We start from the raw sequence: 57126 nt of genomic DNA on the forward strand, positions 1-57126 counted from the left end.
GGATGTATCGGCGCACTCGGTGGCGTGTTCAATTCCCTTGCCTCACCGTCGATCAACCCCGACTTCTTCTCCACGGCACAGACCTTCTTCGCCTACGGCGCACTCATCCTCGGCGGCGCGGCCACGGTGTTCGGTCCGGTGGTCGGGGCGATGCTCTTCTGGTTCCTGCTCGCGATTCCCGACGTGCTGCTGCGTCAGGCCACCGCCGGCGACAACCCGTTGATCTCGATGACCGAACAGCAGGTCGGCGCGGTGCGTTACGTGATCCTCGGACTCGCAATCATGCTCATGATGGTGTTCCGTCCACAGGGGATACTCGGCAACAAGAGGGAGGTGCAACTCGATGCCTGACATGCACAAGACGTCACCACCGCAGACGGACGCCACCGCAGGCGGGCGCCTCAGACCGCTGTCGGCGCACGAGCGGACCCGCATCTTCGCCGAGGTCACCGCCGAACCCGGGTCGGCCAAGCCCGATCCGATCATCAAGGTGGACAACATCACTCGCACCTTCGGCGGCCTCAAGGCGGTGCAGGTCGATCATCTGGAGATCCAGCGCGGCGCCATCACCGGTCTGATCGGCCCCAACGGAGCGGGCAAGACGACTTTCTTCAACCTCATCACCGGGTTCGACAGACCTGCCACCGGCACCTGGGAGCTCGACGGCGAGTCGCTGGGCCGGATGGTCCCGCATCAGGTCGCCCGACGCGGGATGGTGCGAACCTTCCAGCTCACCAAGGCGTTATCGAAGCTGAGCGTGCTCGACAACGTGAAGCTCGGCGCCACCGGTCAGCGCGGCGAACACTTCCTCGCCGCCCTCGCCCCCTGGATGTGGCGCCGTCAGGAACGCGAGATCACCGAGCGGGCACACGAGATGCTGGTCCGGTTCAAGCTCGACGCCAAGGCCCACGACCTGGCCGGCTCCTTGTCCGGCGGGCAGCGCAAACTGCTCGAGATGGCCCGCGCGCTGATGACCGACCCCAAGATCGTGATGCTCGACGAGCCGATGGCCGGCGTCAATCCCGCTCTGACACAGAGCCTTCTGGAGCACATCAAGTCGCTGCGCGACGACGGCGTCACCGTCGTCTTCGTCGAACACGACATGGACGTCATCCGTGACATCAGCGACTGGGTGGTAGTGATGGCCCAGGGACAGGTGATCGCCGAGACGCTGCCCCACCGGCTCGGGGAGAACGAAGCCGTGGTGGACGCCTACCTGGGCGGCCACCATGACCAGGTGCTCGAGTTCGACGACGACGGCCGGCCGGTGGGAGCCACCGCGGTCATCGCCGAACGTGTCGAGGCTGCCATCGAAGCCACCCTGGAAGAAGGTGGCGATCTGTCCACGGCCTCGGATCACCTCGTCGTCGGAAAGGCCGCCGACGACAGAAAGGGTGAGGAATGAACACCGACCCCGAATCCCTCACTCCCGCACAGCTCGCCGCCACGCCGGAGGAGCATGCGAAGCTGGCCGTCAACGCGCTGCTCCGCGCCGACGACATCACCGCCGGTTACCTGCCGGGCATCAACATTCTCGAGGGCTGCAACTTCTTCCTCGACGACGGTGAGATCGTCGGCATCATCGGGCCGAACGGTGCGGGCAAATCGACACTGCTCAAGACGTTGTTCGGGTTGATCCCGGTGCGCCGCGGTTCGGTCACTCTCCGCGACGCCGACATCACCTCGGCCAAGGCGCACGTCCTCGTCGACCGGGGTGTCGGGTATGTCCCGCAGACGCAGAATGTCTTCTCCGCGTTGACCATCGAAGAGAACCTCGAAATGGGCGTCTATCTGCGCCCCAAGAAGTTCAAGGAGCGCTTCGAGTTCGTCTCCGAACTCTTCCCGCTGCTGGCCGAACGCCGAAAGGTGAAGGCAGGGGCCTTGTCCGGCGGCGAACGTCAGATGGTCGCGATGGGCCGCGCACTCATGATGGAGCCGTCGGTGTTGCTGCTCGACGAGCCGTCGGCGGGGTTGTCCCCGATGTTCCAGGACGAGGTGTTCATTCGCTGCAAGGCGATCAACGCGACCGGCGTCTCGATCATCATGGTGGAACAGAATGCCCGTCGTTGCCTGCAGATCTGCGACCGCGGCTACGTTCTCGATCAGGGCCGCAACGCCTATACCGACACCGGCCGCAACCTCGCCAATGACCCCAAGGTGATCGAACTCTACCTGGGCACGCTGGCCGGCAGTTCGGAGAAGAAGTCGCAGCCCGCCAGGACGGAACCGCCGGGCCGGCACGCGAAGGAACCCTGAGGGGTGACACCAACGCGAGAGGGGCTGGAAGCGAATTCGCTTCCAGCCCCTCTCGCCTGTCAGTATCGGATCGCTCCGATCAGTTGGCCTTCACCTTGACGTACTTGGCGACCGGATCCACCAGGGTGTTCTTGTTGGTGAACTCCAGGATTCCGTAGGACCCGTTGGTCGGCTCACCAGATTTGTTGAACGCCAGGTCACCGGTCTGCCCCACGTAGCCGATGTCCTTGTTCTGGCCTAGCATCTCCAGGCACTGCTGGTAGGTGTTGCACTTGTCGGGGCCATTGGTGATCGCGTTGATGTTCGCGGCGATGGTGCGACCGTCGGTCGACTTGGCCTTGGCCGCGGCCAGCGCCGAGATGACCACAGCGTCGTAGCTCTCACCTGCGTAGTTGTAGTCGATCAGGTTGGGATCGACGCTCTTGAGTTGTGCGTGGAACTGATCCGACGTCTTGGTCAGCGGCGTCGTACCCTTCATCCCGGCCAACAGTCCCGGCCCGACCGCCTTGCCGAGTGCGTTGCCCATGTTGCCGTCGACGCCGTAGACCTTCTTGCCGTCCGACGGGCCGATGCCCACCTCATGCATGCGGGTCAGGATCTTCGAGGACTCCTCGAAGCCGATGACCGCGATGCCGTCCGGGTTGAAGTTCTTGACCTGATCGACCTCGGCGTTGAACGACTGCGCGTTGGGGTCGTAGATGATCTTCTGGATCTGATCCGACGGAATGCCCGCCGCCTCGAGATCCTTGGCGGTGTTCTCCGCGAGGCCCGTGCCGTACGGGTCGTTGAGCGCCAGGATCGACACTCGCTGGACCCCGTCGCCGGCCATCGTCTGGGACAGCGCCTGCGCCTGGAGCACGTCGGCTGGGGCGGTACGGAAGTACATGCCCTTGTCCTGGTAGCAGGTGAACTGGTCGGAGGTGTTGGCCGGCGAGAACATGACCACGCCGGCGTTGGCGATCTTGTCGATGACCTTCAGCGACACCGATGACGACGCGGCACCCACGATGACCTGCGTGCCGGCCGCGAGTTCGCGGTCCACGGTGGCGTTGGCGGTGTCGGTGGTGGTATCGCCCGAGTCGCCGGTCACGAGCTGGACCGGTTTGTCCAGCACGCCGCCGGCCTGGTTGATGTCTCGGACTGCGAGCTTGGTACCGGCCACCATCGGCGGGCCGAGGAAGGCGAGGCTGCCGGTTTCCGGCAGCAACGTGCCGAACTTGAGGGGCGCGGTACTGACCGGTCCTGGGGTGGCCTGCGGCGGGTTGTCGCACTTGGCTGCAACGGTCGACGACGCGGCGCTCTCGGACGAGTCCGAGCTGGAGCTGCTACACCCCGCCACTGCGAGCGCTGCGGCAGCGGTGATCACCACTGCCCCGCTCTTCACAAAGCGAAAAGACATCACTGCTCTCCTCGTGTTCTGTTGTGGCGAATGCGGTGCGTCGTGACGACGCGTCGAACCGCGCTTCGCTTCCGAAAAGCTAGCGCGATCGTGTTGCCTCTACGTAAAGACAGTGAAACTCGCGTGCTGCCAACCGAGTTCGCACTCTGACGTCAGGTAGCCAGGGTCTCCACGACGACCTGCGCGACGGCCTTCATCGTGGTACGACGATCCATCGCGGCACGCTGGATCCACTTGAACGCCTCGGGTTCGGAGAGCGCTTGCTTCTCCATCAACAAGCCCTTGGCCCGCTCGACCAGTTTGCGGGTCTCCAGACGGTCGTTGACCGTCGCGACCTCGCGTTCGAGCATCTTCAGTTCTTGGTAGCGACTGACCGCGACCTCGATCGCCGGGACCAGGTCGGCCTTGGTGAACGGTTTGACCAGGTAGGCCATCGCGCCGGCATCGCGGGCCTTCTCGATGAAGTCACGCTGGCTGAACGCGGTCAGCATCACCACCGGCGCGAGGCGCTTCTGTGCGATCTCGGTGGCGGCGTCGATGCCATCGCGGATGGGCATCTTGATGTCCATGATCACCAGGTCGGGTCCGAGGCTCTCGGTGAGTTCGACGGCGGCCTGCCCGTTGGGCGCCTCCCCGACCACGTCATAGCCCTCTTCACGGAGCATCTCGATGAGGTCCATCCGGATGAGTGAGTCGTCCTCGGCCACGAGCACCTTGTGCGCGCTCGCCATACCCTCGCCGGACACCTTGGCGCTGTCGGTCACGGTCACCATCCCCTCCTCCACGTCGAAGACCTCACCCGATCCCGCCACCCGATGGGTCGGCGACGTCGAGGTCGATGGTGGCAGAGTACCGGTTGACGCCCCGGCCGGCCGATCATCTAGAGTTGGTCGTTGCAGCGGAGCGATCCGCGCACACGCCCTCGTAGCCCAATTGGCAGAGGCAACGGATTCAAAACCCGTCCAGTGTGAGTTCGAGTCTCACCGAGGGCACCACGAAACCCCTGTCCGGCAGGGGTTTTTCACACTACTCCAAACGCCGGTTCAACTCGGCCGACCACTCTGCTGCGCGTCGCGCCAAGTCCTCGATGCTGGGCTGATCATGGGCGACGATCGGTGCCATCTCGATCAGATTCGCACGTGCACGAGACCGGCGAAGATCGCATGTCGTCTGCAGGTTCAGCCAGAACTCGTCGGACTGATTATAGAGTCGGCCGAGCCGCAGCGACATTTCTGCAGTCACGGCCGCACGACCGTCGACTATTTCGCCGATCGTCTCGGGCGCGACACCTAGCCGCTTGGCAAGGTCCGTCTGGGACATGTCGAGGTCGTCGAGGCACTCGGCCAGAATCTCCCCAGGATGAATGTCGAACTCACTGCTGTCCATGCGACGTGTGGTTATGGGGTCCAGCCGCGGCCGTCATCCGATTTTTGACGCGTGACGTATCCCACCCGCCAGCGTCGTCCTGCTGTGGCTCTCATCCGCACACCACGATGGCGCGCTCGATACCCGAGACAACCGACCGGACGTGACGCCGTCATCGGTAGGCCCACCTGACAACCTTTCGGTCGTTTCGCCGCCTGCCGATCCGCGCGCCCCACAGGGGGTTCCGCACGCGTTGAAAACGACTGCATCGTCGGGCGGCATCCGGACCACCTGGCCGCGAATGCGGGTGTGACGCTTGCGCGCAACGCCGCGAGGATGCTTCGACCAAGTACCTACGACGCCCTGCGGCGACGAGCAACTCGATCGCCCGTCGACGCTCGCGTCGAGCCTCGACACGGAGGACCCTCGCCCGTCGGGACGCCGTCGGCCGTGGGGCGCGACGCACGGTCAGCCCACGGCCGAATCGGATTGCATCCATCACGCCGGCCGGATGGCCGACCACATGTGACCCGCGCCACGGAATCCGCCCGCACTCAGGGTCCGCTTAAGTAGCCGTGGGTAGCCTCGCCGTGTCCATTCCGAAATCAATCCGTTACCGAACAAGATTGGACCCGCTGTGTCACGACAAGGACCGAACAACCGCACGAACACCCACCGAGCCCGGAGCACCCGGGTGAAGGCCGGAGCTATCGCGGCCTTTGCCGGCGTCATCGGCCTCGGCATCGGCGGTGCCGCGCAGGCCGACGCCCAGCCCGCGCCGAAGCCGACTCCCCCGGCACCCGTGGTCCTGCCGCCCAAACTGTCGCCAGAGAATCTGAACCTGCCCCCGCAGGTCAAAGACCTGGCACGCAACGTGCTGCCCCCGAATCTGCTGGGCCCGGGTAAGAGCCGCGCCGCGGTACCCGTCCATGGAACGGTCACCTCCGGATACGGACAGCGCTGGGGCTCGCAACACAACGGCGTCGACATCGCCAACCGCATCGGAACACCCGTGTACGCCGTCACCGACGGCACCGTCCTCGAATCCGGTCCGGCGTCGGGCTTCGGGATGTGGGTCCGGGTCAGCCAGGACGACGGCACCACCGGTGTCTTCGGACACGTCGACAAGAGCCTCGTGCACAAGGGCCAGAAGGTCCGCGCAGGCCAGCAGATCGCCACCGTCGGCAACCGCGGGCAATCGACCGGCCCGCACCTGCACTACGAGGTGTGGGACAAGAGCGGCAACAAGATCAATCCTCAGGTGTGGCTGAACAAGCGCGGCGTCCATCCCTGACACACCCGCCCACGCAATCAGAGTCGTGGGAAATGTGACGTCACCAGAATCCGTGGACGCGGGCAATCGGCGGCACTCCACCAACGCTGCCTGAGATGCTCGCGGCGCCGGCAGGGCGCCTCGGAGGGGCCTGGTGAGGCAACGCTTGTGGGTGACCCTATGCGGGCTCAGAGAGCGGGCAATCGGCGGTCGCGCCCACGGATTCTCGCTCAGAGGCGATAGTCATGCAGAGTGGGCAGCCGTTCATAGGCGCCCCGGATGTGCTCGGCCGACAAAGCCGCCGCACCCTTTCCGTCACCGGCGGTGATCGCGTCGAGGATCGCACGATGCTCCCTCATCAGGACATCGCGGATCGCTGCCCAGTCCTCGACATCGTTGAACGCGGCCAGGATCGCCTGGCGTTGTGCATTGCGGATGGCGACGGTCATCGCGGCGACGAGACGGTTGCCGCCCGCTTCGGCGATCGCGGTGTGAAATGCGGTGTCGGCGTCGTTGAACGCCGCGCGATCCTCTCCGGCGGCATCCATGGCGGCCATCGCCGCGTGTACGGGGGCCAGTCGCTCGGGATCGTTTGCGAGAGCGGCGAGTTCGACGCTCGAGGACTCCAGCGTGACGCGCGCGTCGACGACGTCGCGAAACTCGAAGTTCGACAGCGCCAGGTGCAGCCGGAGAAAGTGCGTCAGCGCTTCCGCGGGCATGGCGGCGACAAAAGTCCCAGCGCCCGCACCACTTCCGACGCCCGAACGCAACACTCCCTGCGAGTCGAGGACACGCAGCGCTTCGCGGACCGCCGGTCTGCTCACCTGCAGCTTGGCCGCCAGATCACGTTCGGCGGGCAGCGGATCACCCACACCGAGTGACCCGGCCAGGATCTGCGCCTCGATCGCGTCGATGACCATCTCGTAAGTGCGGCTGCGCGCCACCGGTTGCCAGTCTTGCATTGCGGCGCGCACGTCCGGAGGCGATTCGTCGATCGACATGACCACCGCCCTTTCACGCGTGACGCCGCAGATCATCCGGGCTGTCGGGTCGACGGGATTGACAACGTGACCTCCATCACCTTACCGTATCCGGTGTGGTCAGACCACACGACGGACGGCCACACCCCACAGCCCCCATAATCCTGCGGAGTCCGCATGTACATTCCCGACCTGGCACCGGTCGGCGGCAGTTTGGTCGCTTCGGCCATCATCGCCGCGCTCCCCCTGCTCACCGTCTTCATCGCACTCGGCGTGCTGCGCTGGAAGGCGCACTGGTCCGGTCTCGCCGGCCTGCTCGTCGCCCTGGTGGTGGCGATCGCCGCCTACCGAATGCCCGTCGAACTGGCATTTCTGTCTGGCACGGAGGGCTTTGTCTTCGGCATCTTCCCGATCATGTGGATCGTCATCAACGCCATCTGGCTCTATGAGCTGACGGTGGCCAGCGGACGGTTCGAGGATCTGCGCCGTGTGATCAACGGAGTCTCCGACGACCCGCGCATCCAGGCGATCATCATCGCCTTCTGCTTCGGCGGCCTCCTCGAGGCACTGGCCGGCTTCGGCGCGCCGGTGGCCATCACCGGCGTCATGCTCATGGCCGTCGGATTCACCGCACTGCGTGCCGCCGCCGTCGTCCTGCTCGCCAACACGGCACCGGTCGCCTTCGGTGCCATCGCCACCCCGATCATCACCGCGGGCAAACTCACCGACATCGACTATCACGACATCGGCGCCATGGTGGGCCACCAGACACCGTTGCTCGCCGTCTTCGTCCCCACCTTCCTGGTGCTGCTCGCCGACGGCCGACGGGGACTGCGCGACGTGTGGCCGATCGCGGTCGTGGTCGGCGTGGCGTTCGCGGTGACCCAGTGGGTCAGCGCCACGTTCATCTCGGTGGAGCTCACCGACATCATCGCCTCCCTCGTCTCCCTCGCCGTCGCCGTCGTCATGTTGCGGTTCTGGCAGCCGACCGGTGGCACCGCGGCCGCCGAACGCCTCGGTGTGGAACGCCGCAACGAACTCACCGCACTCGGTGAGGATGTGAATGATGGTGGCGTGCAGCGCACTTCGGGGGCAACCCGGGTGACCGGTGGTGGTGGCGTGGCCGCCGTCGCAGGCCCGGCGGTCGACGACGAGGCACTCGGCGCCCGCCGCACCCTGATGGCCCTGTTCCCCTACCTGCTGGTGATCGTGGTCTTCGCGGTGGCCAAACTCCTCACACCCGTGAAGTCGTTCCTCGCCGATACCGACGTGACCATCAACTGGCCCGGACTCGACGGCCAGATCGCCACCGCGTCGGGCAAGGTCTCGACGTCCACGCAGTACGCGTTCGGTTGGCTGTCCTCGCCAGGCACGTTGCTGCTCATCTCCGGCGTCATCGTCGCGCTGGTCTATCGCCTGTCGCTCGTCGAAGCCGGCCGGATCTGGGTGGCCAACGTCGTCAAGATGCGGTACTCCATCCTCACCGTGGCGGCGGTGCTCGCGCTGGCGTACGTGATGAACCAGTCCGGTCAAACCATCACCATCGGCACCTGGATCGCCGGCGCGGGAGCCGCCTTCGCGTTTCTCTCCCCGATCCTCGGGTGGCTGGGAACCGCGGTCACCGGATCGGACACCAGCGCCAACGCGTTGTTCGCGACGCTGCAGCAAACCGCCGGCCAGAAGGCCGGCATCGATCCGACACTTCTGGTGGCGGCCAACACATCCGGTGGCGTCGTCGGCAAGATGATCAGCCCGCAGAACCTCACCATCGCCGCCACCGCGGTGGGTCTGCTCGGACGAGAATCGGAGATCTTCCGCAAGGTCATCTGGTGGAGCATCGGTCTGCTCATCGCGCTCTGTCTGCTCGTCGGTCTGCAGTCGACGGTCCTGTCCTGGATGGTGCCGTGATGAGAGTCGCCCTGTTCGCCACCTGTTTCAACGACACGATGTGGCCGGGAACGCCACGCGCCACGGTGCTGCTCCTCGAACGACTCGGCATCACAGTCGAATTCCCGATGGCCCAGACCTGCTGCGGACAGATGTTCACCAACACCGGCTACGCCGACGAGGCCATTCCGGGCGTCCGGCAGTTCGCCGACGTCTTCTGCGACTATGACGCCATCGTCGCACCGTCGGGCTCCTGCGTCGGGTCGGTCCGCCATCAGCACCCCACGCTGGCGGCCCGTGCGGGAGATCGTTCGCTTCAGGACGCGGTGGCCACCTACGCGCCCAAAACGTATGAGCTGAGCGAGTTCCTGGTCGACGTGCTCGGCGTCGTCGACGTCGGGGCGTATTTCCCCCACCGTGTCACCTACCATCCCACCTGTCATTCGCTGCGGATGCTTCGGGTGGGCGACAAACCGCTCCGGCTCCTGCGCGCAGTCAAGGGCATCGACCTGGTGGACCTGCCCGCCGCCGATCACTGTTGCGGGTTCGGCGGTACCTTCGCGATGAAGAACGCCGACACCTCGGTGGCGATGGGGTCGGACAAGTCGGCTCACGTCAAGGCCACCGGCGCGGAAGTTCTTGTTGCCGGCGATAATTCGTGCCTCGCGCACATCGGTGGACTGCTCAACCGGGAGCGGGCAGGGGTTCGCATGATGCACCTCGCCGAGATCCTCGCCTCGACCGAGAAGGAGCTCGCATGAGAACCAACACCCACCGCCTGGACGCCGCCGCCACCCTCGATGCCGCCCCAGTGACCGGATCGGGACATCCACATGTCGGCGTCACCTCGACATTTGTCGGGATGCCCAAGTTCCCCGCCGCCGCCAGAACGGAGCTGGCCAACACCACCCAGCGCCGAAATCTGGCGCATGCCACCGGGATCATCCGCACCAAACGCGCGGCCGTGGTCGACGAACTCGACAACTGGGAGGAGTTGCGCCGGGCGGCCGAGCAGATCAAGAATCGCACCCTACGCAACCTCGACGCCCTGCTGGTGGAGTTCGAGGAGAAGGCCACCGCCGCCGGTGCCGTGGTGCATTGGGCACGCGATGCGCAGGAAGCCAACCGCATCGTGGTCGACCTGGTCCGCGCGACCGGCGCCGACGAGGTGGTCAAGGTGAAGTCGATGGCCACCCAGGAGATCGAACTCAACGAGGCACTCGAGGACGCCGGGATCGACGCCTGGGAAACCGACCTCGCCGAACTGATCGTGCAACTCGGCGAGGACTGGCCCAGTCACATCCTGGTTCCGGCGATCCACCGCAACCGCAGTGAGGTTCGCGAGATCTTCCTGCGCCGCATGAAGCAGGTCGGCCGGCCTGCCCCGGAGGATCTGACCGACGATCCGCGGCGACTGGCCGAAGCGGCGCGACTTCACCTGCGCGAGAAGTTCTTACGGGCCAAGGTGGGGATCAGCGGAGCCAACTTCGCCGTCGCCGACACCGGCAGCCTGGTGGTGGTGGAGTCCGAGGGCAACGGCCGCATGTGTCTGACCCTGCCCGAGACCCTGATCTCGGTGGTGGGCATCGAGAAAATCCTGCCGACCTGGTCCGATCTCGAGGTCTTCCTGCAGGTTCTGCCGCGATCGAGCACCGGCGAACGCGAGAACCCGTATACGTCCGTCTGGACCGGAGTCACACCGGGCGACGGGCCGCAGAACATGCACATCGTGCTGCTGGACAACCACCGCACCGACGTGCTCGCCGACGAGGTGGGCCGAGATGCCCTGCGCTGCATCCGATGCTCGGCATGCCTCAACGTCTGTCCGGTCTACGAGCGGGCCGGCGGACACGCCTACGGGTCGGTCTATCCAGGGCCGATCGGCGCGATCCTCACCCCACAGTTGCGCGGCACCTCATCGGCGGTCGACCAGTCGCTGCCGTACGCCTCGAGCCTGTGCGGCGCCTGTTTCGATGTGTGCCCCGTCCGGATCAATATCCCGGACATCCTGGTGCACTTGCGAACCCGGGTCGTCGACGAGAAGCGTGGCGGACTGCCGAGCGCCGAGGCTGCGGCGATGAAGGCCGGGGCGTGGATGTTTGCTGATCATCGTCGTCTCGAGGCGGCGCAGAAGGCCGCCACCACGAGTCACCGCTTCTTCGGGGAACGACGCACCCTCGGCGCGCTGCCCTGGCCATTGTCCAGGTGGAGTTCGGCCCGGGATGTGCCGGTACCACCAGCAGAGTCCTTCCGCGACTGGTGGAAACGCGAACGCGGCAACGATCAGGGGACCCGCTGATGAGCGCACGAGACGAAATCCTGAATCGCATCCGGACAGCGCTGGCCGACGTCGACGACGCCACCGCAGCAGAGCCGGTGGACTGGATCTACGGCCGGCCGGTGTCCACGGGTGATCTCGATGTGGTCGATCGCTTCGCCGAGCGCGTCGCCGACTATCGCGCCGTCGTCGAGCGGGTGTCCGAAGCTGAGTTGCCCGAACGTATTTCCACCGCAGCCCAGACAATCGACGGTGCGGTGATCGCCGACGGCACCGTCCGCGCCCGGGTCGGAGTGGACCTGCCCTGGGCCGACGACGACTCCTTGACACCGCGGGAACTCGACGCGGTGGGTGCGGTCATCACCACCGCCGCGATCGGCATCGCCAACACCGGCACCATCGTGCTCGACCACGCGCACGGTCAGGGCCGACGGGCGGTCTCGCTGGTTCCCGACGTCCACATCTGCATCATCGACGCCGCCCAGGTCGTCAGCGACGTACCCGAGGCCGTCGCCCGACTGACCGCGGACGACGCGCACACCCGACCGCAGACGTGGATCAGCGGCCCCAGCGCCACCAGCGACATCGAGCTCGATCGCGTGGAAGGAGTCCACGGACCGCGCACACTGCACGTGATCATCGTCGAGTGACGATTCCCTTCGCGCGCACTGACACCCACGCTCTCGCAGGTCACGGCGGGGCAATTCGAGCGCTCGGGAATGGCGCATTCGCCAGGTGAGAAACGCGACACCCAGCCGCGCGGCCCAACCCGTCGAGCGGATTGAACTGCAACGCCGTCGACAAGTGCTCGATACGCGATTGCATCGTCGAATGGTGCACGTTCAGCGTCCGCGCAGCCTGTCGGGCGCTCGACGAATCGAGCAACGCCGCGATCGTCGAGCGCCCCCAACCGTTGTCCATCACGGCTTCGAGTCGATCGGTATCCGGGTTCGTCGCCGTCGAGGTGACGTCCGCGAGAAGGTGGATGAGCCCTCCATACTGCGCGGCATCGACCGCACGCTCTGGGCGCTCGCACAGCTTCAACGCGATCAAGGCGGTCCGAAACGACTCTGCGAGGTCGTCGATACCCGCCCCGACCCCCAGCCCACAGGGCGATGCCGGCACCGTCCGCGCGGTCACCTTGATCGGAGAGATCAGGGCATGGATCGTGCCCAGCGGTGTCGCCACCACATCGCCGGGCCAACTCGGGCGTGACGTCCACTCGGCGAACAGTGGGGTCGCCACGGCGCGATACTGCACGCCGGTGACCAGACCCAACCGGGACGCTGCCTCGCGACGATCATCGAGAGCAGCGGCCCGGTCGAGCAGGACCGCGACATCCCGTCGAGCAAGTTCAGGGGCCGAACCGGCCAGGCGGATGCCTGTCGCCAAGGCGAGCCGCTCCAGAATGATCGCGTCGTTGGGGCGCTCGTCCCCATCGCGCTCGAGCCACACCACCGATTGCGCATCGACGCATACCTGACGCCGCGTCTCCGGTGTGTCGCCGGTCAACGGCTCCCCCAGAACCGACACCCGAGTGTGCATCGAGGGCGTCTGCACGCCTGCCGGACACCCGCCAGCGCCGCAGCAGTCGCGAGCAGACCGTGAATGTTCACCTTGCCGGCGACGAGTTCGTCGAAACACGCGATCACTCGGATCCCGAGACTCGCGGTGGGGTCCAGGTCCGAGATTCGACCGAGAAGTTCCTGCACGTGGCTCCTCTCCGACGGCCAGACCGGGTGTGGTCGACGTTACGCCCAGGCTGTCAGCCGGCCAGCGTGTTGTACACCGCGGTCTCGAAATCCAATATCCGACAACGGCCGACGCATCGGCGAACGGCAAGATCTGCGTCGCCCAGTAGCCTCCGATGCGGTTGCGCCGGTCGATCCAGTAGTAGAGGTTCGCCAACCCGGCCCACGCGAGTGACCCGGCGGGCCGCCCGGTCGGAGCCTGTTCTTCGTTGATCATGAAGCTGAGCGCCCACGATTTGGGCATTCCGGGGAAGAACTCGGCATCGTTGGACAGCGACGGGATCACACCGGGCAGTGCCGTGATCTTCATATCTCCGGGTAGATGGTTGCGTTCGGCGAGTTCCACTGTTTCGGGCCGCAGGATCTGCTCGCCTGCATCGGACCGGCCGTCGTTGATCCACATGCGGATGAACTTCAGATAGTCGCCGACGGTCGAATAGAGACCATGCCCGCCCATGTGGACTTCCGGGTCATCCGGAAGTGCGAAGTCGTGATCGGGGGTGAGGCACCCGTCGGCGCCACGGTGATGCATTGTCGCCGACCGTTGCCGCATCGAATCGGTACGGGTGAACGCGGTGTCGGACAAAGCCAGCGGATTCAGGATGCGCTCGGTGATGACCTCGCCCAGGCGCTTGCCGGTGATACCCTCCACCACCAGTCCCGCCCAGTCCATGTTGGTTCCGTACTCCCACCGCGTCCCGGGATCGAACAGCAGTGGCGTGCGCAGGGAGGCCATCGACGCGGTGATGATACTCGGCTGCCCGTGCTCGGTGGCCAACCTCGCGTAGGCCTCGTTGAAGAAGTCGTATCCGAATCCCGCTGTGTGCGTGAGTAGTTGGCGGGTCGTGATATCCGACTCGGGTGCCCGCAGCCTCGGCTGACCGTCGTCGCCGAAACCCTCGATCACCTCGACCTCGCCGAGCCTGGGGTCATACTCTTTCGCCGGGGCATCAAGGTCGAGCTCACCTCGTTCGACGAGTTGCAGGGCGGCGGTGCCCGCGATCGCCTTGGTCGTGGAAAAGATCGCGAACACCGTGTCATCGGTCATCGCGGCCGGTTCGTCAAGTGCTCGAGATCCAGAGTGGCCCAGGTAGATCGTCTCCCGGTCGGTGGTCACTCCCGCGACCACACCGGGCACCCGGTCATCACCGGCCGACATTCGTTGCACCACAGCATCGGCCGCGGCCGCAATCTGCTGGGATCCGACAGTTGGAGTACTCATGAGAACACCTCTCTGATCGTGATTCTTCTCGTGGGACACCGGAAACTCCGGGCGTCGATTCAGTCGGCGAGCACGCGCTGCATCCAGGCAAACCTGGTGCGCAGCATGGCTTTCGCCAGAGCGGTGTGCGGGGCGAAGATGTCGCAGGCGTGGAAAGCCCCGGGCCACACGTGGAGTTCGGCATTGCCGCCCGCGCACCACAGGGCATTCGCGTACGCAATGCCCTCGTCGCGGAAGATCTCGCAGTCGCCGACATCCAGGAAGGCCCTAGGCAATCCACTCAGATCGGTCGCGCGGGCGGGTACCGCATACGGGCACACGTCATCGGTTCGGTAGGCATCGCCGAGGTAGGCCCGCCAGCCGGTTTCGTTGGACCCGGTCCCACACGCCGATCCCGTCGAACTGTGTGGTCGACGGCGTGTTCCCGCGGTCATCGAGCATCGGATAGGACAGCATCTGTCCCTGTATCGCCGGACCGTCGCGGTCGCGTGCGGCCAGTGCCACGCCCGCGGCCAGACCGCCACCTGAGCTGGCGCCTGCGACAACGATGCGGCCGGTGTCGACACCCAGCGTGCGTGCGTTCCGCGCCAGCCACTCGAGCGCCGCGTACATGTCCTCGCGTGCGTAGGGATCGGGATACTCCGGGGCCAACCGATACTCGGGGCAGATCAGCACAGCACCCAGGCGCTCCACCCAATCCAGGCTTGCGTCAAGGGCATTGAACCGATCCCCGAACATGAGCCCACCGGAATGCGCGTACAGAACAGCCGGACGCGAATCGGGAACGGCGCGCGGGCGAAAAGCCGATACGACGATGCGGTCCCCGCCGTGTCCAGCCATCTCGTACTCCCGGTGTTCGACGTCGCGGCCCGCCAGCGTCTCCGCGACGGGTCGCGAAGCGTAGGAACGTCGCATGAATCCGATCAGCTCGGGAGTGACAGTCGGTGGGAACATGCCACCGATCACCGCCAGCCCCGCCTTCAACTCCGGGTCGAACGGCGGCCGGACGGCATCGGACTGTGTCACAGAACACACACTAGATGCGGCGCCGTCACGTCGGAACCGCCGAAGCGACGCAGTTGGGCGCCCATATCGCGCCGGTTGGCGGTGCCGCCGGCCTCTGTCCCTGATCAGTCGTGCGTCCGGGCCGCACGAGCCCGCGTCACGAGTGCCGAGGTCCGCTTGCCCAGCAACCGTTGCAGATCGTCGGCCCGCCCGGCCGAGAGCAGACGTGCCCGGGTCGGCGATTCCGGATCCGGGATCACCACGAGCACGTCGTCGGCCTGTCCGATCCGGTCGACATACGAGACGATCTCGACGATGACCGAATCGGCGTCACGCGCGGCCAGCTCGACGAGCGGCACGATCGGATGACGCGTGCGCCAGTCGGCGCGGAACGCCTCACGATCGTCGCCGTCGACATGGACGTGGACGGCCCGGACCTCCCGGGCGAAGGCGTTGGCCTGTCGGAGGGCTTGGTCGAGTGCGGCGCAGTTCGCTGTCACCGGCACCAGCGCGATGCCACGCCCGGCGAACGAATGTCGTTGAGTTGCTGCTGTTCCCACCGGAATGGGGGCGTCCTCCTGTGCGGCTCGCCGATGCCGGTAAGAGCGGGAGACGCCGAGCATGGCGACCACCAATGCCACCAGCACCACCATCACCCAGAGCGAGCCCTCGTCGGCCTTCATCACCGTCACGACCACGGCTGCCAGTCCGGTCATTGTGGCACCGAGTCCATTCAGCGCGGCGCGCCATCGCCAGCCGCCGGCCCGCTGGACGAACCAGTGCCGGACCAGCCCGGCCTGGGCGAGGGTGAAACCGATGAATACGCCGATAGCGAAGAGCAGCACCAACATGTTGACGTTTCCGTCGGTGACGATGATGAGCACTGCGGCGGTGATCGCCAGTGCCAGCACCCCCCTCACGGTAGACGCCGGTGGCCGAACGTCTGGTCAACCGGTGGGGCAGGTAGTCGTCGGCAGCGACCACCTTCATCAGTTGGGGCAGACCGCCGAACGACGTGTTGGCGGCCAGCGCCAGCAACACCAGGGTGGCGGTCTGGACGACGTAGTACAGGAACCCACGGCCGAAGACCCCCTCGGCGATCTGCGAGAGCACTGTCTCTCCGTCGCGCGGCGCGATATGCAGGGTGACTGACGAGGGCCGAGACTCCCAGCATCATCACGCCGAGGACCACCCCGAGTGCGACCTCGGCTCGTTGGGCCCGGCGTATCCGGTTCTCGCGGAACTGCGGGGTCGCATTGGCGATCGCCTCGACACCGGTCAACGCTGCACAGCCATTCGCGAAAGCCTTGAGCAGCAACAGAACACCGACGGTGGTGAGAGCTCCGGTGGCCGATGCGGGTGCCGGTTGCGCGTGGCCGCCGGTGATCAGACCGACGACGATGACCGACATGATGGCGACCACGAAGATGACGGTCGGCACGATGAACAACCGTGCGCTGCTGACGATCCCACGGAGGTTCACCACGGTGATCAACAGCAGGACACCGAGTGCGATCCAGACGGTGTAGGGCCGCGTCGCCGGCACCGCCGAGGTCAGCGCGGCGGTGCCGGCGGCCACGGAGACCGCGACATTGAGGACATAGTCGAGCACCAATGAGGCTGCGGCGACCAGGGGCGCATGGCGGCCCAGGTACTTCTTGGAGACCGCGTAGGCCCCTCCACCGTCCGGAAATGCCGCGATCAGTTGGCGATAGGACAGCACCAGAACCGTGAGCAGAGCAACGATCGCGGCGCTGACGGCGAACGTGTATCCGATGGCGTGACTCCCGGCGGCGGCGAGCACGATGACGATCGCCTCAGGGCCGTATGCGACCGAGGCCATCGCATCGAGCGACAGCGCGGCGAGTCCGGTGGTGACAGTGAGCCGGCGCCGCTCGAGGGGGTCGTCGCATACGACGCTCCGCGGCGCAGGTCGATGGTCGATACTCGGCCGAGCCGAGAGCTCCAGTGCAGACACATCGATGTTCGTACGCGCGTGACGCCCGTGAGCGAAGGGTCCTGACGAAATCTTGACGCCGAATCGTCGAATCCTGACGTTCTCCTGTCAGCCGCGGTCCCTGCGGCCGGTGTCCGCTCCGAATCGCGGGTCACAGACTGGTGGCGATCGGCGCCGGAATCGCAGCCACCTCGTTGATCGCGAAGATCTGATTCTGCGCCAGCACCGCATAGATCTCGGCCAGCGCGGGCGAGAGTTCGTTGATGTCGGTCACCACGCCGCTCACCTGACTGGCCAGTACGGCTTGAGCGTCCCGAAGCCGGCTCGGAGTCAGGGCAGCCCAGACCAGGACTGGTCGAGCGCGGCCACCACGTCGTCGATGGTGGTGACCGCCGGGATCGGGTCGGGGGGTCGCAGGCCCGCGGGTCCAGCCATACCGACGAGTATCCCCTGGTCATGGGGGCGTGACCATCATCCGAATCGTCGACTCCGACGTGCGAAGCCGCAGGTGGCGGCAGTGTGGAACCGGCCACAATCAGTCCGCACTGTGCCCCGTACGGCCTAGTAGCAGGGCACAATCAGCTGATTGTCGAGCAGCCCAGGAGTACCGATTTGTCCGCCACACCCGCCCGCGAGATCACGCTGCGCTTCCTCGCCGCGCCCACCGACGCCACGACCATCGGCGGCGACGTCCGCGGCGGGCGGCTGCTGTCGTGGATCGACAAGGCGGCCTACGCGTGCGCGGCGACGTGGTCGGGTGGCTACTCGGTGACCGCCTACTTCGGCAACATCACCTTCACCCGGGGCATCGAACCCGGCGACATCGTGGAGGTCACCGCCACGATCATCCACACCGGCACCTCGAGCATGCACATCCATTGCTCGGTACGCTCGGCCTCCCCGCATACCGGCCTGTTCACCGTCGCGAGCGAGTGCCTGGTCATCTTTGTCGCCATGGGCGAGGACCGCCGGCCCCGCCCTGTGCCGCAATGGGTTCCGATCACCGAAGCCGACCGCGCCGCCCAGGAGTATGCGACCACCCGCATTCCGGTGCGCCGCAGCATCGAAGACGCGATGGCCGGTGTCACCTACTCCGACGCCGGAACCGCGCCGCGCTCGCAGACGCGCTTCCTCGCCGCCCCGACCGACGTCAACTGGGGCGGCAACGCCCACGGCGGCCGCGTGATGGAGTGGATGGACGAGTCGGCTTATCTGAACGCGGCCCGCTGGTGTGGACGGCGGTGCGTGACCGCCTACGTCGGCGGCATCCGGTTCTACGCGCCGATCCACATCGGCGACGTCGTCGAACTCGACGCGCGCCTGATCCACACCGGCAAGCAGACCATGCACATATCCGTACACGTCCGCGCCGGCAACCCGCACGACGGCGAGATGCGCGACTGCGCACACAGCCTGATGATCGTTGCCGCGGTCGACGACAACGGTGACGCCACCGCCGTGCGACGCTGGGTTCCGGTGTCCGCCGAGGACATCGCGCTCGACGCCCATGCGCGTGAACTCATGGCGATCCGCACCACGCTGCCGCGTCGGCCGGACATGATCGGCGTCTGATCACCGACTTACCGTGACCATCTGCGCCGCAGGCTGCGGTAGCGCATCATTCTCGACATGGGTGAGGACGTCGACGTGACGGCAAACCGATGAGTGCATCCGCCGAGCTCGTCTTTTACTACGGCCCGATGGGGGCCGGAAAGTCCACCCTCGCCCTGCAGACCCACTTCAACCAGCGGCAGCAGGGACGCAGTGGTGTCCTGCTCACCAAGGACGACCGATCCAACCGCCCACTGGTGACCAGTCGGATCGGCCTGGCGGCCGAGGCGATCGCCGTCGACGACCACACCGATGTCCACGCGCTGATCACCGGTCGGGGCATCCCGGATTTCCTCGTCTGCGACGAGGCCCAGTTCCTGACCATCGCCCAGGTCGATCAGCTCGCCGGACTCGTCGACGACCACGCAGTGAGCGTCTTCGCCTACGGACTCCTCACCGACTTCCGGTCGGTCCTGTTCCCCGGATCGGCACGCCTGGTCGAGATTGCCGACGAGATCCACCGGATGCAGGCCGTGGTGTTGTGCTGGTGCGGCCGAGACGCCTGTCTGAACGCACGAATCGTCAACGGCCGCATGGTCCACGCTGGTGAACTGATCGCCATCGGGGATACCGGCGACGGTCCGGTGCATTACCGTCCGCTGTGTCGGCGGCACTTCACCCAGGGCCGCATCGACGCGGGGGGCGAACCCGGGCCGGTGGACACCAATTCCCAGAATCCTTTCAGTACCGGCTGATTCGGCGGCAAGGTTCACCCGGCAGTCTTGAGCTGATCGACCCACCCAGACCACCGGTCGACCGACCCCAGACCACAGGGGCGCCACGCGTTCACTCCTCGTAGCACAGACCGCGGTTCACCGTCTCGACACCGGTGAATCGGGGTGTGGCTGCGAGGGTGGACAGACGACCCGCGCCCGTGCCAGATGGCCCCGCCGCTGATCCCCCATCGCGGCGGGGTCATCGCTGTCATGGGTCAGCACGGTAGCGATGCCAGTCTCGCGCCGGGGTGCAACACGCGCCGGCATCACAGTCCTTCGATGGATACCAACACGAACTGTCGGACCCGACCGGGAACGCTTGCGGTGCACATCGACAACAGCGGATCGGACATGTGCTCGGCGAGAGTCACGTCGATGGGTCCGGCGGGGCCGTCGAGCCGCACATGGATCTGGTGATCGCGCTTGTCCACATCGATCGGCGCCAGCGCGTCGATGGCGGCATCTCCAGTTGCCTGGCGGACAAAGTGCTGCGCCGCCTGCACAGGATGCGGAAGCGACGTCCGGCCCCGCAGCAGGGCGTCGACGAGACGTCCCTCGGTGTAGGCAGCAACGATCCCTGCCGGATCGTCGGTGGTGTCCACCCGCCCATAACACAGTCCGTGCGGGAGCAGCAGCATCGTCGCAGCGAACCGGTCCCCACCGAGATGTGAACACTCCCAGGTCCATTCGGGGTACGCGTCGGCGATCGCGGCGACAGCCCGGCGTCCACGCACGGCACAGCACTGGTCGTGCTTGCCGTGCGCGCAGATCGCGACGAGCGGATCGGCAGTGGGAGCACCGTCGAATCCCTGTAGGTCAAGGTCGAGGTAGTCGGCGGGACCCTCGACCTCCCCGGCGTAGAGCCGTTCGGCCCCGGGCCGCGCCTCGGCGATGAACCATCGCCACCGCGGAACGGGCGGTCGACGGCCCGGACGGCGGATCGCGACGATCCGCATTCCGGTCGCCTCCACCCGTCGCACGATGGACCGGCCGAGCGCCGGATCGATCACCGACGGTGAATTGAGGAACACCGACGGGCCCCATGGCCCGGCCAGTTCCAACAGCAGCCAGCGATGTCCGGCCGAAGCCGTGCCGAACATCGGATCGCCGCGTTCGACCGACTGGTCGCTACAGGGACGAGAATCCCTCATGCCTCCGGCCCCGGTGGAGTCACGTGGCGATCGTCAACCACCACAACGACGCCTTCGGCCAGCAACCTTCGCAGCAGTACCGTGCCGTCGGCCGCGTCGAGTCCCGGAAGTTCTGCAGCACTGACGATCTCACCACTACGAATCGTTCGCAGAGCTTCCAGGCAGTAGCCGGGGGTGCTGATCGAGCGCTCACCGGTCAGCAGTTCCGCCCGGTCGGCGACCCGACGCAGCGTGGGCACCAGCCCGTGCCGCAACCGCAGCCGCGTCGCGGCGTTCACCACGCCGATGGCCTCGAGTGTCGCCAGGGGCCGCACCGGGACCGGGCGCGTGCGGGCAGTGTGACGCCGGGCAAGTCGAGCCGCGGCGCCCTCCCCCACATCGGCTGCGTGGTCCCGCAGCCGCTCGACGACGGCTGCCATCGCCTTGGTCGCGATCGGGACGGTCTGGTCCCGACCGGTGAGGTCGATCCCCAACGGCAACGATTGCCTGAATTCCGCACAGTCGTCGAGTTCGGCGACGATCGCTGCAACCACGTCGCGGACGGTCACCGCTCCGACGCCGATGGTCAGGTGAATCGACGTGTCCCCCAATGCGTCCGCGGAATGAATCCAACCCCGCGGCAGATAGAGCGCGTCGCCGGGCGAGAGGACCGCCTCGATCTCCGGCGCGTCGTCCGATGCCCGGCGCTCGATCTGGGCACGATGATCGGTCCACGGTTGCGTGGCCAGCGGATGGGTGTGTACGGGCCGATGGACTCGCCATCGCTTGGTGCCCGCCACCTGTAAGACGAACACGTCGTGCACGTCATAGTGCGGATCGAATCCCCGATTGCCGGGGGGTGTCACGTAGGCGTTGGCCTGCACCGGATGCCCCAGATCGTCGACCATCGCACGGACGAAGTCGATGACGGGCGGCCACAGCCGGTGCAGGCCCTGCAACACGATGGTCGCCCCGGCCGCGAACTCGCGGAGAACCCCGGCCGGGTCCACCTGATCGGGCATCTCCGCGCCGAAACCCGCAGGCCCCAGGTAACAGTCCCGCGCGAGGACCACACCCTCCTTGGCCATCCGGATGAACGGGGCGCGGACTCCGCGTTCGGCAATCAGCTCGTCGACCGCCCGAACCGACAGCAGGTCACCGAAGTCCGCCGGCAGCGAAGCCGCCCGGCTGAGCATCGGCCGCCGACCCCAGTACTGATCGGCAAAGGTGGTGAGATCGGTTGCTGTGCAACGGCTCAACATCGAGCGAGATCACGCCGTCCCGTCGGCACCACCGTCGTGCCCATCGGGATTGGAACCACCGTCGGCGGGCCCTTCACCGCCGGCCGCGGTGCCGTCGGCACCACCGTCATGCCCATCCGGATTGGAACCACCGTCGGCAGGTCCTTCACCGCCGGCCGCGGTGCCGTCGGCACCACCGTCATGCCCATCCGGATTGGAACCACCGTCGGCAGGTCCTTCACCGCCGGCACTCCCGGAGATGATGTCTTCGTCGTCCAGTGCCATCAGAAGTCCTTTCTCGCCAGGAGGCGCGCGGGGTTGCGCGTCCCTACCTCCACTATCCAGACATCCGACGTGGGCGTGGCGGGAATCCCGGTATCGCAACCGGTGTGCGGCAGGCAGGACGTGGTTGTCGATCCCGGATATCGTATTCATCATGGGTCATACCGGGCATTTCCGACCACGTCGTGGTGGCCGTCCGTAGCATCGGGACATGAGCACCTATGTCACCGCGAACCCGACCACCGGCCAGACCGAACGCGAGTTCCCCGCCCTGACGGACGACGAGGTCGCACAGCTCGGAGCGCGCTCCGCCGCAGCGTTCGAGCAGTGGCGCAACACCACCGCCGTCGAGCGCGCCGCTACGCTCCGACGCACCGCCGAGCTGTATGAGAAGCGCGAAGACGAACTGGCGCAGGCGATCACGACCGAGATGGGTAAACCACTGAGGCAGGCCGCCGGCGAAGTCGCGCTCGCCGGCTCGATCTATCGTTGGTACGCCGACCACGGTCCCGAACTCCTCGAACCGGAGACCCTCGACCCGCAGGGTGCGCAGGAGTCCCTGGTGCAGAAGTATCCCGTCGGACCGCTCGTGGGTGTGATGCCCTGGAACTACCCGTACTATCAGGTCGCCCGATTCGCCGCACCGAATCTGTTGGTGGGCAACACGATTCTGCTGAAGCACGCGTCGATCTGTGCAGCGTCGTCGGCGCTTATGGCCGAGATCCTGCACGAGGCGGGCGTGCCGGAGGACGCGTACGTCAACGTATATGCGAGCAGTGATCAGATCGCCGATCTCATCGCTGACCCGGCAATCGCCGGCGTTTCACTGACCGGCAGCGAAAAGGCCGGTGCCGCAGTGGCCAAAGTGGCCGCGGAGAACCTGAAGAAGTCGGTCCTCGAACTCGGCGGCTCCGACCCGTTCATCATCCTCGACACCGACGATGTGGCACGTACCGCGCACATCGCGGCCTCGGCCCGGTTGTCCAACGCCGGGCAGGCGTGCAATTCGCCGAAGCGTTTCATCGTGCTCGATGATCTCTATGACGACTTCCTGGCCAATCTGGTCACGGAGTTCAAGCAGGCCTCCGTCGGCGACCCCACCGATCCGTCGGTCAAGGTCGGGCCGTTGTCGTCGGTGTCCGCGCGCGACACCGTTGCGCAACAGGTGAATCACGCGGTCGAGCAGGGTGCTCGGCTGCACACCGGTGGCACCGTCGTCGAGGGTGACGGCGCGTTCCTGACGCCCGCCGTCCTCACCGACATCACCCCGGACATGGACGCCTACGCCGAGGAGATCTTCGGTCCCGTCGCAATGGTCTATCGGGTCTCCTCTGCCGACGAGGCTGTCGACCTGGCCAACGACGTCGACTTCGGTTTGAGCGGATCGGTGTGGAGCACCGACGCCGGGCGTGCCGCCGAGATCGCCGACCGTCTCGAGGTCGGGATGGCCTATGTCAACGAGCACGGCACGACGCTGCCCGGGTTGCCGTTCGGCGGGGTCAAGCGCTCAGGCTATGGTCGTGAACTCGGACGCTGGGGTCTCGGCGAATTCGTCAACGTCCGGTTGCGCCGGACCGCAGCAAAGTAGGCCGCAGCAACGTAGGTTTCCCACCCCGGCACGCCGTTGCGTCCTGCCGGCCACGCGCCCGCGTAGCGTGTCCGGCATGGCGTTTCAGGGATTCGACGAGGCCGCGCTCGACTTCTACGACGACCTCGAGATGGACAACACCAAGGCCTTCTGGGAAGCCCACCGAGACGTCTACACCACGGCGGTGGCCGAGCCGATGGCCGCGCTCACCGAGGAACTGGCCGCCGAATTCGGGCAGGCCAAGATCTTTCGGCCCTACCGGGACGTGCGGTTCGCCAAGGACAAGACGCCGTACAAGACGCATCAGGGTGCCTTTGTGGCAGTCGCGCCGGCCACCGGCTATTACGTCCAGATCGGCGCGCCGGGAGTTCGCGTCGGCGCCGGGTTCTATGAGGCAAGCACCGAGCGGCTCGCCACCCTGCGCCGGGCCATCGACAACGACCGGCACGGCCGCGAGTTGGAACGAATTGTCAACACGCTCAAGAAGACCGGGTGGGAGATCAGCGGCAGCCGCCTCAAGACGGCACCGCGGGGCTGGGATCCCGGACATCCCCGGATCGACCTGTTACGCCACAAGTCGATCACCATCGGCAAGGACTACGGCTTCGGCGCCGACGTGATCGGGACTCCCGCGCTCGTCGATCGGATACGCACGGACTGGCGTGCGGCCACTCCCCTCGTCGCATGGCTCGAGCGACACGGCGGCTGACGCGCCGGGCGGCACAGACCGGGAACCTGAACCAAAGGGACCAAATCCCCCTGCGCCCGCGCCCGCGTGATCGTATGGTCGTTCCATGGGAAGCATGTGGGTGATGCCCGCCGTGGCACTGGTGTCGTGCGTGATCATCGGACTCGGATTCTTCGCGGGAATCCCCGGCGACAAGGACTGACTTCGGTCACGATGACCCGCCGCGGGTGGAGGCCCGCGGGGTACTCGCCTGCTCCGGGTAACGTGCCGACTCGCAGCCAATGATCAGGCACCGCACACGCGCGTCGCAGTCGTGGCCGTTGTGATGGGGACATGACCAACACCATCACCTTTTCCCGATCCACCCCGACCTCCGACACCGTCCTCATCGTCATGGACGGCACGCCGCGCACTCACACGATCGCGGCGCAGGTTCTGCGCAGCGGCTACCGGGTCGTCGTGACCGGACCGTCGGCGTCGCAACTGGTCCCCTACGTCGACGCGAGCGTTCGGCACGATGTCTGGACCATCGTCGCCGATCCCGCCGATCCCGCCCAGATCGATGCGGTGATCGAACGCGCCACCGAGACGATGGGACCGGTCATCATGAACATCGATCCGGGTGGCCGGCTCTCCGACGTCGGCGCCGCCGACCGCAAGGTGGCCTGAGGCCCGTCGACCCCGAACACGTGACTCTCTCGTGACCGAAACGTGTCGCCGGCCTCGACGCCGGCTCAGATTCGGCGGTGCGTGACCGCAAGATTTGGGCGTGGCACAGTAGGTTTCACTCTCCGAACCGGCTGTGCGCGCACCGCGGTCACGTTTGACGCGACGGGTTGGCCAACTCCGCCCCAACCGCTCACCAGGGCGATAGCATCGCGAAAGGTGCAGACGGGCGTCGCGGCTCCTTGCTGGGAAACAAGCACGCTCGCTGCATGGACCCCGACGCGTGTTCCAGGCACCCAAAGGAGAGTCATGTCCGAGAACTCTGCCGCCGATATCGTCGAAAGTGTGGGTGGCCCTGGCAATATCGTCAGCCTCACCCACTGCGCAACGCGATTACGCTTTCAGCTCCACGACGCGTCCCACGTAGATCAGGACGTCGTCGAATCCATTCCCGGTGTCCTCGGTGCGGTGCCGCAGCAGGGCAACCGCTATCAGGTGATCATCGGTGGCGGGGTGGAATCGGTGTACAACGAGATCGAGGCGCTGCCCCAGATGAAGGCCCGCGACTCGGCGGCCGCCATCAAGGCCGCGGAACGAGCCAAGGGCCCGCGCGGCAAATCGGCGTGGCTCGACTCGCTCTTCGAGTACCTGTCCGATTCGTTCCGGCCGATCCTCGGCGCCCTGCTCGGTGCGTCGTTGTTCATCACGTTCATGTCGTTGATGAGCACGATCGGTGTCATCGACAACTGGGCCGATCCCCGGACCGAACTCTCGCCGTCGTGGCAGTTCGTCAACATGTGCTGGCAGTGCATCTTCGTCTTCCTGCCGTTGATGATCGCCTACAACGCGTCCAAGAAGCTCGACGCCGACCCGTGGGTCGGATTCGGCATCATGGCCGTGCTGATGCTGCCGGCCTTCACCGCACTCGAAGACCAGGCAACCCACCACACGATCTTCGGATTCGACGTGAACACCATCCAGGTGTTCGGCCTACCGCTCACCGTGAACGACTACAGCTCACAGGTGTTCCCACCGCTGCTGATGGCCGCGGTGCTCGGCCCGCTGTACAAGCTGTTGAAGAAGTTGATCCCGCCGAACGTCCAGCTGATCTTCGTGCCGTTCCTCGCGATGCTGATCATGATCCCGTTGACGGCCTTCCTCATCGGCCCGATCGGTGTCTACGTGGGCGCCGGTCTCGGCGACATCCTCAAGTCCATCAACGACTTCTCGCCGTTCATCTTCGCGATCGTGGTCCCGCTGGCCTATCCGTTCATGGTGCCCCTGGGTCTGCACTGGCCGATCAACGCGATCATGCTGATCAACATCAAGGAGAACGGCTCGGACTTCATCCAGGGCCCGATGGGCGCATGGAACTTCGCCTGCTTCGGCGCCACGGCGGGCGTGCTCCTGCTGGCCTGGCGTCAGCGTGACCGTCAGATGCGCCAGACGGCATCGGGCGCACTCGCGGCGGGTCTACTCGGCGGCATCTCCGAGCCCTCCCTTTACGGTATTCATCTGCGGTTCAAGCGGATCTATCCACGAATGCTCGTGGGCTGCTTCGTCGGCGGCCTCATCATCGGTATCGGCGGCGGTGTCACCACCAACGCGTTCGTGTTCACCTCGCTGCTCACCATCCCCGCCTTCGACAACGTCATCCTGTACACGGTGGCGGTGGCCGCGGCGTTCTTCACCGCAATGGTGCTCGTGGTGCTCTCCGGCTTCCGAACGCCCGAGCAGCAAGCCGAATTCGAAGCCATTCGCGACGCCGAGGAAGCCGAGAGAGCCGCGGAGAAGGCGGGTGGCCCTGCACCGGATCCGGATGGGGGCGGCGCCGCACTCGGAACGGGGGCGGTTGCCGGTGCAGGTGCCGCGACCGCAGTCATCGAGAAGACCGGTACCGCAACGCAGGTGGAATCCGACACCGATCCCGACGCGACCAAGATCCATGGACCGGTCACCGAGATCGGCTCACCGCTCGACGGTGACGTGGTCCCGCTCAGCGACGTACCCGATCCCGTGTTCGCCAAGGGCACGATGGGTGGCGGAGCGGCCGTCCTGCCGTCCGGTGACACCGTGTACGCACCGGCCGATGGGATGGTCGTGGCCGCACAGCCGACCGGTCACGCCTTCGGGCTGGTGCTCGACGGTGGGATCGAATTGCTGATCCACGTCGGGATCGACACCGTCCAGATGAAGGGTGACGGCTTTGATGTGAAGGTGAAGGCCGGCCAGAAGGTCACCGCCGGAACACCTTTGGTCACCTTCGATCGGGCCAAGATCGAGGCGGCGGGCTACCCGATCATCACCCCGGTGGTCGTCATGAACACCAAGAAGTTCGCGTCGGTTACCCAGATCAAGTCGGGCACCTCGTCGGTGGGAGATCCCATCATCGCCGTCGAAGCACCCGCGCCCAAACAATGAGTGGCGCCCGCGCCCAAACAATGAGCCGCGCGACCGAACAGTGAGGTGACTCAACCCACCCGACCGTCGAGGTAGTACCACCGCCCGGACACCCGCTCGAACCGGCTGCGTTCGTGCAGGGTGCCCGGACCGCTCGGCCCGCGGTGATAGGCGGTGAAGGTCACCTCGCCGGTGGAGTCGAAAGGCGTTCCGGCGCTCACGGATTCGATGTCGAGCCGATACCAGCGCAGGTCGTCGTCGAGTTCCAGCTCGGCCGGCCGCGTGTCCGGATGCCAGCTCGCCAGCAGATGAGTCCGATCCCCCACCGCGAACGCCGAGAATCTCGAACGCATCAGGGTCTCGGCCGTTGGCGCCGGCCGGCTGCCGTCGATCACCGGGCGGCAGCACTCGTCGAAGGTCAGTCCCGAACAGCACGGGCACCTGCGTGGAGCGGTCTCGGACGATGCGATCGGACTCACGCCCGGATCCTATCGGCCGCGGCGGGGTGGTCGTCCCGGTCGGCCGGCAGAGGTCGTCAATCAACGGTCGGCCATTCGGCGACCTGGTAGACAGGACGCAGGGGTGGGGCCCGGGGGAACCGAACTGCAGAACCGGTGTGCGCACCGGCGACCGAGAGGAAGGACCCATGGGAGACAACATCTACAAGGTGGTCGAGATCGTCGGATCGTCGACGACGAGCACCGACGACGCCATTCGCAGCGCGATCTCACGTGCCGCCCAGACCGTCGATCATCTCGACTGGTTCGAGGTCACCGAGACCCGCGGCCACATCGAGAACGGACAGGTCGCGCATTTCCAGGTGACCCTGAAGGTGGGCTTCAAGCTGGACGCATCCGGCGAGTCGTGACAGCCGAGCGGCGCCGACCACCTGCCGGGTTCCGCGAGGAGATCTTCGGCGGTGTGTCGGTGCTGATGGCCGACAACGGTGGTGTCGTCCCCTACGGCAACTCGGTGGTTGTGCGTGGTTCGTCGGGAACTCTCGTCATCGATCCCTCACTGGCGCTCGACCGGGACCCGGTCGGTGCCGATGCCGTCCTGGTCAGCCATGCGCACGAGGATCACATCGCCGGCCTCAAGCACTTCCGGGCTCCGACGTTCACGCACTCGCTCGATGTGGCCGCGGTCTCCTCGCTCGAGGTCATGCTCACCCAGTACGGCCTCGATCCCGCCGCGCGAGCCGACATCGAGGCCTATCTGGCCGATCAGTTCGACCTCCCGCCGACCCGCGACGATGTGCGCGGCATCGGTGACGGCCATCGGTTCGATCTCGGCGACCGGATCGCCACCGTCATCCATCTGCCCGGCCACACCCCGGGGCACAGCGGAGTTCTCGTGGAACCGGACGGATTCTTCTACGTCGCCGACATCGACCTGACCTCATTCGGGCCGATGTACGGCGATCTCGGGAGCAGCGTCGACGATTTCCTCACGTCGATCGCAATCGCCGACTCGGTGGACGCACGCTGGTTCGGAACCTTCCACCAGAAGGGCGTCATCGACGGCCGGCCCGACTTCCGGCGTCGGCTCGCCGCCTACCGCGAGAAGCTCCTCAGCCGCGAGGAACGTCTCATCGCGTTCCTCGACGAGCCCCGCACCATCGCCGACATCGTGGCCCACCGCCTCGTCTACCGTCCGCACGTCGAGGCACCCTATGTGGGCGCCGTCGAACGCCGGACCGCAGAACTGCACCTCGAGCGCCTGATGCGCGCCGACGCCGTCACCGAGATCGAGCCCGGTGTCTACCGGCAACGTGGCAATTGACTATCGGGCGACTCGCCCACGTTCCACTGATCGGACGCGGGAGCGTCACGGATCGATGCTCAGATGCCCGCAGCGCTGACGAGACGATCGGCCAGTCGCGGTGAGACCGTGGAAATCGCCCGCAGCACACCGGCGTACATCGGATAGAGCTCGACCGGCTTGGTCTCTATCGCTCGTTTTCCGATCTCGTTGAACACTGCATTCAGGCCACTGCGGTTGCTGGGCTTTGCGAGGTTTATTGGGACATCCTGCTGCGGTTCGTCCGGACAAATCTTGCATTTTCGGTGGGTTGACGACCTATTCCCGTGGGCCGATGCCGCTGCAATATCGCTGCCGCCGGCCACGGCGTAGCCATGGACTTTGGCGACGGTAGGTTTCGCCGAGCGCCATAGCGAGAAAAAGTGGTCGGTGTTGGCTTTCATGGCGCGGAAATCCTTGACGGGGTCTCACACCGCGCCTTGATGGTCCTCACCACCTTCGGCGTACAGCTTCAGGTCATACCCGGCGCAGAATGCGCGGCCTTCGCCTTGCACGACGATCACCCGTACGGCGTCGTCGGCGTTTGGTTGTAGCGACTGCGGCGCTGATCTCCTGTGCCATCTGTGCGGTGATCGCGTTGAGCCGGTCGGGACGATCGAGTGTGAGGTAGGCGCGATGGTCGCGCGCCTCGTAGCGGACGGTGCTGCCGGTGAACGTCATTGTTCTGGTTCCTGGTCAGGTGGCGGGGTTTGGGCGGAATGTGACAGTTCCTGTGGTTTGTCACACCTGTTTGCGGGCGCCGGCATCCAGGCACGTCAGCTCGATGTCTGGATACCGGCGACCGTCGATGTAGGCGGTTAGCTCTTCTTGGCCAGGGCGACGAGATCGGCGTGACGGAAGATTTGGCCGCCCACGGACCAAGTGCCGTCGGTCTGTTCGTTGATGAGCACCCACACTCGCAGCGCGTGTTCCGGTCCGAGACCGGCGGCGGCGAGAACCAGGCCAGTGACTTCCTTGGACAGCCCGGCTTTGCGTTCGTCGTTGAGCGCGAACTGGGGAACGGTCACATCGACCCGGAACCGGGGCTCGGTGTCGGCGGCGGTCACCTGGGCGCCTTCGGGGAGTTCGTGCAGGTAGGACCACCCGAGGGCCTTGAAGAAGTCGTTGTCGGGGGCGCCTTCCCACTTGAGCAGGGCGCGGGCTAGGTCCTGCTGGATGGTGGTGCGGCCTTGGTCGGTGAGGGCGCCGGCCGGGACGGTCAACTGAATTTGCGGCATTTCTTTCTTTTCCTTTGTTGTGGTGGTGCTAGTGTTCTGAGTCATTAATTCGTGTGCAGTAGTGGGCGATGGAGTCGAGGATCTGGTCAGCGGTCTTGACCCACACGTAGGGGCGGGGGTTGTCGTTCCAGGTCTCGATCCATGCTTTGATGTCGGCGTTGAGCGCTCTCACGGTGCGGTGGGTGGAGCGTTGGAGCTTCTTGGTGGTCAGTTCGGCGAACCAGCGTTCGACGAGGTTCATCCAGGATGAGCTCGTCGGGGTGAAGTGGACAACGAATCGTGGGTGCGAGGTCAGCCATCGTTTGACCGCGGGCGTCTTGTGGGTAGAGGCGTTGTCCATGACCAGGTGGACGTCGAGCTCGTCGGGCACCTCGGCGTCGATCCTGCGGAGGAATCCGATGAACTCCGTTGCGCGATGCCGTGAGTGAAGCGAACCGATGACTTTGCCCGACGCGATGTCCAACGCCGCGTACAGGCTGGAGGTGCCGTTGCGCACGTAGTCGTGGCTGGCCCGTTGCGGGGTGCCCGGGAGCATGGGAAAGATCGGCTGGGTGCGATCGAGCGCTTGGATCTGGGTCTTCTCGTCAACGCAGAGCACCAGGGCACGTTCGGGTGGGTTCATGTAGAGCCCGACGACGTCGCGGACCTTCTCGGTGAACATGGGATCTTTCGACAGCTTCCACGAATCCTGTTTGTGTGGAGCCAATCCGAACGCTCTCCATACACGCGAAACAGTTGACTGCGACATGTCGAGATGCTCAGCCATCGCCCGCGTCGACCAGTGTGTCGCATTCTTCGGAGTGGTCTCGAGAGTTGCGGTGATCAGGTCTTTGATCTGCTCGTCGCCGACGGTGCGAGGTCGCCCGGGCCGGGGTTCGTCGAGCAACCCCTCGCAGCGGTGCTCGACGAACCGGCCTCGCCATCGCCGCACGGTACTGCGATTGAGGCCGAGTCGTTGTGCCACTTCAGTATTCGACCCGCCATCAGCGGCAGCGAGAACGATTCGTGATCGCATCGCCAAACCCGAGGCCGTCGTTCGCCGACGCGCCCACCCTTCGAGCTCACGGCGCTCGTCATCAGTCAGAACAATATCCACTGCTCGCGGACCCCGGGTTGCCATTCCCTAGCCTCGGGCTTTCACGCTTTTTCGTGTCGTGAATGAAGAATGGTGCCCTGACCTGGGATGATTGAACTTGCGAAGGTATCAATCGGACCAGATCGAGGAGCACCATTCAGGTGAGTAAGTCTACGTCGCCCTACCCCATGCTGTCTGCAGATGGCACCGGAACCGGGGTGGTGTCGCACGCCGGCGCCATGGTGGTCCTGCGGGCCGCGGAGAAAACGGGTCTGACCAGCCGATTGTCCGAAGCGTTGGTGCCGTGGCGTAAACCCCTTGCGACCCATGACCCGGGCAAGATCATCGCTGATCTGGCCGTGGCCGTCGTGATCGGTGGCGACTGTTTGGCTGACATCAACCAGTTGCGCGCCGACCCGGCGGTGTTCGGTCAGGTCGCCTCTGACCCCACGGTGTCACGACTGATCTCGACGTTGGCTGATGATGCGCCGGCGGCACTGTCGGCGATCACGACTGCCCGCGCTGGCGCGCGGGCAGCGTGCTGGTCGGCAGCCGGTACCGCTGCTCCCGATCATGACGTCGACGTCGATGATCCGATGATCCTCGACCTCGACGCCACCTTGGTCACTGCGCATTCAGAGAAAGAGGATGCGGCACCAACCTACAAGCGGGGGTTCGGGTTTCACCCGTTGTGCGCGTTTGTCGATCACGGCAGCGAGGGCACCGGCGAACCCCTGGCGATCGAGTTGCGACCGGGTAATGCTGGTGCAAACACAGCTGCCGATCACATCGCGGTCACCGCCGCCGCACTCGAGCAGCTACCGCAGGTGCACGGGTATTGGGTCGGTAAGTCGGTGCTGGTGCGTACCGACTCAGCCGGCGGCACCCACGACTTCCTCGACTACCTCACCCGCCGGCGCCTGGCCTACTCGGTGGGGTTCGGACTGACCGAGACGACCGCGGCCGCTATCGACCGCATCAGCCCCGAGGCGTGGACGCCGGCCTACGACGCTGACGGCGTGCAACGCGACGGGGCATGGGTGGCCGAGTTGACCGGGCTGATCGACCTGGCGGGCTGGCCTGCCGGGATGCGGGTGATCGTCCGCAAGGAGCGCCCGCATCCCGGTGCGCAGTTACGGTTCACCGACCACGATGGGTTGCGGCTCACCGCATTTGCCACCAACACCAGCCGTGGTCAACTCGCCACACTCGAGCTACGTCACCGGCGTCGGGCACGCTGCGAAGATCGTATCCGCACGGCCAAAGACTGTGGCCTGACGAACCTTCCGTTGCACGGATTCGACGCCAACCGCATCTGGTGTGCCATCGTGATGCTCGCCTGCGACTTGATCGCCTGGACCCAGATGCTCGCGTTCACCGATCACCCCGCCCGCCGGTGGGAACCCAAACGACTGCGCCATCGCCTGTTCGCGATCGCCGCCAAGATCACCCGCCACGCGCGGCGAACCCGGTTGAAACTCGCTGCCCACGCACCCCACGTCGACCTCCTGCTCGACGGAATAGCCAGACTCGCAGCGCTTCCCGCGCCGGCCTGACCACCAGGCCCGATCCGATCATCGATCCAGAAAGGATGCTTCACCTCGGGACCGTGAACCCCGACGCCCACCGACGCCTCGGGCAACACGCCACGGTCCACACCCGGAATTCAGTCCTCAGACCACTCATCCGGCCACTCAACAAGGGACCGCCACCTCACGAAAGATTGAGGCTAGAGTCTCTCCCGAGAAATCGACGGTGCGCCCGACCGTTCTTGCGCTTTCTCGCCCCGGACCGTAGCGCTCGTCGGAGAGCAACCCCCTCGGTTCAGCCGCGGTCGGTGGGCAAGCCGGTGGCGGGGACACCGGTGAGGAAGCGGCCCATCTCGTCGGCGACGACCTCGGGTCGATCCAGCATCGACAGCACCGCCGCGCCCGGCACCTCGCGGTACTGCGCGTGTGGGATCAGCTCGGCGAGGCGTCGGCCGTGTTCGGGTGGCATCACCTTGTTGTCGGGTGACCAGAGCACGAGGACCTCCCCCGCGAAGCCGGCCAGTGCCTCGGTCCACCGGACCAGCTGGGCGCGGTCGTACCCCGCACCCGCGTACGCGAGGACGTCGCGCCGAATCCTCTTGTCGCGCAGATACGGTTCGGTCCAGCGTCGCATCATCTCGTCGGACATCGGTCGCGACACCATCTGCCCGTAGAGGAACGGCAGGCGCCGCAACCAGCCGATCCGGAGCTGCCGCGCCGCCAGCGCGATGCCGCCCGGAATCCGGATGGCGACGGTCAGCAGCCGGCCGGGCAAACCGGGCGGAAAGTTCTCATAGGCCTCGCACGGCAGAATGATCTGGCGACTCACCCGATCATCCCGCCCGAGGGCGGTGAGGAACAGGCCCCCGCCCCAATCCGAGTGCACGAGAGTCACATCGGTCAGATCGAGCGCCTCGAGGAAGTCGGCCAGCAGGTTGACCTGCCCGGTCATCGACAGGTCCGCGTCGGACCGCATGGGAATGCGATGCCCGCCGAGCGGCAGGAGCGGGCGGATGTAGCGAAATCCTTGGGGCAACAGCGGTATCACCGCGTCCCACACCGATTCGTCGATGAGCAGACCGTGCAGTAGGACCACCGGCGGACCGGCGCCTTCTTCCAGATACTCGATCGTGCCCGCGGTGACGTCCACTCTGCCCATCAGTCCCTCATCCCCTTGTCGAATCCGCCGGTCGGACCCTAGAACCACCATTCTAGAATAGTTGTTCTAGAATGGCCAGGGTGAACACCGATGACCGGATCGTGATGGCCATGGCCGAATTGATGCGTAAGCAGGGCTACGGCGCGACGGGGATGAAACAGATCTCCGAAGCGGCGAATGCGCCGATCGGATCGATCTACCACCACTTCACGAACGGCAAACGCGACGTCGCGGCGGAGGCGCTGCGACGATCGGGCGCAGCCTACGGCGAACTCGTCATCACCTTGCTGAGCGCGTACGACGATGTGGCACAAGCCCTCACGGCGGCCTTTGACACGGCTGCGGGCACCATCGTCGAAACCGACTGGATGAACATGTGCCCGGTGAGCACGGTGGCCGGCGAGATCGCCGACACCGAGCCGCACCTGCGGGCGGTCGCGGCCGAGGTCATGACCGGATGGGTCGAGGCGGGCACCACTCTCCTCGTCTCCCGCGGCCTCGGCGAGGACGATGCACGTTCGCTGGTCGAAGCGAGCATCGCCGCTCTCGAGGGCGCCTTCGTCCTCGCACGTACCCGACGATCGGCCGAACCGCTGCACGCGGCCGGGCGGGCGATGGCGGCCTACGCAAGGACCATGCAAGTCGACCGGACTCGTGCGTCGACCGATCAGAGGCCCGTCAGATAATCATCGACACGGTCGGCGACGACGAGGGTCGGCAGCACGAAACGGAGTTGCGCGGCGGTGTAGTGCTCGAGATCGAACTCCGGCGCGAAGTGCCAGTGTTTGAGCGCCCATCCGTGGGCCAGCATCATCAGGTCGAAGACCACCAGGTCGGTGTCGACGCGGTTCATCAGGCCTGCCGCGATGCCTTCGGTAACCGCGGTCCGCATCGGCGCGGAGGTCTCCACCTCGAGCTCCTTGATGCGCTCACGGCCCTGCTGGTCCAGGGTCCGGCTCTCCCGGTAGGTGAGCACAACCGCGTCGCGGTTCGCGTCGACGATGGTCACGTACTGCCGGAACCCGGCGATGAGCTGTTGGACCGGATCGTCACCGACCCGATCCATCGCCGGTTGCAGTTGATCGCGGAATGTCTCGAGGATATCGACGATCGCGGCCAGCAGGATGTCCTCCTTGCTGCCGAAATACTTGTAGAACAGCCCGACGCTGACCTGCGCCTCCTCGGCGAGCGCCTGCATGGACATCCGATGAAAACCGGTGCGCCCCATGACCGCAACGGCGGCATCGAGCAGCTGACGACGACGTGACGACACCCGGACCGCACGCACCGCATCTTCGACGGCGACGTCGGCCGCCGAACGTGACGCGGTTGCCTTGGCCATTTCGTCTCCTCCCGTGCCGCCGATGACGCGACCGTGCGGCGGCGTGAATCGACGTTCACTCACTGTACCCAGCCGTCGTGCGATGAGCGGGACCGTGTGTCAGATGCCCAGATCCTTGGCGACGATCGTCTTCATGATCTCGGTGGTGCCGCCGTAGATCGTCTGGATGCGCGCGTCGATGAAGGCGCGCGACACCGGGTACTCCCGCATATAGCCGTAGCCGCCATGCAGTTGTAGACAACGGTCCGCAGTACGGACCTGCAGTTCGGTCGCCCACCACTTCAGGCGCGCGGCACGTGCTGCGGTCAGCCTGCCGTCGACATGCTCGGCGATGCAGTCGTCGAGAAACGTCCGCGATGTCGAGCTCGGTGGCGAGTTCGGCCAGCACGAACTGGGTGTTCTGAAACGACGAGATCGGCGAGCCGAACGCGGTCCGCTCACGTACATACTCCATGGTCCGAGCGAACGTGCCCTCGGCCGCGGCAACCGCGCCGATCGCCAGCGACAGCCGTTCCTGCGGAAGGTTTCCCACGAGTTGGTAGAAGCCCTGCCCCTCGTCGCCGAGTCGGTTGGCCACCGGGACCCGCATGTCGGTGAAGGCCAATTCGCTGGTGTCCTGGGCGTGCAATCCGATCTTGTCGAGGTTGCGGCCCCGCGCAAACCCCGGGGTGTCGGCCTCGACGACCAGGAGCGTCAGTCCCTTGTGCTTCTCCGGGCTCGTGCGGGCGGCGACGACGAACAGGTCGCCGTTGCGGCCGTTCGAGATGAACGTCTTGGAGCCGTTGACCAGGTAGTGGTCGCCGTCGCGGACCGCGGTGGTCCGGATTCCGGTGAGGTCGCTACCCGCGCCCGGCTCGGTCATGGCGATTGCCAGAACGGTCTCGCCGGCGACCACGCCGGGCAACCAGCGCGCCTTCTGCTCGTCATCGGTCATCTCGACCAGATACGGCAGGACCACGTCGTTCTGCAGCGAAAATGCGATGGCCTCGGCCGCCGCTCCCGTCCGGGCGGTCTCCTCGATGACGATGGCGTTGTACCGGAAGTCGTCGACACCGGGTCCGCCGAACTCCTCGGGCACCGGAAATCCGAGCAGCCCGTTCTTGCCGGCCTCGGTGAACAGACTCCGGTCCCAGAGGCCCTGTTCTTCCCAGTTCTCGTGGTTGGGTGTGATCTGATCGGCGACGAACTTGGCGACGCTCTCGCGAAAGTGTTTGTGCTCGATGTCGTGGGTAAGTGAACTCATGTGTGTGCTCCTTGTGGCCCGGGCGGTTCAGCGGAAGGCGTTCTCACCCGTGAGGGCCTGCCCGAGGACGAGTTGATGCATTTCCGGCGTCCCCTCGTAGGTGAGCACCGACTCCAGGTTCACCATGTGCCGGATCACCGGGTACTCCAGCGAGATTCCGTTGCCGCCCAAAATGGTTCGGGCAGTCCGGCAGATCTCGATGGCCTCTCGGGTGTTGTTCAGCTTGCCGAAGCTGACCTGGTCGGGACGCAGACCGACACTGTCCTTCAAGCGGCCGAGGTGATATGCGAGCAGATTGGCCTTCTGCAGCTCCACCGCCATGTCGGCGAGTTTGGCCTGGTCAGCTGGAATCCAGCGAGCGGACGGCCGAACTGGGTGCGCTGCATCGAGTACCGTCGGGCGGCGTCCCATGCCGAGCGTGCGGCACCGACTGCGCCCCAGAGGATTCCGTAGCGAGCCTCCGACAGACTGGACAGCGGGGCTTTGATCCCAGTGCCCTTGGTGAGGTCGTCGCTGCCGGGCATCATCGCATCGGCCGGCAACCGCACACCGTCGAGCACGATCTCACCCGTCGTCGAAGCCCGAAGGGACAGTTTGTGTTTGATTTCCGGAGTACTGACGCCGGGGGTGTCGGTGGGAACGATGAAGCCGCGGACACCGTCCTCGGTCTTCGCCCAGACGACGGCCACATCCGAGATCGGCGAGTTGGTGATCCACATCTTGCGACCGTCGAGAATCCAGTCGTCACCGTCGCGGCGAGCCCGGGTCTTCATCGCTGCGGGATCGCTACCCGCGTCGGGTTCGGTGAGACCGAAGCAGCCGACGATCTCGCCGGCGGCCATGCCAGGCAGCCACTGTTGCTTCTGCTCGTGCGAGCCGTTGTTGTAGATCGAGAACATCGCGAGCGAACCCTGCACCGAGACCATCGACCGGATACCCGAGTCCGCCGCCTCCAGTTCCAGGCAGGCCAGGCCGTAGTGCACGGCCGACGACCCGCCGCAGCCGTAACCCTCGAGATGCATACCCAGCACACCGAGGTCTCCGAACTGCCTCATCAGGTCCCGTGCTCCGGGGATGCCGCCGTCCTCGAACCATTCGCCGATGTGCGGGGTGATGTGCTCGGCAAGGAATCCGCGGACCGAATCACGAACGGCGAGTTCGTCGTCGGAGTAGCCGAGGTCGATGTTCAGCGGGTCGAGGGCGTCGAACCTCGGTGCGGTGTTGTGGGCGATCGTCGCGGTCATCGCGCTGCTCCTGACGGGGTCGTGGCGGGTGTGAAGTCTCCGGCGGCCACTTCTCTGGCTGCCGACTCGGTGGCCTTGTAGTGCAGCTTCTTTCCGGTGGCCGACACCGGCAGCTGATCGACGATCCGGTAGGCCCGTGGTCGCTTGAACTGCGACAGCATCGGGTGCGACCGGCAGTACGCGTCGAGGGCCGAGGCGGTCGGCGTGGCGCCCTCGGCGGGCACGACGTAGGCGACGACGAGTTGTCCCCACCGGTCGTCGGGAACACCGACGACGAGTGAATCCGCCACGTCCGGATGACCGTTGAGCGCCTCCTCGACCTGGACCGGGTGGACATTCTCCCCGCCGGAGATCAGCATGTCGTCCTTACGCCCGACGATGGTGACGAACTCGTTGCCGTCCCAGGTGGCCAGATCACCGATGTGCAGCCAGCTCCCCTTGTACTTGGCCTTCTCCTGCTGAGGTGAGTCGTAGTATGCCGCAGCACATTTGGGTGACCGGATAATCACCTCGCCCACCTCGGAGCCGTCCCGGGCGACGACGTCGTCCGGGTCGGCCAGTTCACCGTCGTCGCGGACCCGCACCACCCGGACGTCGTCGTCGATGCATGCGCGTCCCGCACTACCGGCCATCTCCGGGAGATCCGACGGCCGCAGGAAGGTGTTCCAGAATCCCTCGGTGCTGCCGTACCCGTTGAAGATCCGCGGGGTGAGGACCTCCTGATAGCGCAGCGCCGCTTCACGTTCCAGCGGCGCACCCATGGTGACGATGCCCTTCAGGCTGGACAGGTCGCGCGGGTCGGCTTCCTGGACGGCGGCGAGCATCGCGAGATTGGTCGGCGCCCCGATGAGGAAGGTGAGCCGGTAGCGCTGGACCCAGTCCAGGGTGAGCGCGGGATCGAAGGTACGCATCGGCACCAGCGACGACCCCAGATAGAACGTGGGATTGGGTCCCGCGCAATACAACCCGCCACGGTGGAACCACGGCGTCATATTCAGCGTGCGGTCCTCGGGTGCCAGCGGGAAATGCATGATCACGTCGTGTGCGGAGAAGATCTCGATGGCACTGTTCATGGGGACCGCCTTGGGCATCCCGGTGGTCCCGGACGTGTAGAGGCGAGTGGTCTCGTCGAAGATGCCGCGATCGGGCGCAGGCACATCACCGGCGCCGGGGAGATCCGTCCAGCGGATCGACACCGAACCGTCGACCAGGTCACCGCCGCCGACGCCGACGAGCAGCGCCGGCGTGTGGTCGGCACGGGCGATCGCCTCGGCAACCATGGCGGTGAGGTCGGTGTCGTAGACGTACACCCGAGGGCGGCTGACGTCGAGGATGACCGCGGTCTCCCCCGCGGCGAGCCGGAAGTTCACCGGCGATCCCACCGCGCCGGCGGCCTGCGCGGCGAGATAGAGCTGCGCGAACTCGGGGCCGTTGAACAGTTGGTAGGCCACCACGTCGCCGGTGGTGACGCCGTGGGCGTGCAACCCGGCGGCGAGGGATTCGACCACGGCGCCCAACTGCGCGTAGGTCCACTCGGTGCCGGTCACCGGGTCGATCATCGCCACCTTCGCGGCGTACCGGGCCACGTTGCGGCGGAACCCGTTCAGATACGTGAATTCGTGCTCGAAGAAGCTCCGGTACTGGTGCGCGTCGTAGACGTATGCAGGTGTGTCACTCATGGGTGATCTCCGTGATCCGAGGTCGGGTGATGGGGGTTCAGCCGGCCATGGTGAGTCCGCCGCTGACGCTGATCACCTGGCCGGTGATGAACGACGCCGTGGGCGAGGCGAAGAAGAGCACCGGTGCGGCGACCTCGTCGGGACGGGCCAGCCGACGGAACGGGATCGCCTTGACGAGAGCCTCTTTCAGCTTGTCCGGCTGCGCCTGGAAGAGCGGGGTGTCGGTGGGCCCGGGGCACACGGCGTTCACGGTGATTCGGTACCGCGCCATCTCGCGTGCCAGCGACTTCGACAGGGCGATGACACCGCCCTTGGCACCGGCGTAGATGGTCTCGCCCGCACTGCCCACTCGTCCGGCATCCGAGGCCAGGTTGATGACCCGGCCGCCCTGCCAGTCGTCGGACGTGGATGCCTCGACCATTCCGGGCAGGAACGCGCTGGCCATGTGCACCGGTCCGAGGTAGTTGATCGCGACGACCTTCTCGGCGAATTCCGTAGTGGCGTTGAGGAATTGGTCGGTGCGATCCCATCCGGCGGCGTTGACGAGGATGTCGGGCACACCCACGTCCGCGGTCACGGCGTCACGCAGCGCGTCGACCGTGGCGCGATCGGCCACGTCCACGCTCATCGGGACGATCGCCGGAGCCGCCTCCGCGGTACGCTTGGCGGCGTCGAGGTCGAGGTCGGCGGCGATCACGGTGGTGCCCTGTGCCGCGAAGGACTCGGCGATGGACTTGCCGATGCCCGACCCGGCACCGGTGACGACGGCAATGCTGTTGGTACTCATGTGCTTTCCTCTGCTTGTTGCGGGCGCGTGATCGGCGCTCAGATGGCGGCGAACTTGTTGAACTCGGGCATGCGCTTCTCGGCGAAGGCCGCGGCGCCCTCGGCGCCCTCATCGGTGTGGTGAGTGAAGAGGTCCAGGGCGGTCATGGCCATGTTCGAGAGACCGGCCTGATGATCGGTGTCGGCGTTGAAGCTCTGTTTGAGCATGCGGATGGCGGTCGGCGACTTCTCGGCGATCTCGGTGGCCACCTTCTTGGCCTCGTCGAGCAGGTCGGCGGCCGGGACGACCCAGTTGACCAGGCCCCAGCGCTCGGCAGTCTCGGCGTCGTATTGCCGGCAGAGATACCAGATCTCGCGGGCGCGCTTCTCGCCCACGACGCGCGCCAGGAAGGCCGAGCCGAAGCCGGCGTCGAAGGAGCCGACCTTGGGTCCGGACTGACCGAAGCGGGCGGTGTCGGCGGCGATGGTGAGATCGCACAGGACGTGCAGCACGTGGCCGCCGCCGATAGCGAGGCCGTTCACCGCGGCGATGACCGGCTTGGGGATGTCGCGAATCGTCTTGTGCAGGTTGCCGATCTCGAACATGCCGCTCTCGCTCGGTCCGTAGTCGCCGGTCTCGGCGCGCTGTTTGACATCGCCACCGGTACAGAAGGCCTTCTCCCCAGCACCGGTAAGGATGACCGCCTGCACGCTGCGGTCGGCCCAGGCGCGGCGGAAGGCGTTGATCATTTCCTCCACGGTCTTCGCGCGGAACGCGTTGTACCGCTGCGGCCGGTTCATCGTGATGATCGCGGTCCGTCCCTCGACCGTGTAGTCGATGTCCTGGTAATCCATCCTGCTCACTCCTCGGTAATCCATCAGCGGTTGTGAATACTCGCTCGTATGTGAATGAACGTACATTCACCGCGTGTTCGCGCCAAGGGCCGGGGTCGATCTCGAGTGGTCGATGCAGGTCATCGGTCGCATCTTCACCAGGGACGGCACTAGACTCACGTGCAGGCCGGGACCGCTATCGAGCGACGGAGGGCCCATGGCCGTCAACGAACAGCACGAGCATCACGTCGGTGGCGTGGACAGTCACGATGAGACCACCGCCTACCTGGAGAAGCGGAAGCTGCAGAGCGGAAGTGCGGGATGGCTGCTGCTGGCCGGGCTCGGCGTCAGCTATGTCGTGTCGGGTGACTACTCCGGATGGAACTTTGGTCTCGGCGAGGGCGGTTTCGGTGGTCTGGCGATCGCCGCCGTGATCATCGCGGCGATGTACTTCGCGCTCGTCCTGGGGATGGCCGAACTGTCCTCGGCCCTCCCCGCGGCGGGCGGCGGCTACACCTTCGCTCGCCGGGCACTCGGCCCGTGGGGCGGATTCGCCACCGGCACAGCGATTCTCATCGAGTACTCGATCGCGCCTGCCGCCATTGCGACGTTCATCGGCGCCTACGTGGAGTCACTGAACATCTTCGGCATCACCGACGGATGGTGGGTGTACCTCGCCGCCTACGCCGTTTTCATCGGCATTCATCTCGCCGGCGTCGGCGAAGCGCTCAAGGTCATGTTCGCGATCACCGCCATCGCGCTGATCGGACTCATCGTCTTCGCGGTGACGGCCATCGGCCACTTCGACGCCGCCAATCTGACGAATATCGCGCCCACCGACGCGGCCGGTGCGTCGGAGTTCCTGCCCTTCGGATATCTCGGCATCTGGTCGGCCATCCCCTTTGCCATCTGGTTCTTCCTGGCCGTCGAGGGTGTCCCGCTGGCCGCCGAGGAAACGTCCAACCCCGAACGCAATGTGCCACGGGGCATCATCGCGGCGATGAGTGTCCTGCTGGTCACGTGTGCGGCCGTTCTCATCCTGACCACCGCCGCCGGCGGGGCGTCGGAGATGTCGGAGTCGGGCAACCCGCTCGTGGAAGCGCTCGGCGACGGTTCGGCCGCCAAGATCGTCAACTACATCGGACTGGCCGGACTGATCGCGAGTTTCTTCTCGATCATCTACGCCTACTCCCGACAGTTGTTCGCACTGTCACGCGCCGGTTATCTGCCGACCACGCTGTCGGTCACCAACCGGCGTAAGGCACCGATGCTCGCGCTCATCGTGCCCGGCGTCATCGGCTTCGTGCTGTCGCTCACCGGCAAGGGCGAACTGCTGCTGAACATGGCGGTCTTCGGCGCGGCGCTGAGCTACGTGCTGATGATGGTGAGCCACATCGTGTTACGCGTACGCGAGCCCGGCATGCGACGACCGTATCGCACGCCCGGCGGCATCGTGACCACCGGTTTCGCTCTCACCATCGCGGCGATCGCGGTCATCGCGACCTTCCTCGTGGACGTGGTGGCCGCGTGCTGGTGCCTCGGCGTCTTCGCGTTGTTCATGCTGTACTTCGCGGTGTACAGCCGACACCGCCTGGTGGCGAACTCGCCCGACGAGGAGTTCGCGGCGCTGGCCGCGGCCGAGGAGGATGTCCGGTGAGATTCACCCAGTCGGTGTCCGGCACCACCTACACCTTCGACGGTCTTGTCGACCTGATGGCCAAGGCCACGCCCCGGCGTTCAGGTGACGAGTTGGCCGGCTGCGCCGCGGACTCGGATGCCGAACGCGCCGCAGCCGCATGGCAATTGGCCGATGTCGGGTTGTCGGTGTTTCTCGAGGACCTCGTGGTGCCCTACGAGTCGGACGAGATCACGCGGCTCATCATCGACACCCACGACCGCGCCGCGTTCGCCGAGATCGCCCACCTGACCGTCGGCGGCTTCCGGGACTGGTTGCTGGAGAACTCCACTCGGGGTGACAGCGCGGCCCGGATCGCCGCGATCGCACCCGGGCTCACTCCCGAGATGGTGGCCGCCACATCCAAGATCATGCGCAATCAGGATCTGATCCTGGTCGCCGGGTCGGCGTCGGTCACCTCGGCCTTCCGCACCACCATCGGACTCGAGGGCCGCATCGCCACCCGCCTGCAACCCAATCACCCCACCGACGATCCGCGCGGCATCGCCGCGGCCACCCTGGACGGTCTGCTGATGGGCTGCGGCGACGCGGTGATCGGGATCAACCCGGCAACGGACTCACCACACGCCACCGCAGACCTGCTGCATCTGCTCGACGACATCCGGCAGCGCTTCGAGATCCCCATGCAGTCGTGCGTGCTGTCCCATGTGACGACGACGGTCGGACTCATCGAACAGGGCGTGCCGGTGGATCTCCTGTTCCAATCGATCGCCGGAACCGAAAGCGCCAACCGGAGTTTCGGCGTCACGGTGGCCATGCTGCGCGAAGCCGACGAAGCCGGGCGCTCTCTGCGCCGCGGTACGGTCGGCGACAACGTGATGTATCTGGAGACCGGACAGGGATCGGCGCTGTCGGCCGGCGCCCATCTTGGTACCGGAGGCCGGCCCGTCGACCAGCAGACTCTGGAAACCCGCGCCTACGGCCTGGCCCGGGTCCTCGAGCCACTGCTCATCAACACCGTCGTCGGGTTCATCGGACCCGAGTATCTCTATGACGGCAAACAGATCATCCGGGCGGGACTCGAGGACCACTTCTGCGGCAAACTCCTCGGGCTGCCGATGGGTGTGGACGTCTGCTACACCAACCACGCTGAGGCCGACCAGGACGACATGGACACCCTGCTCACCCTGCTCGGCGTGGCCGGCGCCGCGTTCGTGATCGCCGTGCCCGGGGCCGACGACATCATGCTGGGCTACCAGAGTCTGTCCTTCCACGACGCCCTCTACGTACGCCACGCCCTCGACCTGCGGCCCGCGCCCGAATTCGAGGCATGGCTCACCCGGCTCGGAATGGCCGATGACCACGGCCGCATCCTGCCGGTCGACCCGACGTCCTCACCGCTGTTCTCACTGGCGGCGGGCAGATGAGCGAGCCGACGCGCTCCGCCGACGTCTGGGCCGACCTCCGGCGTACCACTCAAGCTCGGATCGGTCTGGGCCGTGCAGGCAATTCACTTCCCACGCAACGGGTTCTGGAGTTCCAGGCCGCACACGCCGCGGCCCGAGACGCCGTGCACGACCCGTTGGACGTGCCGGCATTCATCGCCCACCTCGAGGATCTCGGCATCGAGTCACCACGGCACGTACGCAGCCGGGCGGACTCACGCGGGGAGTACCTGCGACGCCCCGACCTCGGCCGTGCGCCCGCGGATCTGTCCGAACTGCCCCGGACCGACGCCGACATCGGCATCGTGCTCGCCGATGGGTTGTCGCCGCGAGCGCTGGTCGATCACGGCCGCGGCATGCTCGCCGCGCTCGTCGACACCCTCGGGCCGCGCTACCGGATCGCGCCACCGGTGGTCGCGACCCAGGCTCGGGTGGCGCTCGGTGATCACATCGGTGAGGCACTCGGGGTGACGACGCTGATCGTCGTCATCGGCGAACGGCCCGGCCTGTCGGTCGCCGACAGCTTGGGCATCTACCTGACGCACCGACCGCGGCCGGGGCGCACCGACGCCGACCGCAACTGCATCTCCAACATCCACCCGCCGGACGGACTCGGATACGCCGCGGCCGCCGACATCACCGCCCGCCTGGTCGCCGGGGCACGCGATCTCGGCCGGTCGGGGGTGGAACTGAAAGACACCTCGCGAGCCGCGATCGACGCCGCGGAGACGACAGTGATCGAAGGCTGACGGTGACCGACGGATCGCGGGATCAGGAGGCCAGGATCTTGGCCTTCTGCGCCGCGAACTCGTCGTCGGTGAGGATCCCCTGCTGATAGAGCGCCGCGAGTTCCTTGAGCTGATCGATGGTGCTCGATCCGGGTGCGGCCGGGGCCGGTTGGGCGGGCGCCGGTTGGGCGGGCGCGGGTTGGGCGGGCGCCGGTTCCGCGTACTGGGGTTGGCTGTACTGGGGTTGGGTGTACTGGGGTTGGCTGTAATGGGGCTGTTGCTGGGTGTAGCGCTCCTGTTCCTGCTGCGCCCACCGGTTCGCCTGGCGGCGCGAGACCCGGTTGCTGACCGCGGTGGCGGTACCGGCGATGGCTGCGGTGCGGGCGACCCCGCGAATCAGACCTGGCATGACTTCTCCTCGTATGGTGCGAGTGATGATGGTGTTCGGGACATCAGCGCTCGAGCGGGTTCACGATTCACCGGCTTCGAGGCTCTCGAGCAGCGCGTCGACCGGGACGCGACCCGATGCGACCACCTGTCCGCCGTTGTTGCGCAGGGCGGTCGCGAATGGCGCGGCCCACAGGTTCTCCCACACGATGATGGCGGCCGACGCACCGGGCGCGATCGCGACAGCGGCCTCGGCCACATCGTCGTCGTCGATGAGATCTGTTGCGGCACCGTCGAACACGGAGAACTCTGCACCCAACTCCTCGAGCTCGAACTGCGTGACGACTCCGTCGGCAGACTTCGCCACGAAGACGATGTCGATCAGGCGGACAATTCCGCGGTCGATCAGGTCGATGATGTGCGGAATCGATTCGCCGGTCGGTTGGCCCTCGGTCCACTCGACCACGATGTAGTCGATGGGACCGAGATCGCGCTCGGTCGCATTGTCCGTCACGTCCAGATTCTCTGTCGCGTCGTATCCCTCCACGGGCGGCCTCATCGCGGCTGCCGGCCGGAGTGCCGGTAGCGCGCATCGGAACATCTCGATCGTAGGCGTGGCGACATCCCGCAGATACGTTCTGTGCAGCCCGTCCCGATGAATTCACCCCCGCCGGGCGATGCCGACGCCGATCGCCGACATGAACAACAGGTGCCGCGGGCCCGACGCACGCGTGCCACTATCCTGACCGGGTGCCTGAAATCGCCCCGACGCGATGGTCGATCCGCGCGATCGTCGTCGGCGTCCTGATCGCTGCTGCGGGCATCTGCTACTCGTCGTGGGTCCTGGAGTTCCTCTGGCCCAGCCCGCTCGATCCGTTCCGCAGCTTCCTCAGCGAGCTGGACGCCCAGCACTGCCCCCACCGCGAGGTGTATGTGGCCGGTGACGTGACCACGAGCGTCTGCGCGCTGATCGCCGGAGCGGTGGCCCTCATCCCACGGCCTCTGGTCCGCGGCCGGCTCGCGGTGGCCGCAGTCGTCCTACTCGCCGCCTTCGGCGCGTCGACGATGGCCGACGCACTGCTGCCGATCGAATGCCTCGCCGGAATCGATCCCGGTTGCCGGGCCGAGCCCAGTGGCCTCCTGCCGCAGCTGCATCACATTCACGCACTCACCAGCACGCTCGCCGTGTTCTCGATCTTCGGCGCGATGATCGCCGCCACCCTCGTCGCCTGGCGCACTCCCGCCTGGCCGCTGTTACGCACCGCGGGGACCGTCGTGTTCGCGATCATCGTGCTGTCCACCGCGTGGATGCTGATCGCCGACAATCTGTCGGGCAACTACCGGCTCGGACTCGCCCAGCGCATCCAGGTGGGAGGGATGACCGTCTGGCTGGTGCTCTGGGGGGTCACCGTCGCCTGCCGGCGGGTCCCGGCCGGGCCGGGCAGCACCGGTCGATACCGAGCAGGTCAGCCCAGATCGATGACGCCGGCCGCCGGACCGTCGTCATAGAGCGCGCCGATGTGCTCGGCATACTTGGCGCTGATCGGCTTGCGTCGCAGCTTCATCGTGGGCGTCAGCTCGTCCCCGCCGGGGTCCCAGGCGTCCGGGATGATCGTGAAGCGCTTGACCTGCTCGACCCGGGACAGCTTCCCGTTGCCGGTCCGGATGGCCTCGGTCACCTCCGCGACGACCTCCGGGTGTCCGGCCAGTTCGGCGATGTCGGCCTCGGGGATGCTGAGCATCTTGGCGCGCGCCGCCGCGGCGTCCGGATCGAGAACCACCAGCGCGGAGACGTATGGCCGGCCGTCGCCGATCGCCACGACCTGACCGATCAGTGACCATGCCGCCTTCATCGCATTCTCGATGTTGGTGGGCGACATGTTCTTACCGGACTCGTTGATGATGAGTTCCTTCTTGCGATCGACGATCCGCACATTGCCTTCGTCGTCGATCTCGGCGATGTCACCGGTCGCCAGCCACCCGTCGGCATCGATGGTCTCGGCCGTCTTGTCGGGCTGGTTGCGGTATCCCCGCATGACGACCGGCCCGCGGATGAGCAACTCGCCGTCGGCGGCCAGCTTGGCCTGGACGCCGTGCACCGGGCGGCCTACGGTACCGACCTTGAGGTTGTCGGCGGTGGTCATGGTCGACACCCCCGTCGTCTCCGACATCCCCCACACCTCGAGGACCGGGATACCCAGCCCCAGGAAGAAGACGAGCACCTCGGGTGGGATGGCCGCCGCGCCGCTTCCGGCGAAGGTGATCTGATCCATGCCGATGGCCGCCCTTACCTTTTGCAGTACCAGCTTGTCGGCCAGCGCATGCTGAGCCCGAAGGGCCGGGCCGGGGTCACGGCCGTCCACGTGCGCCTGCGCCATCGCCGCGCCCACCCCCAACGCCCACCCCGCCAGCTTCTTCTTGACCGGGCTCGACTCTCCGGACATCTTGGCCTCGATACCGGCGCGGATCTTCTGCCAGACCCGCGGCACGCCGAAGAAGAAGGTCGGGCGGACATCCGGTAGCGCGGCGGCGATCTCCCGCGGGTCGGCGACGGTGGTGACCTGGATGCCGCGCACCAGATTCGCCCCGTGCGAGGACACGCGGTCGGCGATGTGTGCGGCCGGGAGATAAGAGATCACCCGGTCGTCGAACCCGACCTCGACCTCCTCGGCCAGGATCGCGAGTTCCGCGATCATGTTGCGGTGGGTGATCTCGACGCCCTTCGGGGGTCCGGTGGTGCCCGAGGTGTAGATGATGGTCGCCAGATCGTCGGGCCGCACGGCCTGCCAGGCCGCGTCGAAATCGAAATCGGCCGCCGGGTCACGTTCCAGGTCGTCGAGTGAGATCGCTTCGGACGCAACGCCATCCACCACGATGGTCGACGTCACCTTGGTCGACGCCGCGCGGATCACCGGGAGGAACACCTGCTCGGTGACGACGACGGTGTTGCCCGCATTCCCGAACAGATACTCGATCTGCTCGGGCGAACTCGTGTTGTAGACCGAGAACGGCACCGCGCCGAGATGCAGCGCTGCGGTGTCGATCAGATGGAACTCCGGCCGGTTGGTCAGCATGATGCCGACAGTGTCCCCGTGGCCCACCCCGAGCGCGGCCAGACCGGCGGCCAGCGCGCGCACCCGGCCCGCGTACTGCGCCCAGGTGATCTCCTGTATCCCGCCGACGGTTCGCAGCGCCACCGCGTCGGGACGCACCGTCACCGTCTGCGCGAAGGCCTCCGGCAGTGTCGAGACCGCGACTCCGGTCGTGTGCGGGAAGGTGATCGGGTCCAGGTCGGCCATGAGGTCCTCGTCTCGCCGGGGGTGTGGTTCACATCACCGTACCGAGCCGTGCGCACCGGCGGACCGGCTTGTCCAAAAAGGTAATCGAATGGTAAAAGCCGCAGGCGAGGGTGCTCGCGCCTGGGTCAGATGGGTCGCAGGCGAGGGTGCTCGCGCCTGGGTCAGATGGGTCGCAGCGTCACACCTGCGCTCAACGCTCCCTCGGAGACCGTCTGAGCGAACACATCACCCACCCGAAGCGTGTACGGGCCGTTCCCGGACCGCAGATTGCGAACCTCGAACGGAAGGCGGCACCCATCGTCGGCGCGGATCATCGCGCCGAGCGTCGTCGAGCCCACCCGTTCGCCCCGGTCGTCGAAGATGATCACCGGCGTTCGTTCCGCGACTACGCCGCCCGGCGCGGCCGCGGTCCCGCTCGCACAGTCGACGGCCACGCCGCCGCTCGCGGTGAAGAAGTGCGAGAACACCAGCCCCAGAACCAGCGCACCGATCGCGATCGCCACCAGGATGGCACCGCCGATCGAGCTGATGAGGATCACCCAGAATCGGGTCTTGCGCTGCCATGTCCGCAGCGGGAGTGCCGGGCCCGAATCGAGCCAGTACTCGCCGACGGCGGTACCGGCGGCCGGCTGTTGCCATCCCGACGGGGAATGCTGTTCGAAAGGACCGGATGCCATGGCGTCCAGTGTGCCCCAACGGCACCCGCCGGTGTGAGCGCCCGGTCGCTACTTCTTGGGCGGGAAGTACTTGATGAGCGCTTCCTGGATCACCGAGGTCGCCAGCGTGCCGTCACGCATCCAGAAACGGCCCGACCCCATACCGCGCGATCCCGTCGCCACCGGCGAACGCGTGGCGTACAGCAACCAGTCGTCGAAGCGGAACTCGCGATGGAACCACATCGAGTGGTTCACCGTCGCGGCGAAGAGCCGATCGATACCCCACGACAGTCCGTGCGTGGTGATGATCGAGTCGAGGACGGTGGTGTCGGAGGCGTAACACATTGCCGCGACGTGCATGATCGGGTCGTCGGGCATGGCACCGTCGGCCTTCATCCAGACCCGGTTGTCCTTGAGCTTCTCCCCCGCCTCGCGCACCTTCCAGGTCGGGTCGTTGGCGAAACGGATGTCGATGGGGTGCAGCGCGTTGACGAATGTCGCGATCCGATCCTCGAAACCCTTGAAATGCTCACCCAGAGTGGGCAATTCCTCCGGGTACGGGACGTTGGGGATCTCGACGGCATGCTCGAGCCCGGCCGTGTTGTCCTGAAAGGCAACGAGCATCGTGAAGATCTCCTCGCCCTTTTGGACGGCCGTCACCTGCCGGTTCGCGAAGGACTTCCCGTCACGGAACCGCGCGACGTGGTACTCCATCGGCTGCTCCACGTCGCCACCCCGGATGAAGTGGGCATGCAGGGCGTGGATGGGCGGATTGCCCCGGGTCAGGGTCCGGGCCGCGGCCACCACGCCCTGGCCGAGCAACTGCCCGCCGAAGGTCCGAGCGGTCTTCTGCTCGGGATGGGCGCCGATGAACAGATTGTCGTCACGCCGCTCCACGTCGAGAAGTGCGAGCAGCTTACCGAGGTCGTCGGATTCGTCGGCGGTCATGAGTGTTCACCCTATGCCCGTGATTCGACGAGGTACCCGGCGGGTCAGTGGTCCTGTTCGCCGATGCGGTGCACGTGGATCATGTTGGTGGAACCCACCGTTCCCGGCGGAGCACCGGCCACGATGACCACCACATCACCCTGCTTGAGACGTCCGATCCGCAAGAGTTGGTGATCGACCTGATCGATCATGTGATCGGTCGTGTCCACGTTGTCGACGATGAAGGTCTCGGTTCCCCAGCTCAGCGCCAACTGACTGCGCACCGCCTGCGTCGGGGTGAAGGCGAGCAGCGGCAACCGTGAGTGCAGACGGGCGAGGCGTCGGACCGTGTCACCGGACTGGGTGAAGGCCACCAGTGCCTTGACCTCGAGGCGTTCACCGATGTCGCGTGCGGCATAGGAGATGACGCCCCGCTTGGTGCGCGGCACGTGGGACAGCGGCGGTACGTCACGCGGACCGGTCTCGACCGCGCGAGCGATCTTGTCCATGGTGCGCACGGCCTCCATCGGGAACTTGCCCACCGAGGTCTCGCCGGACAGCATCACCGCGTCGGCGCCGTCGAGGACGGCGTTGGCCACGTCGGATGCCTCGGCGCGGGTGGGCCGGGAGTTCTCGATCATCGAGTCGAGCATCTGCGTCGCCACGATGACCGGCTTGGCGTTCTCCCGCGCCATCTGGATCGCACGCTTCTGCACCAGCGGCACCTGCTCGAGCGGCAACTCCACCCCCAGGTCGCCACGCGCGACCATGATCGCGTCGAAGGCGAGCACGATGGCCTCGAGGTTGTCGATGGCCTCGGGCTTCTCCAGTTTCGCGATCACCGGGATGCGACGGCCGACGCGGTCCATCACCTCGTGCACGAGTTCGATGTCGGACGGGCTGCGCACGAACGACAGCGCGATCATGTCCACGCCCAGCTTCAGCGCGAACTCGAGGTCGGCGATGTCCTTCTCGGACAGCGCGGGCACCGAGACGTTCATCCCGGGCAGGGAGAGGCCCTTGTTGTTGCTCACCGGGCCGCCCTCGGTGACCGTGCACAGGACGTCGTTGCCGTCGACCTGGTCCACGACCAGACCGACCTTGCCGTCGTCGACGAGCAGGCGGTCACCTGCACTCGCGTCGCGCGCCAGGTGCTGGTAGGTGGTCGAGACACGGTCGTGGGTGCCCACGACGGCGTCGACGGTGATCCGGACCTTCTCGCCGGTGTCCCAGCGCACCTCACCGTTGAGCGCGCCGTCGTCGGCGAACTTGCCGAGCCGGATCTTGGGTCCCTGCAGGTCGGCGAGGATTCCGACCGCCTTCTCGGTGGCGTCGGAGGCCTTGCGCACGCGGGTGTACACCTCGGCGTGGTCCTCGTGTTTACCGTGGCTGAAGTTCATCCGGGCGACGTCCATGCCGCACTCAACCAGCTCTTTGATGCGCTCGTCGGTTGCGGTGGCCGGGCCCAGGGTGCAGACAATCTTGGTTCGCCGTGTCACATGATCACCTTAGTCCCGTCGGCGGTACGACTGCACCGTCGTGGGTAGTGGTCACCCACCGTGCACCTGTTGTTTGTGCTGGTCCCACCGCCATCTCCGCACGTCGAGAAAACTATGAAACACAGGGTTCACACGCGTCGGCCGTCAGCGAACCGACAGCGGCAGCGTCGCCGGCCGCACCGGGGACGGCAGATCAGAGGCCCCCATCAGGAAGGTGTCGACTGCACGGGCCGTCGAGCGGCCCTCGGCGATGGCCCACACCACCAGGGAGGCTCCGCGATGCGCGTCACCGCACACGAAAACCCCTGGGGCATCGGTCTGCCAGTCGCTTCCGCAGGAGATCACACCGCGCTTGTTCGGCTCGATCTGCAGATCGGCCATCAGCTGCGAGGACCGGACACCGGCGAAACCGATTGCGAACAAGGCGAGTTCACACGGGATCTCGAACTCGTCACCGACCGGGGTGACCACGCGCCGGCCGTCGGCGTCGCGACGCACGGCCACCTCGGCGAGCACCATCGTGGTGACCTTGCCCTGTTCGTCGCCCAGAAAGCGTTGCACGGCAACCTGATAACGACGTTCACCACCCTCGGCGTGCGCGCTGGACGTCCGCATGACCAGCGGCCATGTCGGCCAGGGTGACCGATTGTCGTCGCGATCACCCGGCAGTTCGGGGTTGTAGTCGAGTTGCACCACCGACGCCGCACCCTGCCGGTGTGCGGTGCCGAGGCAGTCGGCCCCGGTGTCGCCGCCACCGATGATGACCACGTGCTTACCGGCCGCGGTGATCGGCGACGGTCCGTCCCCCTCACACTCGCGGTTGGCCGGGACGAGATGTTCCATCGCCAGGTGCACGCCGTCGAGGTCGCGCCCCGGTACCGGGTTGTCGCGCGCCTCCATCGCCCCGATCGCCAGGACCACGGCATCGTGGCGCGATCGCAACTCCGCCACCGACAGATCGGTACCCACATCGCAGCTCGTGACGAATTCGGTTCCCTCGGCGCGCATCTGGGCGATACGACGGTCGATGTCGGACTTCTGCAGCTTGTACTCCGGGATGCCGTAGCGCAGCAGGCCACCGAGCCGGTCGTCGCGTTCGTAGACGGTCACGTCGTGGCCGGCCCGGGTCAACTGCTGTGCGGCGGCCAAACCGGCCGGTCCCGAGCCGACGATCCCCACCGATCGGCCCGACTTGGACGCCGGCGGCTCCGGTCCGATGATGCCCTCGGCCCACGACTCGTGGGCGATGGTCTTCTCGATCCGCTTGATGGTGACGCTGCCACCGGTGGTGGCCTCCGAGATGGACAGCACGCAGGCCGCCTCGCACGGGGCGGGGCACACCATGCCGGTGAACTCGGGGAAGTTGTTGGTGGCGTGCAGTCGGGCGCTGGCCGCGTCCCAGCGGCCGCGACGCACCAGATCATTCCACTCCGGGATGAGGTTACCCAGCGGGCAGCCCGCGGTTTCCGAGTGGCAGAACGGGATTCCGCAGTCCATACAGCGCCGGGCCTGCGTGGACACCTCGCCGAGCACCTGCAATGGATTCGCGGCGTGCTCGTAGACGTCATCCCAGTCGGTGACGCGTTCGGCCACCGGCCGGTACTTCGCTTCCTTCTTGGGGATCTCCAGGAACCCGCGCGGGTCAGCCACGTGCCGCCTCCATGATCGCTGAATCGACGTCGCGCCCTTCGGCTTCGGCCATGCGGGCCGCGTCGAGAACACGCTTGTAATCGGTGGGCATCACCTTGGTGAAGGCGAGACACCGACGTGGCCAGTCGGCCAGCATCGACGCGCCGATCGCCGAACCGGTGAGCCCGGTGTGCTCGGTGATGGTGTCCCTGAGCCACCGCAGGTCGTCGGGATCGGGCCGCATCAGCTCGACCATCGCCTTGTTGACCTTGTCGGGATCGAGGTCGTAGACGAAGGCGATACCACCGGACATCCCCGCCGCCATGTTGCGTCCGGTCGGCCCGAGGATGACGACCCGGCCGCCGGTCATGTACTCGCAGGCGTGATCTCCCACGCCCTCCACCACTGCGGTGGCGCCCGAGTTGCGCACCGAGAACCGTTCCCCGACCCGTCCGCGCAGGAACACCCGACCCGAGGTCGCACCATAGAGGATGGTGTTGCCGGCGATGACCTGATCCTCGGCGATGAACCATGCCGCGGGGTCGGGCGCGACGACGATCTTGCCGCCGCACAAGCCCTTTCCGACATAGTCGTTGGCGTCGCCGGAGAGCTCGATGGTCACCCCGGGCGGCAGGAAAGCACCCAGGGACTGCCCCGCCGAACCGGTCAGCTTCACCGTGATCGTGTCCTCGGACAGACCCTCGGCGCCGTAGCGGCGCGTGACCTCCGAGCCGAGCAGGGTGCCGACCGTGCGGTTGACGTTGCGGACCGGGAGTTCGAGCGTCACCGGATGAGCGTCCTCCAGAGCGCCTTCGGCGAGCGCGATCATGGTCTGGTCCAACGCTTTGTCCAGCCCGTGGTCCTGCCCGCGAATCCGTCGGCTCGGCCCCTTGTCGGTCACCTTGCGGAAGATCGGGGTGAGGTCGAGCCCCTTGCTCTTCCAGTGCGCGAGCGCGGTGTCGGTGTGCAGGCGCTGCGACTGACCGATTGCCTCGTCGAGCGTCCGATATCCCAGCTGCGCCAGATACTTTCGCACGTCTTCGGCGACGAAGCGGAAGAAGTTGACCAGATGCTCGGCCTGACCGGTGAACCGTGACCGCAGCACCGGATTCTGCGTCGCCACACCCACCGGGCACGTGTCGAGATGGCAGACACGCATCATGATGCAGCCCGTCACGATTAGCGGCGCGGTGGAGAATCCGTACTCCTCGGCACCGAGCAACGCGGCCATGATGACATCGCGGCCCGTGCGCAGCGCACCGTCGCACTGCACGGTGATCCGGTCGCGAAGTCCGTTGAGCATCAACGTCTGCTGGGCGTCGGCGAGACCGATCTCCCATGGCGTACCGGCATGTTTGAGCGACGTCAGTGGCGACGCGCCGGTCCCGCCGTCGTGCCCGGAGATGAGCACCACGTCGGCGTGCGCCTTGGAGACGCCGGTGGCGACCGTGCCGACACCGACCGCACTCACCAGCTTGACGTGGATGCGCGCGTTGGAGTTCGCGTTCTTCAGGTCGTGGATCAGTTGGGCGAGGTCCTCGATCGAGTAGATGTCGTGATGCGGTGGCGGTGAGATCAGTGCGACACCGGGGGTGGAATGCCGGGTCTTGGCGATCCACGGATACACCTTGTACGCCGGGAGTTGGCCACCCTCACCGGGTTTCGCACCCTGCGCCATCTTGATCTGGATATCGGTGGCGTTGATCAGGTAGTCGCTGGTCACGCCGAACCGGCCCGAGGCGACCTGCTTGACCGCGCTGCGCCGTTCCGGATCGTAGAGACGATCCACGTCTTCGCCGCCCTCACCCGAATTGGATCGGCCCCCGATGCGGTTCATCGCGATGGCGATGGTCTCGTGCGCCTCTGCGGAGATGGAGCCGTAACTCATCGCGCCGGTGTTGAAGCGTTTCATGATCGCTTCGGCCGGTTCCACCTCCTCGAGCGGGATCGGTTCGCGCGCAGCCAGATCGAATTCGAACAGGCCGCGCAGGGTGCCGCCCTCGCGGGACAGCTTGTTCACCTCGTCGGAGTACTGCTCGAAGACCTCGGCCTGCCCGGTCTTGGTGGCATGCTGCAGCAGGAAGATGGTCTCCGGGGTGAACAGGTGCAGTTCACCCTCGCGACGGTACTGGTACTCCCCGCCCACCTCGAGCCGACGATAGACCTGTTCGGTGGGGTTGTCCGGGAACGCCCGATGATGACGGATGCGGACCTCTTCGGCCAGTTCGTCGAGCCCGACTCCCTCGATGCGGGAGACGGTCCGGGTGAAGTACTCCCGGACGACCTCCGAGGAGAGCCCGACGGCCTCGAAAGCCTGTGCGCCCGTGTAGGAGCTGATGGTCGAGATACCCATCTTGCTCATCACCTTGAGCACGCCCTTGCCGAGAGCTTCGAGATAATTGCGGATGGCCTTCGACGTCGACACCCCGGTGAGTTCACCTTCGGCGATGAGATCCTCGATCGTCTCGAGAGCCAGATGCGGATTGACCGCCGCGGCACCGAATCCGATCAGCAGCGCAATGTGGTGGACCTCCCGGGCATCCCCGGATTCGACGACCAGAGCGACCTTGGTCCGTTCCTTGGTGCGGACCAGATGATGATGGACCGCCGACGTCGCCAGCAACGACGGGATGGGCGCGTGATCACGGTCGGTGTGGCGGTCGGAGATCACCAGCGTGGTGTGCCCCTCGGCGATCGCCCGGCTGGCCCGCTGACGTAGATCCTCCAGCGCCGCAGCGAGTCCGGCCCCGCCCTCGGCGACCTCGTACAGGGCGCTGAGCACCTTCGCCGAGAGTCCCGGGTTGTCGCCGTCGTCGTTGATGTGGACGAGTTTGGCGAGATCCTCGTTGTCGATGACCGGCCAGTGCAGCAGGATCTGCCGGCACGACGCCGCGCTCGGCGCGAGCAGGTTCTGTTCGGGCCCCATCACGCGCGCCATCGACGTGACGATCTCCTCGCGGATCGCATCCAGCGGTGGGTTGGTGACCTGTGCGAACAGTTCGACGAAATAGTCGTAGAGCAGGCGTGAACGCTTGGACAGGACCGCCACCGGGGTGTCGGTGCCCATCGAACCGAGCGGCTCGTAGCCCGACGCCGCCATCGGGGTCAGAAGAACACGCAGGTCCTCTTCGGTGTAGCCGAAGGACACCTGACGCCGGACGACGGTGTCGTGGTTGGGTTTGTACACCTGTCGGCCGGGCAGCGTCGCGATGTCGAGGAGACCGGCGTGCAACCACTCGTCGTAGGGCTCGGCGTTGATCAGGTCGCCCTTGACCTCCTCGTCGGGGATGATGCGTCCCTGCGCGGTGTCGACGAGG

At 66.2% G+C, this 57126-nt stretch carries 53 protein-coding genes, 1 tRNA gene and 3 pseudogenes (2 of these 57 only partly in view); 23 read left to right on the forward strand and 34 right to left on the reverse strand.

The window, feature by feature from the left end:
- The 3 genes in view from GBRO_RS14355 to GBRO_RS14365 are tightly spaced (at most 1 nt apart) and all read left to right on the forward strand, a layout consistent with a single transcriptional unit that may run on beyond the window.
- Positions 1-351, forward strand: partial view of a branched-chain amino acid ABC transporter permease gene (locus GBRO_RS14355; protein ID WP_012834617.1) — the 3' portion only. It extends 639 nt beyond the left edge of the window; only the last 351 of its 990 coding nucleotides appear in the window; the start codon falls outside the window, past its left edge; the stop codon is at positions 349-351.
- A 1-nt stretch (position 352) separates the two neighbouring features.
- Positions 353-1405, forward strand: a complete 1053-nt coding sequence (locus tag GBRO_RS14360; protein ID WP_227892946.1) for an ABC transporter ATP-binding protein — start codon at positions 353-355, stop codon at positions 1403-1405.
- Positions 1402-2256: an ABC transporter ATP-binding protein gene (locus GBRO_RS14365; RefSeq protein ID WP_012834619.1), complete on the forward strand. Its 855-nt coding sequence runs from the start codon at positions 1402-1404 to the stop codon at positions 2254-2256. The genes GBRO_RS14360 and GBRO_RS14365 overlap by 4 nt, the downstream gene beginning before the upstream one ends.
- Before the next feature lie 79 nt (positions 2257-2335).
- Here GBRO_RS14365 and GBRO_RS14370 read toward each other — a convergent pair whose 3' ends face one another.
- Both GBRO_RS14370 and GBRO_RS14375 read right to left on the reverse strand, forming a co-directional pair.
- Entirely contained in the window at positions 2336-3655 is a 1320-nt protein-coding gene (locus GBRO_RS14370; protein ID WP_012834620.1) for an ABC transporter substrate-binding protein, read from the reverse strand.
- A gap of 152 nt (positions 3656-3807) precedes the next feature.
- On the reverse strand, positions 3808-4428 hold the full coding sequence (locus GBRO_RS14375; protein ID WP_012834621.1) for an ANTAR domain-containing response regulator: 621 nt from the start codon (positions 4426-4428) through the stop codon (positions 3808-3810).
- A 145-nt stretch (positions 4429-4573) separates the two neighbouring features.
- On the opposite strand from GBRO_RS14375, the gene GBRO_RS14380 reads away from it, so the two are divergent.
- Positions 4574-4650: transfer RNA gene (locus GBRO_RS14380), tRNA-Leu, on the forward strand.
- A gap of 31 nt (positions 4651-4681) precedes the next feature.
- Here the strand turns inward: GBRO_RS14380 and GBRO_RS14385 are convergent.
- The gene (locus GBRO_RS14385; RefSeq protein ID WP_012834622.1) at positions 4682-5041 is read right to left on the reverse strand and encodes a HigA family addiction module antitoxin; all 360 of its coding nucleotides are present in this window, start codon (positions 5039-5041) and stop codon (positions 4682-4684) included.
- Between the two features lie 673 nt (positions 5042-5714).
- On the opposite strand from GBRO_RS14385, the gene GBRO_RS14390 reads away from it, so the two are divergent.
- Positions 5715-6314 carry a M23 family metallopeptidase gene (locus GBRO_RS14390; RefSeq protein ID WP_012834623.1) on the forward strand — a complete coding sequence of 200 codons (600 nt, stop codon included), beginning with the start codon at positions 5715-5717 and terminating at the stop codon, positions 6312-6314.
- A 209-nt stretch (positions 6315-6523) separates the two neighbouring features.
- On the opposite strand, the gene GBRO_RS14395 is transcribed toward GBRO_RS14390, so the two are convergent.
- Positions 6524-7294 (reverse strand): FadR/GntR family transcriptional regulator, encoded by a 771-nt coding sequence (locus GBRO_RS14395; RefSeq protein WP_012834624.1) that lies wholly within the window; start codon positions 7292-7294, stop codon positions 6524-6526.
- Between the two features lie 156 nt (positions 7295-7450).
- Between GBRO_RS14395 and GBRO_RS14400 the strand changes: the two genes are divergently transcribed.
- The 4 genes from GBRO_RS14400 to GBRO_RS14415 all read left to right on the forward strand — a co-directional run bounded on the left by GBRO_RS14400 (position 7451) and on the right by GBRO_RS14415 (position 12088).
- The gene (locus GBRO_RS14400) at positions 7451-9181 is read left to right on the forward strand and encodes an L-lactate permease (RefSeq protein WP_012834625.1); all 1731 of its coding nucleotides are present in this window, start codon (positions 7451-7453) and stop codon (positions 9179-9181) included.
- Positions 9181-9921 carry a (Fe-S)-binding protein gene (locus GBRO_RS14405; protein WP_012834626.1) on the forward strand — a complete coding sequence of 247 codons (741 nt, stop codon included), beginning with the start codon at positions 9181-9183 and terminating at the stop codon, positions 9919-9921. The genes GBRO_RS14400 and GBRO_RS14405 overlap by 1 nt, the downstream gene beginning before the upstream one ends.
- A gap of 101 nt (positions 9922-10022) precedes the next feature.
- The gene (locus GBRO_RS14410) at positions 10023-11459 is read left to right on the forward strand and encodes a LutB/LldF family L-lactate oxidation iron-sulfur protein (RefSeq protein ID WP_012834627.1); all 1437 of its coding nucleotides are present in this window, start codon (positions 10023-10025) and stop codon (positions 11457-11459) included.
- Positions 11459-12088 (forward strand): LutC/YkgG family protein, encoded by a 630-nt coding sequence (locus GBRO_RS14415; protein WP_012834628.1) that lies wholly within the window; start codon positions 11459-11461, stop codon positions 12086-12088. The genes GBRO_RS14410 and GBRO_RS14415 overlap by 1 nt, the downstream gene beginning before the upstream one ends.
- A gap of 40 nt (positions 12089-12128) precedes the next feature.
- Here the strand turns inward: GBRO_RS14415 and GBRO_RS14420 are convergent, their stop codons facing one another.
- The 7 genes and pseudogenes from GBRO_RS14420 to GBRO_RS27395 form a co-directional block, all read right to left on the reverse strand.
- Complete coding sequence (locus tag GBRO_RS14420; RefSeq protein ID WP_147290655.1) at positions 12129-12950, reverse strand: CdaR family protein; 822 nt, start codon at positions 12948-12950, stop codon at positions 12129-12131.
- Positions 12951-13203: 253 nt separating this feature from the next.
- Positions 13204-14411, reverse strand: a pseudogene (locus GBRO_RS14430) (serine hydrolase domain-containing protein).
- A 59-nt stretch (positions 14412-14470) separates the two neighbouring features.
- Entirely contained in the window at positions 14471-14845 is a 375-nt protein-coding gene (locus GBRO_RS27385; RefSeq protein WP_256596438.1) for an alpha/beta hydrolase fold domain-containing protein, read from the reverse strand.
- On the reverse strand, positions 14733-15437 hold the full coding sequence (locus GBRO_RS27390) for an alpha/beta hydrolase (protein ID WP_256596440.1): 705 nt from the start codon (positions 15435-15437) through the stop codon (positions 14733-14735). Before GBRO_RS27390 ends, GBRO_RS27385 begins: the two co-directional genes overlap by 113 nt.
- Before the next feature lie 104 nt (positions 15438-15541).
- A complete protein-coding gene (locus GBRO_RS27545) occupies positions 15542-16327 on the reverse strand; it encodes a hypothetical protein (RefSeq protein WP_321573987.1) in 786 nt (261 codons plus the stop codon).
- Positions 16328-16332: 5 nt separating this feature from the next.
- Positions 16333-17394 (reverse strand): APC family permease, encoded by a 1062-nt coding sequence (locus GBRO_RS27550; RefSeq protein WP_321573988.1) that lies wholly within the window; start codon positions 17392-17394, stop codon positions 16333-16335.
- A 130-nt stretch (positions 17395-17524) separates the two neighbouring features.
- Positions 17525-17650: a hypothetical protein gene (locus GBRO_RS27395; protein ID WP_012834630.1), complete on the reverse strand. Its 126-nt coding sequence runs from the start codon at positions 17648-17650 to the stop codon at positions 17525-17527.
- A gap of 335 nt (positions 17651-17985) precedes the next feature.
- Here GBRO_RS27395 and GBRO_RS14445 point away from each other — a divergent pair, with 335 nt between their 5' ends.
- Both GBRO_RS14445 and GBRO_RS14450 read left to right on the forward strand, forming a co-directional pair.
- Positions 17986-18945 carry an acyl-CoA thioesterase gene (locus GBRO_RS14445; RefSeq protein ID WP_012834632.1) on the forward strand — a complete coding sequence of 320 codons (960 nt, stop codon included), beginning with the start codon at positions 17986-17988 and terminating at the stop codon, positions 18943-18945.
- 89 nt (positions 18946-19034) lie between these two features.
- Positions 19035-19679 (forward strand): thymidine kinase, encoded by a 645-nt coding sequence (locus GBRO_RS14450; RefSeq protein WP_012834633.1) that lies wholly within the window; start codon positions 19035-19037, stop codon positions 19677-19679.
- A 287-nt stretch (positions 19680-19966) separates the two neighbouring features.
- On the opposite strand, the gene GBRO_RS14455 is transcribed toward GBRO_RS14450, so the two are convergent.
- Genes GBRO_RS14455 through GBRO_RS14465 form a run of 3 tightly spaced genes read right to left on the reverse strand, consistent with a single transcriptional unit; the run spans position 19967 to position 22356 of the window.
- The gene (locus GBRO_RS14455; protein WP_012834634.1) at positions 19967-20851 is read right to left on the reverse strand and encodes a sucrase ferredoxin; all 885 of its coding nucleotides are present in this window, start codon (positions 20849-20851) and stop codon (positions 19967-19969) included.
- Positions 20848-22092 (reverse strand): cupin domain-containing protein, encoded by a 1245-nt coding sequence (locus GBRO_RS14460; protein WP_012834635.1) that lies wholly within the window; start codon positions 22090-22092, stop codon positions 20848-20850. Before GBRO_RS14460 ends, GBRO_RS14455 begins: the two co-directional genes overlap by 4 nt.
- Positions 22093-22101: 9 nt before the next feature.
- Positions 22102-22356 (reverse strand): hypothetical protein, encoded by a 255-nt coding sequence (locus GBRO_RS14465; RefSeq protein WP_012834636.1) that lies wholly within the window; start codon positions 22354-22356, stop codon positions 22102-22104.
- A gap of 208 nt (positions 22357-22564) precedes the next feature.
- On the opposite strand from GBRO_RS14465, the gene GBRO_RS14470 reads away from it, so the two are divergent.
- The 4 genes from GBRO_RS14470 (at position 22565) to GBRO_RS14485 (ending at position 27716) form a co-directional block, all read left to right on the forward strand.
- The gene (locus tag GBRO_RS14470) at positions 22565-23941 is read left to right on the forward strand and encodes an NAD-dependent succinate-semialdehyde dehydrogenase (protein ID WP_012834637.1); all 1377 of its coding nucleotides are present in this window, start codon (positions 22565-22567) and stop codon (positions 23939-23941) included.
- A 76-nt stretch (positions 23942-24017) separates the two neighbouring features.
- Positions 24018-24650, forward strand: a complete 633-nt coding sequence (locus GBRO_RS14475) for a DUF2461 domain-containing protein (protein ID WP_012834638.1) — start codon at positions 24018-24020, stop codon at positions 24648-24650.
- 312 nt (positions 24651-24962) lie between these two features.
- Positions 24963-25298, forward strand: a complete 336-nt coding sequence (locus GBRO_RS14480; protein ID WP_012834640.1) for a Rossmann-fold NAD(P)-binding domain-containing protein — start codon at positions 24963-24965, stop codon at positions 25296-25298.
- A 306-nt stretch (positions 25299-25604) separates the two neighbouring features.
- Complete coding sequence (locus GBRO_RS14485) at positions 25605-27716, forward strand: glucose PTS transporter subunit IIA (RefSeq protein ID WP_012834641.1); 2112 nt, start codon at positions 25605-25607, stop codon at positions 27714-27716.
- A 50-nt stretch (positions 27717-27766) separates the two neighbouring features.
- On the opposite strand, the gene GBRO_RS14490 is transcribed toward GBRO_RS14485, so the two are convergent.
- Entirely contained in the window at positions 27767-28174 is a 408-nt protein-coding gene (locus GBRO_RS14490) for a YchJ family protein (protein WP_012834642.1), read from the reverse strand.
- A 167-nt stretch (positions 28175-28341) separates the two neighbouring features.
- On the opposite strand from GBRO_RS14490, the gene GBRO_RS14495 reads away from it, so the two are divergent.
- Positions 28342-28563 (forward strand): dodecin, encoded by a 222-nt coding sequence (locus tag GBRO_RS14495; protein WP_012834643.1) that lies wholly within the window; start codon positions 28342-28344, stop codon positions 28561-28563.
- A 65-nt stretch (positions 28564-28628) separates the two neighbouring features.
- Entirely contained in the window at positions 28629-29477 is an 849-nt protein-coding gene (locus GBRO_RS14500; protein WP_052298410.1) for an MBL fold metallo-hydrolase, read from the forward strand.
- A gap of 59 nt (positions 29478-29536) precedes the next feature.
- Here GBRO_RS14500 and GBRO_RS26625 read toward each other — a convergent pair whose 3' ends face one another.
- From GBRO_RS26625 to GBRO_RS14510, 4 genes are all read right to left on the reverse strand, one after another.
- Positions 29537-29899, reverse strand: coding sequence for a hypothetical protein (locus GBRO_RS26625; RefSeq protein WP_196775877.1), 363 nt, complete (start codon positions 29897-29899; stop codon positions 29537-29539).
- Between the two features lie 73 nt (positions 29900-29972).
- Positions 29973-30176 (reverse strand): hypothetical protein, encoded by a 204-nt coding sequence (locus GBRO_RS26630; protein ID WP_196775876.1) that lies wholly within the window; start codon positions 30174-30176, stop codon positions 29973-29975.
- Between the two features lie 137 nt (positions 30177-30313).
- Positions 30314-30733, reverse strand: coding sequence for a tautomerase family protein (locus GBRO_RS14505; RefSeq protein WP_012834645.1), 420 nt, complete (start codon positions 30731-30733; stop codon positions 30314-30316).
- 28 nt (positions 30734-30761) lie between these two features.
- The gene (locus GBRO_RS14510; protein WP_012834646.1) at positions 30762-31853 is read right to left on the reverse strand and encodes an IS630 family transposase; all 1092 of its coding nucleotides are present in this window, start codon (positions 31851-31853) and stop codon (positions 30762-30764) included.
- A gap of 116 nt (positions 31854-31969) precedes the next feature.
- Between GBRO_RS14510 and GBRO_RS14515 the strand changes: the two genes are divergently transcribed.
- A complete protein-coding gene (locus GBRO_RS14515; protein ID WP_012834647.1) occupies positions 31970-33364 on the forward strand; it encodes an IS1380 family transposase in 1395 nt (464 codons plus the stop codon).
- Positions 33365-33632: 268 nt separating this feature from the next.
- Here GBRO_RS14515 and GBRO_RS14520 read toward each other — a convergent pair whose 3' ends face one another.
- Entirely contained in the window at positions 33633-34496 is an 864-nt protein-coding gene (locus tag GBRO_RS14520; RefSeq protein ID WP_012834648.1) for an alpha/beta fold hydrolase, read from the reverse strand.
- Between the two features lie 71 nt (positions 34497-34567).
- On the opposite strand from GBRO_RS14520, the gene GBRO_RS14525 reads away from it, so the two are divergent.
- Positions 34568-35182 (forward strand): TetR/AcrR family transcriptional regulator, encoded by a 615-nt coding sequence (locus GBRO_RS14525; protein ID WP_012834649.1) that lies wholly within the window; start codon positions 34568-34570, stop codon positions 35180-35182.
- Here the strand turns inward: GBRO_RS14525 and GBRO_RS14530 are convergent.
- From GBRO_RS14530 to GBRO_RS14555, 6 genes and pseudogenes are all read right to left on the reverse strand, one after another.
- Complete coding sequence (locus GBRO_RS14530; RefSeq protein WP_012834650.1) at positions 35164-35838, reverse strand: TetR/AcrR family transcriptional regulator; 675 nt, start codon at positions 35836-35838, stop codon at positions 35164-35166. The two genes, GBRO_RS14525 and GBRO_RS14530, sit on opposite strands and share 19 nt — an antisense overlap.
- 99 nt (positions 35839-35937) lie before the next feature.
- Positions 35938-37009, reverse strand: a pseudogene (locus GBRO_RS14535) (acyl-CoA dehydrogenase family protein).
- A gap of 99 nt (positions 37010-37108) precedes the next feature.
- Positions 37109-38325 (reverse strand): annotated as a pseudogene (locus tag GBRO_RS14540) (acyl-CoA dehydrogenase family protein).
- Positions 38322-40004 (reverse strand): class I adenylate-forming enzyme family protein, encoded by a 1683-nt coding sequence (locus tag GBRO_RS14545; RefSeq protein WP_012834652.1) that lies wholly within the window; start codon positions 40002-40004, stop codon positions 38322-38324. Before GBRO_RS14545 ends, GBRO_RS14540 begins: the two are co-directional and overlap by 4 nt.
- Positions 40005-40041: 37 nt before the next feature.
- Positions 40042-40791 carry an SDR family NAD(P)-dependent oxidoreductase gene (locus GBRO_RS14550; protein WP_012834653.1) on the reverse strand — a complete coding sequence of 250 codons (750 nt, stop codon included), beginning with the start codon at positions 40789-40791 and terminating at the stop codon, positions 40042-40044.
- 38 nt (positions 40792-40829) lie between these two features.
- A complete protein-coding gene (locus GBRO_RS14555; RefSeq protein WP_012834654.1) occupies positions 40830-41624 on the reverse strand; it encodes an enoyl-CoA hydratase-related protein in 795 nt (264 codons plus the stop codon).
- A gap of 196 nt (positions 41625-41820) precedes the next feature.
- Here GBRO_RS14555 and eat point away from each other — a divergent pair, with 196 nt between their 5' ends.
- From eat to eutC, 3 genes are read left to right on the forward strand one after another with little or no spacing between them, the layout of a single operon-like run.
- A complete protein-coding gene (gene eat / locus GBRO_RS14560) occupies positions 41821-43260 on the forward strand; it encodes an ethanolamine permease (protein WP_012834655.1) in 1440 nt (479 codons plus the stop codon).
- The gene (locus GBRO_RS14565) at positions 43257-44666 is read left to right on the forward strand and encodes an ethanolamine ammonia-lyase subunit EutB (protein WP_012834656.1); all 1410 of its coding nucleotides are present in this window, start codon (positions 43257-43259) and stop codon (positions 44664-44666) included. The genes eat and GBRO_RS14565 overlap by 4 nt, the downstream gene beginning before the upstream one ends.
- Positions 44663-45433 (forward strand): ethanolamine ammonia-lyase subunit EutC, encoded by a 771-nt coding sequence (gene eutC, locus GBRO_RS14570; protein ID WP_012834657.1) that lies wholly within the window; start codon positions 44663-44665, stop codon positions 45431-45433. Before GBRO_RS14565 ends, eutC begins: the two co-directional genes overlap by 4 nt.
- Before the next feature lie 22 nt (positions 45434-45455).
- Here the strand turns inward: eutC and GBRO_RS14575 are convergent, their stop codons facing one another.
- Both GBRO_RS14575 and GBRO_RS14580 read right to left on the reverse strand, forming a co-directional pair.
- Positions 45456-45821 (reverse strand): SHOCT domain-containing protein, encoded by a 366-nt coding sequence (locus GBRO_RS14575; protein WP_012834658.1) that lies wholly within the window; start codon positions 45819-45821, stop codon positions 45456-45458.
- Positions 45822-45881: 60 nt separating this feature from the next.
- Positions 45882-46346: a DUF6325 family protein gene (locus GBRO_RS14580; protein WP_012834659.1), complete on the reverse strand. Its 465-nt coding sequence runs from the start codon at positions 46344-46346 to the stop codon at positions 45882-45884.
- 203 nt (positions 46347-46549) lie between these two features.
- Between GBRO_RS14580 and GBRO_RS14585 the strand changes: the two genes are divergently transcribed.
- On the forward strand, positions 46550-47308 hold the full coding sequence (locus tag GBRO_RS14585) for a DUF998 domain-containing protein (RefSeq protein WP_012834660.1): 759 nt from the start codon (positions 46550-46552) through the stop codon (positions 47306-47308).
- On the opposite strand, the gene GBRO_RS14590 is transcribed toward GBRO_RS14585, so the two are convergent.
- From GBRO_RS14590 to gltB, 6 genes are all read right to left on the reverse strand, one after another.
- A complete protein-coding gene (locus GBRO_RS14590; protein ID WP_012834661.1) occupies positions 47266-49098 on the reverse strand; it encodes an AMP-dependent synthetase/ligase in 1833 nt (610 codons plus the stop codon). The two genes, GBRO_RS14585 and GBRO_RS14590, sit on opposite strands and share 43 nt — an antisense overlap.
- Before the next feature lie 161 nt (positions 49099-49259).
- Entirely contained in the window at positions 49260-49775 is a 516-nt protein-coding gene (locus GBRO_RS14595) for a hypothetical protein (RefSeq protein ID WP_012834662.1), read from the reverse strand.
- Between the two features lie 48 nt (positions 49776-49823).
- Positions 49824-50702, reverse strand: a complete 879-nt coding sequence (locus GBRO_RS14600) for an acyl-CoA thioesterase (protein ID WP_012834663.1) — start codon at positions 50700-50702, stop codon at positions 49824-49826.
- Between the two features lie 44 nt (positions 50703-50746).
- A complete protein-coding gene (gene pyk / locus GBRO_RS14605) occupies positions 50747-52180 on the reverse strand; it encodes a pyruvate kinase (RefSeq protein WP_012834664.1) in 1434 nt (477 codons plus the stop codon).
- A gap of 144 nt (positions 52181-52324) precedes the next feature.
- Positions 52325-53830, reverse strand: coding sequence for a glutamate synthase subunit beta (locus GBRO_RS14610; protein ID WP_012834665.1), 1506 nt, complete (start codon positions 53828-53830; stop codon positions 52325-52327).
- A protein-coding gene (gene gltB / locus GBRO_RS14615) for a glutamate synthase large subunit (protein WP_012834666.1) crosses the window boundary here: on the reverse strand, positions 53823-57126 show its 3' portion. Its footprint extends 1271 nt past the window's final position; the window shows 3304 of its 4575 coding nt (coding positions 1272-4575); the start codon falls outside the window, past its right edge; it ends in the stop codon at positions 53823-53825. Before gltB ends, GBRO_RS14610 begins: the two co-directional genes overlap by 8 nt.

The organism is Gordonia bronchialis DSM 43247 (assembly GCF_000024785.1).
Lineage (GTDB): Bacteria > Actinomycetota > Actinomycetes > Mycobacteriales > Mycobacteriaceae > Gordonia > Gordonia bronchialis.

Excerpts from the sequence above, each read along its gene's own strand:
- GBRO_RS14550 (WP_012834653.1), bottom strand. The coding sequence starts at position 40,791 with ATGAGTACCAACAGCATTGCCGTCGTCACCGGTGCCGGGTCGGGCATC.
- GBRO_RS14485 (WP_012834641.1), top strand. The coding sequence starts at position 25,605 with ATGTCCGAGAACTCTGCCGCCGATATCGTCGAAAGTGTGGGTGGCCCT.
- GBRO_RS14575 (WP_012834658.1), bottom strand. The coding sequence starts at position 45,821 with ATGCCAGGTCTGATTCGCGGGGTCGCCCGCACCGCAGCCATCGCCGGT.
- GBRO_RS14365 (WP_012834619.1), top strand. The coding sequence starts at position 1,402 with ATGAACACCGACCCCGAATCCCTCACTCCCGCACAGCTCGCCGCCACG.
- GBRO_RS14450 (WP_012834633.1), top strand. The coding sequence starts at position 19,035 with ATGAGTGCATCCGCCGAGCTCGTCTTTTACTACGGCCCGATGGGGGCC.
- GBRO_RS14475 (WP_012834638.1), top strand. The coding sequence starts at position 24,018 with ATGGCGTTTCAGGGATTCGACGAGGCCGCGCTCGACTTCTACGACGAC.
- GBRO_RS14590 (WP_012834661.1), bottom strand. The coding sequence starts at position 49,098 with ATGGCCGACCTGGACCCGATCACCTTCCCGCACACGACCGGAGTCGCG.
- GBRO_RS14530 (WP_012834650.1), bottom strand. The coding sequence starts at position 35,838 with ATGGCCAAGGCAACCGCGTCACGTTCGGCGGCCGACGTCGCCGTCGAA.
- eat (WP_012834655.1), top strand. The coding sequence starts at position 41,821 with ATGGCCGTCAACGAACAGCACGAGCATCACGTCGGTGGCGTGGACAGT.
- GBRO_RS14360 (WP_227892946.1), top strand. The coding sequence starts at position 353 with ATGCACAAGACGTCACCACCGCAGACGGACGCCACCGCAGGCGGGCGC.
- GBRO_RS14470 (WP_012834637.1), top strand. The coding sequence starts at position 22,565 with ATGAGCACCTATGTCACCGCGAACCCGACCACCGGCCAGACCGAACGC.
- GBRO_RS14370 (WP_012834620.1), bottom strand. The coding sequence starts at position 3,655 with ATGTCTTTTCGCTTTGTGAAGAGCGGGGCAGTGGTGATCACCGCTGCC.
- GBRO_RS14525 (WP_012834649.1), top strand. The coding sequence starts at position 34,568 with ATGGCCAGGGTGAACACCGATGACCGGATCGTGATGGCCATGGCCGAA.
- GBRO_RS14375 (WP_012834621.1), bottom strand. The coding sequence starts at position 4,428 with ATGGTGACCGTGACCGACAGCGCCAAGGTGTCCGGCGAGGGTATGGCG.
- GBRO_RS14400 (WP_012834625.1), top strand. The coding sequence starts at position 7,451 with ATGTACATTCCCGACCTGGCACCGGTCGGCGGCAGTTTGGTCGCTTCG.
- GBRO_RS14480 (WP_012834640.1), top strand. The coding sequence starts at position 24,963 with ATGACCAACACCATCACCTTTTCCCGATCCACCCCGACCTCCGACACC.
- GBRO_RS14495 (WP_012834643.1), top strand. The coding sequence starts at position 28,342 with ATGGGAGACAACATCTACAAGGTGGTCGAGATCGTCGGATCGTCGACG.
- GBRO_RS26625 (WP_196775877.1), bottom strand. The coding sequence starts at position 29,899 with ATGAAAGCCAACACCGACCACTTTTTCTCGCTATGGCGCTCGGCGAAA.
- GBRO_RS14505 (WP_012834645.1), bottom strand. The coding sequence starts at position 30,733 with ATGCCGCAAATTCAGTTGACCGTCCCGGCCGGCGCCCTCACCGACCAA.
- GBRO_RS14460 (WP_012834635.1), bottom strand. The coding sequence starts at position 22,092 with ATGTTGAGCCGTTGCACAGCAACCGATCTCACCACCTTTGCCGATCAG.
- GBRO_RS14395 (WP_012834624.1), bottom strand. The coding sequence starts at position 7,294 with ATGTCGATCGACGAATCGCCTCCGGACGTGCGCGCCGCAATGCAAGAC.
- GBRO_RS14455 (WP_012834634.1), bottom strand. The coding sequence starts at position 20,851 with ATGAGGGATTCTCGTCCCTGTAGCGACCAGTCGGTCGAACGCGGCGAT.
- GBRO_RS14410 (WP_012834627.1), top strand. The coding sequence starts at position 10,023 with ATGCCCAAGTTCCCCGCCGCCGCCAGAACGGAGCTGGCCAACACCACC.
- GBRO_RS14385 (WP_012834622.1), bottom strand. The coding sequence starts at position 5,041 with ATGGACAGCAGTGAGTTCGACATTCATCCTGGGGAGATTCTGGCCGAG.
- GBRO_RS14510 (WP_012834646.1), bottom strand. The coding sequence starts at position 31,853 with ATGGCAACCCGGGGTCCGCGAGCAGTGGATATTGTTCTGACTGATGAC.
- GBRO_RS14595 (WP_012834662.1), bottom strand. The coding sequence starts at position 49,775 with ATGGCATCCGGTCCTTTCGAACAGCATTCCCCGTCGGGATGGCAACAG.
- GBRO_RS26630 (WP_196775876.1), bottom strand. The coding sequence starts at position 30,176 with ATGACGTTCACCGGCAGCACCGTCCGCTACGAGGCGCGCGACCATCGC.
- eutC (WP_012834657.1), top strand. The coding sequence starts at position 44,663 with ATGAGCGAGCCGACGCGCTCCGCCGACGTCTGGGCCGACCTCCGGCGT.
- GBRO_RS14555 (WP_012834654.1), bottom strand. The coding sequence starts at position 41,624 with ATGGATTACCAGGACATCGACTACACGGTCGAGGGACGGACCGCGATC.
- GBRO_RS14545 (WP_012834652.1), bottom strand. The coding sequence starts at position 40,004 with ATGAGTGACACACCTGCATACGTCTACGACGCGCACCAGTACCGGAGC.
- GBRO_RS14415 (WP_012834628.1), top strand. The coding sequence starts at position 11,459 with ATGAGCGCACGAGACGAAATCCTGAATCGCATCCGGACAGCGCTGGCC.
- GBRO_RS14465 (WP_012834636.1), bottom strand. The coding sequence starts at position 22,356 with ATGGCACTGGACGACGAAGACATCATCTCCGGGAGTGCCGGCGGTGAA.
- GBRO_RS14500 (WP_052298410.1), top strand. The coding sequence starts at position 28,629 with ATGGCCGACAACGGTGGTGTCGTCCCCTACGGCAACTCGGTGGTTGTG.
- GBRO_RS14405 (WP_012834626.1), top strand. The coding sequence starts at position 9,181 with ATGAGAGTCGCCCTGTTCGCCACCTGTTTCAACGACACGATGTGGCCG.
- GBRO_RS14520 (WP_012834648.1), bottom strand. The coding sequence starts at position 34,496 with ATGGGCAGAGTGGACGTCACCGCGGGCACGATCGAGTATCTGGAAGAA.
- GBRO_RS14600 (WP_012834663.1), bottom strand. The coding sequence starts at position 50,702 with ATGACCGCCGACGAATCCGACGACCTCGGTAAGCTGCTCGCACTTCTC.
- GBRO_RS27385 (WP_256596438.1), bottom strand. The coding sequence starts at position 14,845 with ATGACCGCGGGAACACGCCGTCGACCACACAGTTCGACGGGATCGGCG.